Below are 57,671 nucleotides of genomic sequence, written 5' to 3'. Positions count from 1 at the left end.
TTGCCGCCGCCTGCCTGGAGATGGCGCGGCAATTGCGGGCGGACCGGGGTAAATCCGGCACCTACCATTTGCAGGGCCTGCCTGAGGTGAGCTGGGCCGGGGTTGCGGCGGAGATTTTTGCCCAGGCCGGGATGACCTGTGAGGTGACGGATATTGCCACCTCCGCCTATCCAACCCCGGCGGCGCGGCCGCTGAACTCACGATTGGATTGCGCAACATTAGAGACTGTTTTTAACATTTCTCAGCCCGATTGGCGGCTGGGACTTAGGGATATTTTGAACGATTTAGGAGAGGCATTATGAGTGCAGGCAAGCCCGGCGCGGATCGAAAAGGCATCATTTTGGCGGGGGGCTCTGGCACCCGGCTGTATCCGATCACCATGGGCGTCTCAAAACAGCTGTTGCCGATCTATGACAAGCCGATGATCTATTATCCCCTGAGCGTGCTGATGCTGGCGGGGATCCGTGAGATCTGTGTGATCACAACACCGCAGGATCAGGCACAGTTCAAACGCACCCTGGGCGATGGCAGCCAGTGGGGGGTTGAGCTGACCTATGTGGTGCAGCCCGCGCCCGATGGCCTGGCCCAGGCCTTTATTCTGGCCGAGGCGTTTCTGGCCGGGGCGCCGTCGGCGCTGGTGCTGGGGGATAATATCTTCTTTGGCCATGGCCTGCCCAAACTGCTGGCGGCGGCGGATGCGCAGCCTGCGGGTGGCACTGTCTTTGGCTATCACGTGGCCGATCCCGAACGCTATGGGGTGGTGGCCTTTGATGCAGATGGCCGCGCCCGTCAGATCATCGAAAAGCCGCAGGCCCCACCGTCAAATTACGCGGTGACGGGGCTGTATTTCCTCGATGGCTCGGCGCCAGAGCGGGCCCGGGCGGTGCAGCCCTCTCCCCGCGGTGAGCTTGAGATCACCGATCTGCTGCAGAGCTATCTGGACGAAGAGGCCCTACGGGTTGAGACCATGGGCCGGGGCTATGCCTGGCTCGATACCGGCACCCATGGCTCATTGCTGGAGGCGGGGAACTTTGTCCGCACCCTGCAGGAGCGCCAGGGGCTGCAGACCGGCTGCCCGGAAGAAATCGCCTTTGAGCAGGGCTGGATCGACCGCGACCAGCTCAAGGCGCGGGCCAAGCTCTTTGCCAAAAACGACTACGGCCGCTATCTGGAACGCCTGCTGGACTAGGTGCCGGGGCCCTGCCGCAGAGGCATGGGCTTCATTTGGCCCTAAATATCCCGTGGGGGCAGAGCCCCGCGCCACAGGTGATTCAAACCTGGCGGCGGCCCGGTCAGAAAACCGTGGGTTTTGGGCGTAAACCCTCTATGATGCCGGTCAGCACATCAGAGAAGCGGGGCTGGAGAATCCACCAGGGATTCGGGCAGACCCGCCAGGTATATAAAGAGCAGCTCATGACACAGCGCGCAGCGATGCATCCGGTCCTGCAACCGGCGCGGATTGGTTTTATCTGGGGTCTCCGTCTTTGGATCGGGGCAGGGGCGCTTATGCTGCTGCTCCTGGCGCAGCCCCTGCGCGCCCAGGTGACGCTGGATCTGCGCGATGCCGACCTGCGCAATTTTGTCGAAATTGTCTCTGAAGCCACCGGCCGCAGCTTTGTGCTGGACCCGGGGGTGCGCGGCACAGTGACGGTGCTGGCACCAGATCAGATGTCGCCGCAGGATTTGTTTGAGGTCTTCCTGTCGGTGCTGGAGCTGAACCGGCTGACCCTGATTGAAGGGGCAGGTGCGGATCGCATCGTGCCGATGAATGTGGCGCGAGAGCTGTCGACGGGGGGCAGCGCCGGCTTGCCTAGTGGCTTTGAAACCCGGGTGATCCCGGTGCGCGAGGTGCCCTTGCAAGAGGTCATTGAGGTGGTGCGACCACTGTTGCCGGCCGAGGCAGTGATGACCCCGGTGCCTGGCGCCAAGCGGCTGATCATTTCGGATCGCAGCGCCAACCTCAATCGGATTACCCGGCTGATCAAACGGTTGGACCAGCCCCGGGCCGCTCCCCCAATCGAGATCCTGCGGCTGCAAAACGCCAATGCGGCTGAGGTCTTGCAGGTGGTGCAATCGATGGATCTGATCCCCGAGGGTTCTTCGGTGAGCGTTGATCGTCGGTCAAACGCGCTGCTGATCTCTGGTTCCGAGGCGCTGCGTCACCGGGTGCGGCTCTTGGTGGATGAGCTGGACACCCAGCGCGATACCGTGGTGTCGCGGGCGGTGGCGCTGAACTACGCCGATGCGGCGGCGATTTCGGATGTGGTGATGCGCACCCTGAACAGTGATAGCGATTCTGGCACCCGGGCGGCGGTGCGCATCGTGCCCGAGCTGCAGACCAATACGCTGCTGGTCTCGGCGCCACAGGAACGTATTGACGATATCGTGCAGATGGTGCGCTATCTGGATCAGCGCCCCACCCAGGTGCTGGTCGAGGCGGTGATTTTTGAAATGTCGGTCGAGGGGCTGTCGGATCTGTCGGTGCAGTTTGGCGCGGTGTTAAACAATGCCTTGGTGGGCGGCGCCCAGTTTGATCTGCCCGGGCGCTCCAGCCTGACCAATCTGATTTCATCGGTTTCCAATGGCGGTGGCGCAACACTGGGATCGGGCGGCGTCTTTGGCGGTGTCAAACGCAACGCCGGCGGCGATGGCATTGTCGGGCTGATCACCGCCATTGCCTCGGTGAATTCCACCCGGCTGTTGTCGACGCCCTCGATCCTGACCCTGAACAACCAGGAGGCCGAGATCGTAGTGGCGCAGAATGTGCCCTTTGTCACCGGCAGCTATTCCACTGTCAGCGATAGCAGCTCGGTTGATAATCCGTTTCAGACCATCGAACGCCAGGATATTGGCCTAACCCTGAATGTGACGCCGCAGATCAATGCCGACCGCACCGTGCGCATGGTGATCAAGCAGGAAGTCTCTAACCTGACCAATTCCACCGCCGCTTCCGGTGGCGAGATCACCTCGCGCCGGTCTCTGTCGACCACCGCATTGGTGCGTGATGGCAATGTCATCATGCTGGGCGGATTGCTGGAAAATGGCTCGGGCGGGGTCAGCCAAAAGGTGCCGGGCCTGGCTGAACTCCCCTTGGTGGGGGGGTTGTTTCGTGGCAAGAGCGGCTCGAATAATCAACGCGTTCTGCTGGTGTTACTGCGCCCTCAGGTGGTCTCTAACGAGGCCGAAGCGCAGCGGATCACCCGCCAGCTGTCGCGCAAGGCGCAGACCATCAGCGGCAATATCGCCCCGGTGGATGATGGCCGTTTCCCCCGCACCCCGCTTGGGGCGCTGCCCTTTGATGGGGCCGATCTCAACCAGCCCTTTGATGCCGGATTTATCGATGATGCCGCGCAACGCCGCAACTACCCCCCTCTCCCCAGTCGCCTCCGCTTCCAAGGTGGAAACTGATCCGGCCTCAGAACTGGCAGCTGGCCTGCCCTTTGGTTTTGCCCGCGATCAGCAGGTGATTTTTGACGCGGGCTGCCTGATCCTGGGCCCCGCTGCCGATGGCTTTGGCCTACGTGAGGCGCAGCGTCGGCTGGGGCTGGTGCCGGGGCTTCGGGTGGAAACCCTGGATCAGCCCGGGTTTGAGCTGGCCCTGGCGCGGGTCTATCAACAGGATGGGGCCGGGCCCCAGCAGGATGAGCTGAGCTTTGACCTGGAAGAGGCCGCCTTTGCCCGTCGACAACGAGATCTGCTGGAGGAGCCGGGGGATGCGCCGGTGATCACCCTGGTCAATCAGCTCTTGGCGCGGGCGGTGCAAAGCGGCGCCTCGGATCTGCATATCGAACCCCATGAGGGGGGCTTGCGGGTGCGCATGCGCATTGACGGCTTTTTGCAAGAGGTGATGGATCGCTCGGATGTGCCGGTGAAACGCATCGTGTCGCGGCTGAAAGTCATGGCCGGGTTGGATATCGCCGAGACCCGGCTGCCGCAGGATGGCCGCATCCCGCTTTCCCTGGCCGGGCGGCAGATCGACACAAGGGTCAGCTCCCTGCCGGGTCATTACGGCGAACGCATCGTGCTGCGGATCCTGGATCGGTCAACCGGGCTGCGGCCGTTGCAGGATCTGGGGTTGTCGGCGCAACAACAGTCCCTACTAAAGCGACTTTCCGGCTTTCCCAATGGCATCATCCTGGCCACCGGCCCCACCGGTGCCGGCAAGACCACGACGCTGTATTCGCTGCTGCAACTGGCCGATCGCGCCGAGCGCAATATCGTCACGGTGGAAGACCCGATCGAATATGATCTGCCGGGGATCAGTCAAAGCCAGATCAACGCCGAGATCGGCATGAGCTTTGCCGCCGGGCTGCGTGCCACCCTGCGTCAGGACCCGGATGTCATTCTGGTCGGCGAGGTGCGCGACCCGGAAACTGCCCAGACCGCGGCCCAGGCGGCGCTCACTGGCCATCTGGTGTTTTCCTCGCTGCATGCCAATAGCTCGGTTGGGGCCATTGTCCGCCTGCGCGACCTGGGGCTGGATAATTTCCTCATCGCGGCGACCCTGCGCGGGGTGATCGCTCAGCGGTTGCTGCGGCGGCTCTGTCACAGCTGCCGCCAGCCACAGGCCCCCAGCGCCGAGGACGCCGCGCTGTTTCAGCGCCACGGGCTGGCAGTGCCCGAGCAGATCCAGGCGCCGGTGGGCTGCACGAGCTGTGGCGGCAGTGGCTATGCTGGGCGGATTGGGATTTTTGAAATGGCAGAGGTGACGCCACAGATCACCGAGGCCATTGACCGTGGCGCCACCGAGGCCGAATTGAAAGAGCTGGCGCTGAGCGCGGGCGAAACCCTGATTGGTCAGGGCTTGCTTGCGGTGGCATTGGGCGAGGTCAGTCTTGAAGAAGCCCTGCGTGTGGTTGGGGATGTCGCGTGAAGGCCTATCGCTATATCGCCTATACCAAAGGAGGCCGGCGACGCAGCGGCTCAGTTGTGGCCGAAACCGAAGGCGATGCCAGCCGCCAGCTGGCGGCGCAGGACCTTTTTGTCGCTGAACTGAGCGAGACGCGCAGGCAAGCAGGATCCGGCAAGAGTGACAGCAAAACATCAGATCCGGCGTCGGGGCCTTTTGCCTTTGTCACCACTTGGCGCCATCGCCTGAGCCCGGATCTGCAGGTGGTGTTCACCCGTCAGATGGCGGTGATGCTGGGGGCTGAACTGCCGGTGGAAGAAGCGCTTGAGGCGGTGCGCAGCGGTGGACATCCGCTGCTGGACGCGGTGGCCGCCGAGGCCCGGGCGGCTCTGCTGGATGGTGCCAGCCTGTCGGAGGCACTGGCCCGGGGAGGGGCTGGGTTTGCGCCCTATTATCTGGCGGCGCTGCGCGCGGGCGAAAGCGCGGGCGAGCTGGCCGAGGTTTTTCATGAACTGGCCGAGCACCTGGAGCAGCTGGGCAGTGACAAGGCGCAGATTGCCACGGCGCTGATCTATCCGGGCTTTGTGGCGGCTGTGTCGCTTTTGGTCTGTGCGATCCTGATGGTCAATGTAGCTCCTGAAATCGTCGCCATGTTCGAGATGTCGGGTCGCCCACTACCGGGGCTGACCCAGGCTATCCTGGCGGTATCGGACCTGATCCGAGACTATGCCGGCAGCATCGGTATTGCCCTGCTGGGGCTGGTGGTGTTTGGGGCGGTGGTGCCGCGAATTTCCAGCCTGCGGCAGCGTCGCGATCGACTGATGCTGCGTCTGCCGGTGCTGGGGCGGCTGATGCGGCTGTCGGCCTCGGTGCAATATCTGCGCACCCTGGCCCTGGTGCTGGGGTCGCGCCATGCGGTACTCAGTGCCACCGACAGCGCGGTGGAGGTCTTGAGTATCGCGGGTTTCCAGCAGGAGGCCCGCGCTGTCACCCAGCGGGTGCAGCAGGGCGAAAGTCTCTCGGCGGCCCTGGCGCAGCTCACCTTTTTACCACCGGTGGCGCGCCAGCTGATTGCCGCCGGAGAGATCTCGGTGCGCCTGGCGCCGATGAGCGCCCGGGCTGCAACCCTGGTCGAGCATCGGCTTTCCACCGAACGAAAGCGCATTGCTGCCTTGTTAGAGCCTGCTTTGATGATGTTGGTGGGGGGCTTGGTGCTGGTGATTGTACTGGCGGTCCTGTTGCCGATCTTTGATTTGCAGGCGGTGGTTGCGGGCTGAGATCGGCGCTGCGTTAGTCTGCAAACCCCAACAGCTCTGGTGTATCCCCCCCCCGGCTGACCCAGAGTCCCTCATCATCAATTCTGGAGACGGTCATCTGCTCTCCCAGGGGATCGCCAATGCGCACCAGCTGTTCGCCGGTGGGGTGGGAAACCATAGCCCAGGTGGCGTTGCTGACCTGCACCAGGCCTTTGAGCCGATAGCCAAGACTGTCAATCGGGGGTTTTGGCGGGCGCGGGGGTTGCGGCGCTGTCACCTGGGCGGGGGGCTGTGGCTTTGGCGGTTGCCTTTCGCCAAACAGGGCAGGCCAGGGCGGCGCCGAAGAGGGCGGTGCTTTTGTCGGGGTGGCGGCTGCAACAGCAGGCTGCGCCGGGGCTGAGACCTGGGCGGGTGCACGGGTCAGTTCCAGCCAGAGAGCCAGACCCGCCCAGGCGGTGAAACCCAGGGCGACCAGTGTCATAATGGTGGCAATCAGGCGCATGGAAACCTTTGATGTCTGCTGCGGGTTGGCGAAGCGGCCACACCCTCTGTGCAAAGACTGCTCTCAGATGGACGCAGTGCCGTAAAGATGGTAAATTTTTGCAGGCAAATAAATATGAAAAGAGCGGCAATGCAGGCGAGATCACTTTTAACGGCCGGCTGGGCTTTGGGTCTGGCGCTGGTTTTGGGCAGCTGTGGCGAGACCATGAGCAGCGGCAGCGGCTTTCAGTCGAAATATGCAGTGGCCCGCAATGCCCTGGAAGCCGGCGATTATGAGCGCGCTCGCAAGGCCTATCTGAAACTGATCTCCCAGGCTGGCCCCCTAACCCCGCGGTTGCAGCTGGAATATGCCCATGCGGAACTGCGGGCTGGCAATTTTTCCGAAGCCGCATCAGCCGCAAGCAATCTGGCCCAGAGTCAAAGCGGCACCGCCCGCGGCGCGGCGCTGGCCGTTCAGGGCACGGCGCAGCATGAGCTGGGGTTGATCCTGTTGTCGCAGGATCAGACTGCGGCCGGCAAGGCCCAGTTGGTGGCGGCTCAAAAAGCGCTCAGCGAGGTGCTGAAATCCCATGCGGATCTGGACCCCTTGGGAGGAATGGCCGGGCGCAAGGCCAGTATCGCAGCCCGTCTCAAGGCGCTTTGATCAGGCGCTGCGCCGCGATATCTTACCTCGGGTCTGGGTCTGAAACACCACCAGCTTGGCCCACCACCAGTTTGGCCGGGCATTTTTACTCCTGCGCCGGGCTGAGCTCAATCCAGGCCGCGATCTGCCCCGGCTGCTCCAGTGCTTCCAGGCGGAAATTTTTGAAATGATAGCCCCAGGCCGGATGTGCGGCCGAAAGCCAACTGGCAAGCCGCAGAAAATCCACCTGATCAAACCGCAGGGTCAGACCATTGTCGTCTTGCCGTGTCAGCGCGCTGAGCTGCGGGCGCAACTGGGCTGAAATCAATCCTTGCTCGATGCTGCTCAGGCCGATGGGATTCGGATAGATGGTTGAAGTACCCCCTGTTAGGGTCGATTTTTCTGCAATGCGATCAACAACCCAGGCTTCCAAAGCACGGGCCTCATGCTGCGCTATCTCGGCGCTTTGACGCTGCTCATGGAGTGGCAAAAGTCCGCCAAAAACCAACCCCAGAACGGCGGTGACCGCAAGCAGCGCCAAGAGGCCGCGTTCGCGGCTGTTGAGAGAGAGCAGCAAATCGATCAATCGGGCCATCAGGGGCGTGCTCCTGTCTGGGCGGCAGTCTGGGGTTTGGGCGAGGGGCCGGTGATGAGGAACTCTGCCCGCACGCTATCCTGCCCATCGCTTACGCGGGAATCGCGCAGTTGGACCGTCAGTCCAGCACTGTCGAGGGCGCTGTACAGCTGGTCGACGGCTGCAAAATCGTCCACTTGCAGTCCCAGTAAGAGGCCCTCACTTTCGTCATAGCTCAGCAGCTCTGGCTGCTGCCCGGCGCTGGCCACAACCCGGGCCGCCTGGGCCGTTAGGGTTAGTGGGTCACTAGTCTTGCGATTGGCGTTGCTGGCTCGGTGTAGCGTGTCGAGCGCCCGGCTGACCTGGAGCCGGGTATCCAGCATTGGGCCCTGGGGCACAAAGGCCTCTTGCACGAGTTGGGTGGTGCGACGGCTGATTGCTGCGGTTTCCGCTTCCAGCCGGGCGGTGGCCAGGCTTTGGGTTATGGCCCAGATCGTGGCGGCCAGGGCTCCGGCCAGCAAGGGCCAGCGCCAGGGCCTGAGCTGCCGCTCCAGCTGGTTGCGGGCGGCCATTGGATTGCGGCGCAGGTCACAGGCCAGTTCCCCATGCTGCAGGACGCGGGGGGGAGGCAGCCCCAGATCGGTCAGATCTGAGGTGTCATGGACCAGAGGAATACCATGGGCGGCGGCCAGGGCGATCAGCGGGTCGGCCTCTCCTTGGGGAGACAGCAGCAACCAGGCCCTTGGGGTCGGACCGGTGCTCAGGGCGCGCTCCAGCTGGGCCTCGGCCAGGGCGGGCTGGGCGCTGAACCCGTCGTCGGGACCCAGGCGCGCCATTACGATCTCTTCTTGGCTGTCTGCAGTGGAGAAAGATGCCGCATCCGCTGGGGCGGCAAGGGGCAGGTGATCGCGGCACAGGGTCCAGATTTCGGGGGCAGTGGGCAGGGTCATGTAATCCGGCAGCACTGCCTGGCAGGAGAGATCCTGCAGCTGCTCCAACAGCTGGTTTTCGGCGATCAAGGCCTGGTGCCACTTATGCGCGCCTTTTGCTTTGCCGCCCTGAGTTTTGCGATCCAGTGGCGGGCAGGGATGCAGGGTTAGCCCCTGGCGCAGGCCGGTGCGATCCGCGAGCTGGCGCTGTGCCACCTGTTCGCGGGCCTGCCCACGCAGCCCCTTTGGCAGGTCAAACCGCACCAGGGGCACCTGGGTACCCGGCACCATGACCACCTGTTGGGCCGCTGGACGGTCTGTGCCCAGACGCAGGCACTCCGGTGAGCTATCCATCCGGGATACTGTCTGGTGATGGGGCCGACGAGCGGTGGGCATTGCGGTTGGTCTCCTGGTGTGGGCCTGTGCTGGGGCGCCCTGATGCATCGAGGCTGATGAATTGGGGCAGAATGTCGACTGTGCCGGTGAAGTGCAATCCCGCAGAGGTTGGGGCATTTTGTGACTTTTGCGCGGAGAGCCCAGAGAGGAGGCGGGATCAGGGGCGCCGGGTGATTTGCCAGATGAGTGCGGGGCGTTGCCTGGGGCCGCGGCGCTGCAAGAGAGTGCTGCGTCGCGCCTCCAGTCTGCCCTGGGGCCCATCCTGGCGCGCCCAGGCATCCAGGCGGAACCAGCTGCTCCCCACAGTCAGCTGCTCCGGGCGAAGCGCGGCCTCTTCCCCATCGTCTTCGGCCTCGTCCTCCTGTTGCTCCTCCAGGAGCTGTTCCAGCCGGGCGGCAATCAAAAAGGCATCGACCGAGGCAAAGGGCTGGCGGCGCCGCTGGGCCAGCAGGCGTGACAGTGCTGCCGGGGGCAGATGTGGCAAGAAGGCCTGCAGGACCTCGGCGGGCGCGGTGTTCACATTCAGAGCGCTGTCACTGGGCAGGGCGGTGATCCAGGGGCGCAGCCGAGCATAGGTGGCAGGCGATAACCCGGGGTGCTCTGCAAGTTGATCCGCATTCAGCAGTGGCCCGCCAATGGGATCGCGGGGCGGGTCCATTTGCAGCCAGGGCGCCCGCTCGGCGCGGCTGAAGGTGGTGCCGGGGCGCAGAAACCGGGTGAGGGTTTGCCCGGTTTGCGCAGGCAGGGCGAGCTGGGTCAAAAGCCGGTCAAACCCGGCCCGGGCAGCCAGATTAGTGGAATCACTCAGCCAGTTCACATTGAACCGCCCCTGCAGATCCGTGATTTCTCCGCCCACCTCGCGGGGGCCCTCTCCGGGGATCAATTCCGGTGCCAGCTCCAGAGCAGCTATGGGGCGGGCCCAGCCTTCCCCGGTGTGGTCGATAGCGCCCTGGTCCTGGTGCAGCAGGCTGAGGGCCAGGGCGTCCATCGCATCCAGGGCCAGGGTGATCTGGGCGGCTTCCAGCCCGGCCTGCAAACGCATCCGCCCGCCTTCGGCACGGCTGAGCATCCAGGTGCTGAGCGCCGCCAGGGCCAGCACCAGCACCAAGGCATTGACCAGAACAAAACCGCCCATCCCGGCCTGGCCTGTCCCAGACTGGATCATTCCAGGTGGTGTTTTGCGCGTGCGCCCGCTCATTTCAGGGTCTCGACAAGGGAAATATCGCCATAATCCTCGGTCTCCAGGATCAGCTCCAGGGCCAGGGGCAGGGTACTGGAGTAGAGTTCTGCAGCGGCGGTTCCCCCATCACCATCCAGGGGCCCCCCGCCGGGGCTGCCCGCAGAAACCCCGAGGCTACCCGCGCCGTCGATCCAGCCCAGATCAGCCCAGTAGCTGCGCAGCCGCAGCCCCGTGACCCCCGGCATCACCGCCTGGGCATCCTGACGGCTGCTGCGCAGCGCCGGGGTCAGGGCTGGCCAGCTGCGCCGTTGCAACACATCGCCCTGCAGCTCCCAGTCGATCCGTTGGAAGCGCAGGGGCGGCGGGGCCGCGGCACTGAGATCTTGAAGCCGCGGCTGGCCTGCAACAGAGAGAGACAGCACCCCGTTGCGAAAGCGCAGCGCGGATTGCGGTGGCTGACGCTCTGGCGGGTAAAAGAGCATTGGTACCAGGGCTCTGATATCCCTGCGCAGCAGGCTGAGCCCGCGATCCAGCTGCGCCACCTGTTCGGCGCGCCCCTGCAGCCCGTCCCGCATGCGCATCATACCGGTCAGGGCCTGGGTCCCCATGACCGCAACCAGGGCAAACAGCGCCATGGCAACCACCAGTTCGATCAGGCTGAGCCCGCTCTCTGGTTGCGGGAGCCCGGGCGCGGAGGTGCCGGATCCTGGGGGGCTGTTTTGAGGCTCTGCCACGGGGATCTGTCGGGGCTGTGTCACGGCCTTGCCGCGCTTGGCAAATAGGTCACCAGACTGGCGCCCTCGCCACTTTGTGCCCGCCCTGTCACCTCAAAGCGCAGCAGGCCGCCAGCGGTGGGCTTGATCTCGTGGTCAAGGCGGATCTGTTGGGGGCCGATGCGGATCTGTTGGGGCAGCCCGCCGGCCTCCCTGCCATAGAGAGCCAGCTCTTCGATGCGGTTTTGCACCGCAACCCGTGCCATCAGCCGTGCCATCTCACCGCCAATGGCGCGGCGGGACTGATCGCTGCTGCGCAGGGCCGCAAGGCTGGCCAGGGACAGAACCAGAATGGCCAGGGCCAGCTCCAAGAGGGTGAGGCCGGAATTGCCACGCAGGCCGGGTTGATCTGGTGCCAGGTCCGGATCGCGGTTCTGGGGTGTCAGGGACTGCTGCATGCCAGCACTCCCTCGCTGCTGCCGCGACAATGCTGGCGGCGCCCAAAGGTGATGTCGAATGCGGTGCTTTCCCCGGTGGCGAGGAAAAAGATCTCTGGCGTGTCAGCTCCCCTGTACTGGGGCGCTTGTGTGGCAAACCGCACGGGGCTCTGCCAGCGCTGCACCCGGGGGGAAATCTGCCAGCCCTGGTCCTGCCGCAGGGCCAGTTGCAGCCCCTCGGCGGTGATCTTCAACCCGCGCGATTGGCCGCCGGTGATGGCCAGCAGCTGCTGGTTTTCGACCTGCTTTTGAAAGAGCACCATATCCTGCTGTTCCGGGCTTTGTGACCGGGGCAGAGAGAGAGCAGCGCCCACCGCCAGGATCGCCAGGATCGCCGTGGTGACCAGCAACTCAATCAGGGTAAACCCAGCCTCTGTCCCCGGGGCAGGATCGGATAAAACAGTCTCTATTCCAGGGCCCATGAGCCGATATCCTGATCTGCGCCGGTGCCACCGCTGACCCCATTGGCGCCGTAGCTGAAGATATCAAAATCCCCATGCACCCCAGGTGAGAGATATTGATAGGGCTGGCCCCAGGGATCGATGGGCAAGCGATCCATATAGCCGTTTTCGGCCCAGTTTTTGGGCACCGGATCTGCTGCTGGGCGGGTGACCAGCGCCGCCAGCCCCTGTTCGGTGTTGGGGTAGCGAAAATTGTCCAGTCGGTAGAGCTGCACCGCGCTGCTGATCGCGGCAATATCGGCCTGGGCACGGGCGGCGCGGGCCTGATCCGGGCGATCAATGACCCGGGGCACCACCACCAGGGCCAGAATGGAGAGGATAACCACCACAACCATCAGCTCCAGCAAAGAAAATCCGGCATCGCGGCGGCGGAGCGGTGATGCCGACAGCGGATGTGGCAGAGGAGAGAGGCTGGACATGGGGTTCTTTCATTTGTGTAACGGCATGATAAGGGAGGGCTGCGCGGCTTGTCCATTGCTCGCGACCCGAGCAGCGCCCTATTGTTTCAGCCTTGGGGTTTGAAGACCATGCCCCTGAAAGCAGACCCTGAAAGCAGGTCTTGAAAGCGGGGGCAGAGGAGAGAGAGGAGAGGGCATCGATGACAGAGGGGCTGACCCTGTTTGTGATCCTGCTGGCGCCGGCTATGGGTTCTTTTCTGGCGCTGTTGGCAGAGCGGCTGCCGCAGCAGGAGGATGTGATTGCCAAACCCTCTGCCTGTCGCAGCTGTGGGACAGATCTGCAGGCGCGGGATCTGGTGCCGCTGGTCTCTTATCTGTTGTTGCACGGGCGCTGCCGCCACTGCGGCGCGGTGATCCCGGCCAGGCTGTTCTATATGGAGATCCTGGCTCTGGGAGCGGCCGTCCTGGCTTGTGCTGCGGGCGGCGGCCCGGCGGTGGTTTTGCTCTCTTGCCTGTTTCTTTGGTTGTTGCTGGCGCTGGCTTTGACGGATCTTCTGTGGCTGCGTCTGCCGGATCTGCTCACCGCTGGGGTCTTTGCCCTGGGCCTCGGGCTGGCGGTTGTGACCAGTCCGGCCCCGGTGCCAGAGGCACTGGGATTTGCCCTGTTGGGCGCGGGGCTGGGGGCCGGTAGTTTTCTCGCCTTGCGGACCGGGTATCGCGCCCTGCGCGGCCGCGAGGGCCTGGGGCTGGGGGATGTAAAGCTGATGGCGGGGCTGGGCGCTTTTGCCGGACCATTGGATCTGCCTCTCCTGGTGCTGATGGCGGCGCTTATGGCTCTGTTGGGCGGGCTTGGGCTGTCTTTGCATACGCGTGGCCTCTCTGCGGCAGGGGATCAGGAGAGACAGGGACCTCTGGCCCTTATGCCGCTGCCCTTTGGCACTGCGCTTGCGGCGGCGGCGGCGCTGATTTGGGTGCTGCGGGCGGCGCATCTGCTGCCCTTCTGACTGCCTTGCTTTGGCTCTGCAAGATCTGCGCAGCGAGAGCCGACGACAGGATTGGTTTGATCTTGTGCAGGGCAGGACTTAGGGTCCGCACAGCCGCTGCATTCCGTTTCAAATACATGTGAGAGACATGATTTTTTTCCGCCCCCTTCCCCGGTTTTCCATCTTGGCGTCAGGAATCTGCTGCCTCTGCATTCTCGTGATGTCACCACCGCTGCTGGCACAAGAGGCAGAGCAAGCGATCCAGCCAGACGCCCAGGTCCAGACAGAGCAGGGCGCGGCCTTGCCAGGCCCCTTGCCGGGCCCCTTGCCAGGTATGGACAAGATCGAACAGGCCTGGGCGGCAGGGGATTTTGTCTTTGTGCGCAACGGGCTGCAACGCCATGCCAAGGAAACCGGCACTCCGCTGGCACAGTATCGCTATGGCAGGGTGCTGCTGGAGGGGCGTGGCGGGCCCCGGGATCCGCAGGGGGCAAAGCTCTGGCTGGAAAAGGCTGCAGCTCAAACTCATGCCGAGGCCTCGGTCTTGCTGGCCCGGATCTATCTGAGCGCCCCGGCCGGAAGTCCTGACCGGGACCCGGCGCGGGCAGCGCAGCTGTTCAAATCCGCCGCCGCCCGCGGCAATGGCGAGGCGCAGTATTACCTTGGCCTGCTCTATGGCAATGGCACCGGAGTGGATGCGGATCCGCAGGAGGCCTTTACCTGGCTGTTGGCGGCGGCTGAGAACGGCCATGTCGCTGGGCAGTTTGAGCTCAGCCGTGCCTATGCTCGCGGGGTCGGGGTTGCGGAAAACGCCGCCGCCGCTCTGCGTTGGATGGAAGCGGCTGCCACCGAGGGGCACGCAGAGGCGCAGTTCTATCTGGCCTATGCGCTGGACCAAGGTCAGGGTGTGACCCAGAACCGGGGAGCTGCGCTCAACTGGCTGCATCGCTCTGCCGAGGGCGGTTTTGTGCAGTCCCAGTTGGCGCTGGGGCGAAAATACCTGTCTGGCGATGGGCTGGCGCATAATCCACAGGAAGCGTTGCGGTGGCTCGAGGCAGCCGCCCAGGCTGGCAGTGTTGGCGCTATGGCGGTGCTGGGGCGGGCCTATCTGGGCGATATGGGCATCGCCGCAGACCTGCGACAGGCCGATATTCTGCTGCGCCGGGCCTCTGATGCTGGCCATGCCGGAGCCAGTTATGATTTGGCCAGCCTGTTTGCAGGCCAGATTGAACTGGGTCAGGCCGCGGTGCCGGAGGTGGATCTGCGGCAGGCGCTGGTGCTCTATCGCCGGGCTGTCGATCAGGGCAGTGAGGCGGCGGTGCTGCAGCTTGGACGGATGGCCGGTCGGGGGGAATTGCAGGGGCTTTTGGCGCCCCATCACGCAGTGCCCTGGGCCTCTGTTGCGGCAGCGGCGGGGGACTCTGGCGCGTTGGACTGGCTGCGCACAGCCGCGCGAGACGGGATCCGCCCGGCACAAACAGCCTTGGCGCTGTGGATGCTGGAGCAGCCGGAGACCGAGGCGGCAAGCGCCGGGCAAGCGGCAGAATGGCTCTTGATTGCCTCTGAGGCCGGAGACAGTACTGCGCAGCATCATCTGGGACGGCTTTACATTCAGGGATCAGGTGTCGAGCAGGACTATGTTCAGGCTCATAAGTGGCTCAATATCGCCGCCGCTGGGGGCAGCTCGGCGGCGCTGGAACTGCGCGCTGTGGCGGCTGATCTGATGGTGCCAGAGCAGATCGCCGCCGCGCAGGAGGCGGCGCGGACGTTTTTTGCCCAGGTGCAATCCGGCCCGCAGGCGGCACAGAAATGAGGGGTTGGTCACAGCGCTTTTTACCCCTGACTTTGCTGCTGGCATTGACCCAGCCAGTAGCAGGGCAGGTTGAAGACAGGAGCGGATCGCAACAGGGGATGGAACGAGCTGCGGGGCAGGCCATACCGCTGGAGCAACTGCGCCAGGCCGCCAGCGAAGGCGCGGCTGCGGCGCAATATCTGCTGGCCGTGCGGTTGGAGCGCGGCACTGGGGTGTTGCAGAACTACTCACAGGCCTTGCAGTGGTTCACCGCCGCGGCACAACAGGGACACCGCCGGGCGCAGCAGCGCCTGGGGCACTATTATCACAGTGGTCTTGGCGGGGTGCAGGACCGTGCCGCAGCGCGCCACTGGCTGGAGCTGGCGGCGCGCGAGGGGCAGGAGGGGACGGCGACAGATTGGTCCTCCGCTGACCGGGCCCAGGTGCTGATGGATCTGGCCGCCGTTCTTGAGCAGGGCGCAGGCCAGAGCGAAACCGGCCAGAACGAAACGGGCCAGAACGAAACAAAACAGGCGGATCTGCGGCGCGCAGCCGAGCTCTATCGTCAGGCGGCGGATCTAGGGCTGCTGGAGGCTGTCACCAGCCTGGGCGTGATGTATCAAAACGGCAGCGGTATGCCGCAGGACTTTGCTGAGGCCTTGCGACTTTATGAGCAGGCCGCCGCCGCCGGCCAGGCGCGGGCGCAGAACAATCTTGGTCTGCTCTATGTGCGGGGCAATGGTGTGGTGCAGGACTATACTCGCGCCGCAGCGCTGTTTCAGGCCGCCGCCGAGCAGGGGCTGGCCGTTGCCATGGGTAATCTAGCCACCATGTATGAGAATGGGTATGGGGTGCCGCTGGACGAAGCCCTGGCCGCAGATCTTTACCGCCGTGCCGGGCGCGCTGACAGCGCATCGGCCAGGCGCAACCTGCAGCCTGGCGCGATCTTTGATGCACGGCTTGTCCCACCCGGAGAGGATGCCGAGACACTGGCCCGGCTGCGCCAAGGAGCAGAGCGGGGCGACCCCCTTGCCCAGTTCCTGTTGGGCTGGGTTTTACTGAAGCAAGACGCGCTCTCTCAGGCAGATCGGGCGCAGGTCGCAGAGCTGCTGCAGGCTGCGGCCCAGGTGGGCTACCCGCCGGCCATGGCTAATCTGGGGCTGATGTATGTTGAAGGCCGTGCCCTGCCGCAGGATTATGTGCTGGGCTATATGTGGCTGGTGCTGGCAGCCAGTGCTGGTCAGGAGGAGGCTGCGGCCCTGACTGCTGAGCTCTCGCGCCGTATGACGCAGGCGCAGATCGCTGAGGCTCAGGACTGGGCCAGTCGCTGGAACCCCTGAGGGATCTTGGCCGCAATCCTGGCCGCCGCGGCGGGTCTGTTTCTATGAATTGAAGCCCCCATCAGAACTCCGCCCAACGGTCTGTGCTAGACTGTTGGGTGGAGCTGTTTTGCGCTGGTCTGCCTTGGCTGGATCAGAAGTCCAGGCGCAGCCCGTGTTCGACCTTCAGCGTCGCGGTGCTGGGCATCGACAACCGGGTGACAACGGCGCCCGCACCATTGGCAAATCGACGCTCGCGGTGGAAATCGACGCTCAAGCGATCGGTGTCATCGACGCTCTCATAATCGATCTCAAAGCTGAAGATCAGCCCGGTGGCTGGGTTGAAGAGCTCCTGGCTGAAATTCAGCCCCAGGCCACAGCCCAGCCCGCTGTCATAAGACGACACCTCGCAGATCACCCTTGGGGTCAGCGACATCAGTCTCGATATCGCGCGGGGATTGTCGCCGTCCTGGCTGCCCAGCCCGGCGATTTCGACCTCGGCAAAGAAACGACCACCGTTGTAATCGGGGATATCAATGCTGCCGGTGCTGCTTAGCCCCAGTTGGGTGGCGGTGACATCGGCATCCCCGGCCAGGGCATAGGCCAGATCCAGCCCAACCCGTGGGATGATCAGCAGCTTGTCCCGCTGATGCCGTCCCGACAGGGCCACCCCGGCATAGGCGGCGGCATAGTCATAGCTGCCATCGGCCTGGATGGCGCCGCCGGCATTGGCAAAGCTGAGATCAAAGCGGTGATGACCAAAGCCCCCGGCGGCGTAGTAATCCAGGAACAGGCCATCGCCGAGCTGACGAGCACCATAGAGGCCGCCATTGACACCAACGCCGTGGATCGCGCCATCGGCCAGCCCGGTCACATTGGTGCGGCTGAGATAGCCGCCCCAGAACCGGCCACGCAGGTCGCTTTCGGACAGGAAACGCTCGCGCTGGCGGGAGAACTGGACCAGCGCCTGGGTGCCGATGTTTTCGGTGCGGGTCAGGCTGAAGCTGCCCGCCAGGATGTCCCGGCTGCCGGTGCCACAATTGTAGACATCATAGCCAAAGGTGCCGTCGCTGCCGCCGGTGTCGCCCTGGGTGTTGATGCTGCCATCGACGTCAAAGCTGGCCAGGGTGCCGCAGCCGAGCCCGGCTTCGCCTGCCTGCAACCGCGCCAGCGCCCCCTTGGCGATGCCGCTGAAATGACGCTGCTGGCTGCCAACGGTGTCTTCCAGGTCGTTTTTCAGGATCTCAGTCAGCGGTGTGCGAATCTGATCGATGAGATCATCCGTCACCACCACCTGTGCCAGGGCAAGGCCAAACCCATCAAAGGCCGTATCAGTCGAGGTCACGGTGACCGTGGGCTGACAGCTGTGGGTGCCTTCGACGATGGTATCATCAATCGCGGTGATGGTGAGGGTCTGGGCACTGGCATAATTGGCGCTGGTAAAGGTCGCTTGGGCTGGCGAGACGCTACACTGGGCATCGCCGGCAAAGCTCAGCACCACATCCTGGGTTGGTTGGCCCAGCAATACAAAACTCATCGCCGCGGTATCGCTGCCGCCCTCGGTGGCGGTGAGGTCGTCATTGCTCACCGCGATGACGGCAAAATCGTCATCCGTCACAGTGGCAGAGCGAGTCAGTTCAGATGCGGTGGTCGAGAGCGCCACTCCGGCGGAAGCACTGGTCACGCTGGTGAGGGTCAAAATGACGGTCTCGTCGCCCTCGATCAGCCCGTCCTCGAGCACCGGCAAATCCACCAGGGCCGATGTTGCACCGGCCGGGATAGTGACACTTCCCGAGGGGGCGGTGTAGTCGGCCCCCGAGGTGGCGGTGCCAGTCAGAGTGTAGCTGATGACACTGTCCAGAGTGGTCGCCACTGTCTGGCTGATGGTGAAATTGGCGCTATCAGTTGCGGCGCCATTGGCTTCGGCACCATTGTCGCTGGCGCTGACAGTGATCACGGCGCTGCAATTGGTCATTGGGATGTTATTGGCGAGCACATCCGGATCACCGGCCTCGATTACGAAGGTATCGTAGAACACCGGGTTGGCCGCGAGAGAGGGGTCCGCCAGCACGCCAGTGGAGCCCACTTGGGTCGAGCCCAGAACCGCTGGGTTGGCGGGCAAGAGCGAGGTCACATCCAGGGTGCCAGAAGACAGGCGCGTGGTGCTGGCAACCCCGGTCGCGGGATAGCTGTAGCTCACACTATAGCTGCCGGGCACCAGGGCGAACCACTGATATTCCCCGGTGGAGCCATCACGCACGATGTTGATGTTGTTGGAAATCCCGACGGAGCTGTTGGAGCCGCTTGGACCGGTGACGGTGATGCCGCCGCCTGACAGAATATTGCCATTGTCTTCGCAGTAAAAATAGCCCTGCGGATCGTAGTCGGCGCTATCGACAATACCGTCACCATCGCGGTCAGCGGTGCTGCTTTCCAGGTTATCGGGGATCCCGTCGCCATCGGCATCGGCGGGCGGTGTTGGATCTGGGGTGCCGGTCAGATCTGCCTCAACACTCAGCACATTGCTGATCTCATTGCCATTGCCGGTGGCGCTGACGGCGCTGTCGACGGGCAGGGTGATGGTCATGGTACCATCGTGATCCGGGGTTACGGTGACGCTGTAGCTGGTGCCGCTGCCCGTCAGGCCAGAGGCGGTGCCGCCATCAATGGTGAAGTCCGCCTCGGCCAGCCCGGTGACGCTGGTGTCGAAGGTCAGGCTGACCACAAAGGCGCTGCTCTGTGCCGTCGTTGGGCCCGTCAGGGTGACGGTGGGACGGCTGGTGTCTTTGGCCGCGGTATCACTGGCGGCAGATCCGGCCTGACCGGCGCTGTCGGTCAGGGTAACCGACAGCGTCAGGGTGCCATCGCCAAGCCCCGAGAGATCCAGTCCGGTGATCTGCGCGCTGGCGCTGGCAATGGTGCCGCTGCCACTGACGGCACTGCCGCCCCCATCCGAGGAGATGGAATAATCATAAAGCGCTCCAACCTCAGCGCTGGCAAAGGTAAAGCTCGCCGCGGCCTCATTGCCGCTATTGACCGGATCCTGATCAAAGCTGGCGCTATAGCCAGAGGGCGTATTGAGATCCAACTCCAGGCTGGCGCTGGCCTGATCCACTGGGTTTCCGGCCGCATCCGTGGCATCCGCCGTCAGGCTCAGCGTGCCATCACTCAGGCCGCTGAGATCGACCACCAGGCTCCAGGCATCGCTGCTGACCGTGGTGCTGCCACTGACTGTGGCACTGGCGCTGTCGGTGATGACAAGACTGACGCTGCGCCCATCTACCAGGCCTGCGGCACCGCCGGAAATGGTCAGGCTGCCAGCCTCGGCAGCGGAGACGATATTATCGCCCGCCAGCGGGGTGTCGAAACTCAGTGCAGGCTGATCTGTGTCCAGGGTCAGGCTGGCGCTGGCCTGTGGTGTTGGCGTGCCCGCCGCATCCGAGACATCCGCTGTCAGGTTGAGGCTGCCATCACTCAGGCCACTGAGGTCAATCACCAGGCTCCAGGCATCGCTGCTGACCGTGGCGCTGCCACTGGCCGTGCCACTGGCGCTGTCGGTGACACTGACGCTGACGCTCTGGCCGTCTTCGATCAGGCTGGTTGTGCCCGAGAGGGTGACCGTGGTGGCCTCGGCGGCATTGACGATATCATCGCCACTCAGCGGGCTGTCAAAGCCAAGCGTGGGTACCTTGAGGCTGGCTGTGGCGCTGCCGGAATTGCCCAGCGAGGAGGTGAGGTCGCCAGTAGTATTGACCAGGGTACCGCTGCCACTGGTGGTAACATCGACGATGATAACACAGCTGGCCGCAGCCGAGACACTGCCGCCAGTATAGCTGATGCTGCCCGCGCCAGCGGTGGCCGTCAGGGTGCCGCCGGTGCAGGTGCTGCTGGCATTGGGGGTACTGGCCACGGTGAGACCCGCAGGCAGGGTGTCGGTGAAATCCAGCGCTGTGGCGGCAATCAGAGCCGTGCTGTTGTCGATGTTAAAGGTGAGGGTGGTGTTGGCACCCAGGGTCACGCTGCTGTCGTCAAAACTCTTGGCAAAGCTCGGCGCGGGGGCGGCGGTGACAGTTAGCGTATCCGAGGCAGTGCCGGAATTGCCCAGCGAGGAGGTGAGATCGCTGCTGGTATTGGCCAGGGCACCCACTGTGGCGGCGGTGACATCAACGCTGATTTGACAGCTGGCGGCGGCAGTAACGCTACCACCAGTATAGCTGATGCTGCTGCTGCCCGCTGTGGCGGTCAGGGTGCCGCCGGTACAGTTGCTGGCGGCATTGGGGCTGTCGGCCACAACGAGCCCGGCAGGCAGGCTGTCGGTGAAATCCAGCGATGAGGCCTCGATCAAGGCGCTGCTGTTGTCGATGGTAAAGCCTAGGCTGGTGCTGGCGCCCTGGACGATGGTGCTGCTGGCAAACCCCTTGGTAAAACCGGGAGCGGGCGCTGCGGTAACGGTCAGGGTATCTGTGGTGGTGCCGGAATTGCCCAGGCCGGAGGTTAGGTCGCCGGTGGTGTTGACCAGGGAGCCAACCGCGGTGGCGCGCAGATCCAGGGAGATGGTACAGCTGGCGCCGGCGCCAACGGTGCCGCCGGTATATGAGATCACCGATCCACCCGGCACAGCCGTGGCGGTTCCCCCCGTACAGGTGACACTGGTGTTGGGTGTCGGCGCCACCACCAGACCTGCGGGCAGGGTATTGCTGACATCCAGACTGTTGGCCGCCAGGGCAGAGGCGCTATTGTCGATGGTAAAGGTGGCAGTGGTGACCCCACCCTGGGCAATGGTTGCTGGCGACAAGGCCTGGGCAAAGCCCGGTGCTGGCTCCACCGAAAAACTGCCCGTGGCGCCACTGGCGGCAAAGCTGCCGCCGGCAGAGAGGTCGCCGGAGGTACTGCTGTAGCTGCCGGAGGAGGCCGAGCCGGGCAGGGAGACGGTCAGCGCGATGGTGCAGCTGGCACTGGGGGCCAGCTCGCCCCCAGTCAGCGTAATCAGGCCAGTGCCCGAAACGCTGGAGCCGCTGCCACACAGATCGCTGCCAGTGCCTGCGCTGACCACAAGGCCGCTCAGCACCGCATCCAGATCATCGCTAAAGCGCAGCGCGGTGAGGCTGGCGCTGGAGTCGGTATTGGTAATCACATAGGTCAGCGTGGTGCTGCCGCCTGCCGCCAGGGCCGGATCGGTAAAGCTCTTGCTGAAGCTGGGCAGGGAGGTGCTGGAGACCGTGAGATTGGCCGGTATTGCAGAGCCACCAACGGCCAGGCCAGAGCTTTGTCCGCTGGGATTACCGGGTAGGCCCGGATAGGTCCCGGCGCTGGCGCCGCCCGGGACCAGCTGGGTGACATCAAAACTACAGCTGGCCCCCGCCGCCAGAGTGCCACCGCTAAAGCTGAGGGTCGAGCTGCCGCTGAGGGCAGAGCCTGTGCCGCAGATATTCGACAGGGCGCCGGCACTGGAGGTCAAGCCAGAGAGCTGAGCATCCAGATCATCGCTAAAGATAATACTGTCGATGGCATGGGTGCTGCTCAGATTGGTGAGGGTATATTCTGCGGTGACCGTATCACCGGGGGCGGTTGGGGTGCTGGCATAGGATTTGACCAGCGAGAGCGCCGCGCCTTGCACTGTGAGCGTGTCGTTCATGGTCGGCAGGGTCACGGAGGTGCCGTTCAGCGTGCCGGTGACATTGGAACTGATCAAGGCATAAGACCCATCCGAGGCCCCGGCGGGCACCAGCAGATCAACGGAAAAGACGCAGCTGTCATTGGCCGGGACTTCGATCCCCGAAAAAATGCCAAAGGTCGTACCGCTGGCGCTGCCGCTGCCGCCACAGAACCCTCCGGCGGGCAGCGAGGCCGGAACGATAGCCAGCGAGGACAGGGCAGAGGAGTAGGACTCGGTGAAAAACACCGAAGTATAGCCCAGGGTCGGATCCGGATTGGTCAGCGTATAGGTCAGGGTGATGGTTTCACCAGGCAGGGCGGCGCTGGGAGCAAGGCTCTTGGAGACTTCCAGAGGCGCGCCTTCCAGAACCTGCAGGTCATCACTGCTGAGCGGCACCACCAGAGCCTCGCCGCCGGCCATACCGGTCAAGGTGCTGCTGGTGCTGGCATAGGTGCCATTGCTGCTGCCGCCGGGGATCGACACGGCGGTCACCACGGTGCAGCTGTCTCCGGGGGCCAGGGAGCCGCCACTGTAGCTCAGCAGGGTATTGCCGGCAGACAAGGCAGCACTACCGCCACAGCTGTTGCTGGTGATGCCAAAGGTGGCCCCGGACAGGAAGGTGCTCAGGTCATTGCTGAAGGTCAGACCGGTGGCGGTGGAGGGGGATTCCGCCGCGCTGGTGATGGTAAAGGTCAAGGTTGCGGTATCTCCCGCTCCCACACGGTCTTCGCTGAAGACCTGGGTGAAGGTGAGATTGGCGCCACCCGCCACCTGCAGAGTATCGCTGGCGCCCAGGGTGATAACCGATCCGCCATTGACGGTGGAGATCACATCGCCACTGGTGGAGCTGTAGCTCCCTGGGGTGGCTGTGGTCTCAACGTCGAGCAGCAGATCGAAGACGCAGCTGCTGCCAGCCGCGATTACGCCGCCTGACAGGTTGAAAGCAAAACTATCGGCTGAGGGAACGCTCTGGAAAAAGTTGCTGCCGACCCCGCAAGAGCCGGTCGAGGGCAGGGTGTCGATGGTCACATCAGCGGCACCGGTGATATCGCTGATGACGTCGCTGAAGGCGATGTCACTGAGGGCAAAGCTGGCATTGGGGTTGCTCACCGTATAGCGCAGGGTCGCGTTCGTGCCGGGGGTCGTCGGATTGTTGATGAAGGACTTGCTCAGCACCGCGCCCTGGCCACCATCGCCCAGCACCCGCAGATTTGCCTGGGCCGCAGTGCCGCTATAGGGGCTGCCGCCGATATCGGCGCTCAGGGTGCTGGTGGTATTGGTGTAATCCCCGGTGGCTGCCCCGGCGGGCGTCAGCAGGGTGACATCAAAGTTGCAGCTGTCCCCGGCGGCCAGCGTCGCGCCAGAAATTGTCAGGCTGCTGGAACCACTGATCGTGGAGCCCGCGCCACAAAAGCCACTGGCGGGCAGGCTGGTGGCCGTCAGCCCCGACAGCATGGCATCCAGATCATCCGTGAAGGTGATATTGGTGGCCGCGTCATCGCGGCTGGTGTTTTGCAGGGTAAAGCTGAGGGTCACATTCTGCGACAGGCCCACCTGGGTCACTGAGAATCTTTTGGAGAAATTGATCGGGTTGGAGGCTGCGGCCTCGACCACCAGAGTGCCAGTGCCGATGACCTGGCTGTTGGAGAAGTTGGAGAAGGTCGAAAACAGAGTGCTGCTGGTGACCTGGTCGCCCAGGCTCAGGGCCTCGACATCGACTGTGATCGTACAGCTGGCCCCGGCTGCGAGACTGACATTATCGACATCGACATTATTGCCACCAGAGGTGACCTGAATGCTGCCGCCGCAATTGTTGACAACAGAGGCCGGGGTGGTCAGCGCCAGCCCGCTTGGCAGTGTTTCGTCAAAACTGGACGAAAAGATATCGAGCGCGCCGGCACTGTTGTCGATGGTATAGGTGAGGGTGCTGATATCCCCAGGATTGACGGTGCTGGGCGCAAAACTATGGGAAAACACAGGGGTTGGCAGGCTGACGGTCAGATCATCCGTGGCGGTGCCGCTATTGCCCAACGAGGAGGTCAGATCCCCGGTGACCAGCGTATGCGTGGCCACCGTGCTGGAGGTCACCGGCAGGGTCATAACACAGCTTTGGCTGGCGCCCAGACGTCCCTCACTCAGGCTCAGGCTGCTGCTGCCCGAGACTGCCGTGAACGTGCCGTTACAGGTGTTGGACTGGCTGCCGCCAGTCACGGTCACACCGGCGGGCAGGGCGGCGCTGACGGTCAGATCGCTGGCGGGAAGACCCGAGATCTCGGTGATGGTCAGGGTCAGGGTGCTATTGTTGCCGCTGGTGATCGAAGCGGGCGAAAACACCGCCGAAAAGCTGGGGGCGGACTGCGCCTGAACCAGGCCGGGCAGCAACAGGAAACTGGCAAGGAGCAGATGTGAAACACGGCGCAGCAGATCGGTCATGGGCTATCCCGGAAATATGAGAGGTCTTCAAAATGCGAACAAACCCATGCGCGGCAGCTTACAGGCTCTCGGCAGCGTAGAGCTTTGATGCGCCGCGCAGCAATGACACATTTTTAAAAGAAAAAGATTTTCGACAACTGTCGCAGATTGGCCAGTTTCCGCTGATGGCCGCCCCGGCAACCGCTGGGGTTGCGTGATATACGCACGGAATACACATAAAGAAACACACAGGGTGCCGCCTCAGAGCGATCTTCAGACAGCCACCCAAGAGCGGAAAAAATGCCGCAACCCTGCTCTTTGACGGTTTTTTTGACCCGGGGGGTTTAGATCCGGCTTTTTGATGTGATTCCCTTGGTCCCCTGCAGGTTTTGCTGCCTCACTGCGCCGACTGGCGGCGAATATGATAGAGCTGTCCCGGCACCAGAGGCCCCTGCAGATGGGTCTCTTCCCCGTCGGGCCAACGGATGCGCAGCCCCTGGGCGGCGCCGCTCTGGCCGAGACCAAAATGGACGCGCGCCGCATCAAAGCTCATGAAACCGCCGCCCAGCTGGATCTCGCGGGTCTGGGTGGCGCCCATTGCGGATCCAGGCGCCATTTCCAGGGTGACACGGGCGCCAATGGCGGCGCGGTTGCCACGGTGATCTTCCAGCTGCACCACCAGCCCGGGCTGCTGGCCATTGTTGCGCCACAGGGTCAGCGGGCCATTGACCGGATGCGCCAGCAAATCGAGATCGCCATCGCCATCCATATCAAACTGGGTGGCAGCGGCGGTCATCAGGTAATCCTCCAGCCCCATCTCGGCGGAGGCCTCGCGGAAGCTGCCGTCGCCCGTGTTGTGAAAGAACAGATTGGAAGGTGAGACCTCATTGGGGACCCAGGTGCCATTGACAATATAGAGATCCTGCCAGCCGTCCTGGTCAAAATCCGCCACCTTGGTGTCCCAGCTCCAGCCGCCCACCTCCAGCCCATGGGCCGCCGCCGTATCCGCATAGGCCGTGCCCTGCCAGTCCAGCAGCACATTGGCCCGCAGGATTTGCGGATGGCTGAGAGCGATTTCTTCCGCCAGGGGCTGGCGGCTGGGCTTGAAATGCAGATCACAATAGGCCCGCGGCACCACCTGCGGCGCCGGGATCAGCGTACAGAGGCTGGCGTCGCGCTTTTGAATGGCCAGATCCTTGATCAGCATCGCCTTGCACACGTCGCGGTTGCGGCTTGTCAGGATCTGGCAGCGCCCGGCATAAGAGGGATCAAAACGGTTGCCGGATTTATACCACTCCTTGATCGCCATGTTCTGCTGGCAGGTGGCGCGGGCCTGAGCGTTCTGAATGGCATCGCAATAGAGCGCCAGCGGCTGCATCTTCAACCGCTCGGAGACCCCGGAGGAGCGACCGGCGATCTGTGCCAGATAGATCTCGGGGCGGGTGTCATTGAACAGATCCGCCACCTTGACCGCCATGGTGGTGGTGGTGGTGTGGGGGATCAGCCCCTCGGGCTGGGTCACCATCTGCAAACCGCCCTGGCCATCGCCGCGATAAAAGTAATCGGGGATGTCAAAATCATTGCCGACAATCAGATCCTGGGCGCCGTCGCCGTCAAAATCGCTGAACAACAGCGACAGGGTTTCGCCGGGAATACCGGGCAACTCGTGAAAGCTCTGGCCACTCAGGGCGCCATCGGGGTTAAACACCACCCGGTTGCGCGACTCCTCGCCCGGAATGCGCCGGTACCAGCCCGCCGCCCAGTTGCCGAGCCCCAGGTCCAGATAGCCATCGCCGTCCAGATCGGCAAAGCTCAGCGCCATGGAGAGCGGTGTCTCGGCCTGGTTTTGCACCGGGCTGAGCGGCGTGGCGCCAAAGGCCCCGCCATGGTTGCGCCACCAGAAATTGCCCTTGAGGTAGCTGGCCAGGAACAGATCCAGCCAGCCGTCATTGTCGATATCCACCAGCACCGCATTAAACACCTGCAGATCCGCCAGCGGTCCAAGATCCAGATCCACCCGGGAAAACTGCCCCTGGCCATCGTTGCTATACAGATAAAGCCCCGCCTCGGTGGAGGCCACCGCCAGGTCGATGTCGCCATCGCCGTCGATGTCGCCCGAAGACAGGCTGCGCCCCTCCCAGAAGGGCGGCCACATATCACGCATGGAGAATTCCAGCGGTTTATCAATGCCAAATTCACGGGCCTCGGCGCGGGTGAACAGGGTTTCGGCGGCGGCTGAGCGCGGTGCAAAGGGCGTGGTGGTGATCTGGATCGCACTGGAATCTGCACTGGTCACCTGCGGCAGCGGATCCGCCTCCAGGGTTGCCGCCTGGGCGGCGCTCCAGAACAGGCTGTCTGACAGGCCGGCAGACGGGCTACCTGTGGGGGCGGGCTGAACCGCCTGTGGTGCGGCGCTTTGCAACAGCATCTCCAGGGCGCGCTGGCTTTGCCAATTGTGATAGCTCTGCGCCCCGAGGCCGGCCAGAATGCCAAGGCTGGCAATTGCCGCTCCCAGCAGGGCAGCGATGCGAAGCCCCAGCATCTGATTGATAATAAAGAAGGAATAGATCGAAAAACTGCCCAGGGTCATCAGTAGCGCCATGACATAGCCCTGCGCCAGCCCGCTGGCGATCAACACCCCGCACATCACCACATCAAAGCCAATCGGCACCGGCATGAACAGCCCCACCAGGGCCACCAGCAGCAGGATCCCGAGGCCAAAGGGCAAGGTGGTAATCATCTCGGAGGGCAGCAATGTGCCCACCAGCGCGCCCAGAAACCCCGCCGCCAGCATCAGCGGCACTGTCATCCGCACAATATACCACAGATTGCCCAGATAGGCCTTGATCACCTCCCCGAGGGCGCGGATCAGCCCCTCGCGGTGGGGGGCGCCCGCCTCCAGATTACCAGCCTCCAGATCACCTGCGGCCAGTTCGGCGGCGCTCCAGCTTGGCGGCACGGAGGCGGTGGCGGCAGAGACCTCTGCCTGCTGCGGAACTGGCAGCAGGCGGCAGAGCAGTGGCACCACCGCGAGGATCACCACCAGCGACAGGGCCACCTTGATCACCACCATATAAAACGGCACCAGCGCCAGCAGCATGGTCAGCACCACAAAGTTCAAAGTGGGGGAGGCCACCATGGCCGACAGCGCTGTCTCGGCCCGCATCCCCGAGGCATAAAGCCCGCGGCCAATGGGGGCGGCGCAATTGGCGCAGACCCCCAGCGGCGCGCCCAGAAACAGCCCCAGCACGGAATTGGCAAAGCCGCTCGCGAGGCTGCGGCGGCGCAGATAACCCAGCGTGGTCATAAAGGCGGCCGCAAAGAGGATGCCAAATGTCATCCCCTTCTTATTGGTATTGATCCAGTTCAGGGTGGAATAAAACACCCTCTCCGGGATGCTCATGGCCTCGGTTAGCGGGTATTTTGCCTCAAAGCTCAAGGGATCCTCAAGTTGGATCGCCCCCGACATCATCAGCTTTTCATTCAGCGCCGGATAGCGTGAGCCGGTCCAGAACAGATAGGCCAGCGTGCCCAAAATCAGCAGCGACAGGACCAGAGGTTTGTGAGAGGTCAGAGCGCGTATCAGTAACATGGTATCCTGGCCGTATTCCGTATTTTGGGTATCTATTTGAACCGAGTGTCGAACAGGGGGCGGCCGGTTCCCAATTGTTGAACCATATGCGTTGTTAGACACATATCAGGATCCCGCACCGCCCGGAACCAGACCTGCCGCGGATGGTACCAAGACAGTTTTTGCACATGCAAGCCGCTCTGCTGGCAGGCCTCTGTGATGGCATCTTCCTCAAACAGGGTGCACTCTGGATAAAGCCATCCGGAATAGGCGCTCCCCTTGGTCTTATTGGCGGCACCGGCACAGTCGGCCAGAATAGCCGTGAACAAGAACTGGCCCTGCTGCGACAGGCAGCGTGAAGCCGCTGCCAAGGAGCTTTGCAACAAGTCGAGGCCGACATGGGAATATATCGACTGGGCCACGATGAAATCGCTGCTGTGATCGGCGACACCAGCCAGACTCAAATCGCTTTCGTCAAAAAACCGCGGGGCTTTGATGTCCAGAACATCCTGGCCGATCTCCTGTTCGACCGCTGTCTGCCACAGCCATGAATTGGGCTCGATCCCAGTGTAGCGCCCAGGCATCAGATATTGCAGCAAAAGCCGCCCTGCCCTGAGAGATCCGCAGCCGATATCCACCAGATGATGGTCTTCGCGCAGCCCCAGAGAGGTGACTAGGCGGAACTGGGTGGCCCCCATGAAATCATATTGCTGAGGCGGGCCGACATAGGCTCGGTAATTCTCGCCGCCCGGGGCCATTTTCCGTGTGGCTAGGATGTCTTCTTCCAGAGTTGTTTCAGACCCTGTTGCCGAGAGACCGGATGCAGGCAGGCCGAGGGGGGTATTGGAGGGCATGGTTTAATGATCTTCATCTAGAGGCGGATCTGCGCGCAGACAGACCAAAAGGCACGATAGCGGTGCACTTTCAGTCTGTCGCAGCCATATCAGGCGGGTTTACAGAGCCAGAGGCTTATTCGGCCTTGGCCAGCTGCATTTCGAGATCCTTCACCCGGGTATTGAGTTGCTCGATGTAGATATGAGCATGCTCAAGCTCGTTCAGCATGGCCAGAAGTTTGTTGGTTACCCGTAGCGGCTCATCCGGGCGGGTTGCTCCGACCGCTGGCAGATGCTTGTTGGCCCACATACTGGCGGCATGGTCTTCGATCGAAGCAACAGTATAGACCTCGGGGTCGAACACGCGGTCACAGGGCGTGACCCCGGTACAGCTGCCTGCGGTGCTGGTCACCAGGCCGCCGGAAATCCGCAAATCCCCGTCGCTTTCCAGGCGGAATTCTTCGCCGGCGTTGGCCCCGTTGGTAATCCGGAAGCTATTGTCTGTCTGGTGTTGCACGTTCCAGGTGAAATTGCTGCCGGTTTCGGTCAGGCTCATGAATACTGTGCCGTTGTTTTGCAGCTTCAGAAGCTGTCTGGCAGCCGCGGCCGCAGCGGTCTCCTCAACCAAGATCATAGCACTGCCATCAGACCGGCGCACATGCAGGGGCGCCGATCCAGCGCCACCGTCCCCCTGTTCCACAAGCAGCGAGCCGCGGGTGATATGCAGCCCTGCATCCGGGCTGGTGGTGCCCAGGCCAATATCGCCATCGGTATCGACATAGATCGAGTTGTTCGGTGCCGTGGGGCGGATCTTGAAGGGGATCAGGCTGCCATTGGTGGCGTCGCGTACAAAGAAGTTGGTCTCGTTGCCGGCCACATCCCAGGTCTGGGGGGTAAAGCCAGAGGAGCCGTCTTGCTCCAGGCGCAGGGTTGGGGAATCCCCATCCACCACATGCAGCTCGACCACTGGAGTGCTGGTCCCCAGGCCGATGCGGCCGCCGTCATCCGTATAGAGCGAATGCGAAGGCGCCGAGGCTTCGATGGTAAAGGGGGTGCGGCCGCCATCAATATCCTCGACCGAGAACCTGTCCTGCCCGCCGTTTGTGCTGTCATTGAAGACCAGCTGCCAGTCACGGGTTGGGAAACTGCCGGAATTTGAGGTATCCATGGCGCGGATCCGCAGGTTGTTTTCCTTTAGGCGGATGGTGTCAAAGCCAAAGCTTTCGCCATTGACGCAATCCTGGCCGACACAGATGCTGTTTTGCACGATCAGGTCGTCAGAGATGACCTGATCTGCCTGGGCGACACCGGCCATCAGACCCAGGGTGCTAACGCCTGCAATCAGGCTGCGCTGGAACATATAAGTCATAAAAATCCTTTCTTCGGTGCGAAGCAGCCCCTGCTGTGTCGCGGTTATTCTGCGTAAGGGTCAGTCTTCGCGGATCTCTTCGGGGGTAATGATTACCCCGCGCGACACCACAAAAGACCCATTCATGTAAAACCCTTTACCCCTGGTGGTGGCGGTCTCACCGCGGCCATTGTCGATGGGATTGACGATTTCAACTTGCTCGTCCGTGGCAGCCTTGAGCTCATAGCGGTAGGTGCCGTCCTGAACCTGGTCGCGGGACAGCTCAAACACCGGGGTGCCGGTGGCGGCAAAGACTTCGGTTACCTTGCCATTGGGGGCGGCCACAATCAGGGTAGCATTGCTCAGACCGGTCCAGTTTTCGAACCAAACGGCATTGGAATTATACTGCTGGACCGGATCCACCGTCAGCGCCGCTGCGGCACTGGCCAGGGCGAGACCAAGCCCCAGGCTCAGAATTCTGCCCGCCTGACGGGCGCGACACGTGATCGTTTTCATCATTGGTTGCCTCATTGCCCTAGGGCAGTTTTGTGGAACAAAAACAGCTAGATATGATCGGAACAAACAAAGGCACCATCTCTGACACCCTCTACACATTTGCGTTAGAATAGGGGTAAATGCGAAGAATCTTAAGCTTTTTTTGAGTCCCGCGGTTGTTTTTACCTCTCTTGCATCTGTGCTGTGGTCGTTACGCCCTCCCTGTGGTTTTGGCGCCAAAGAAGCCCCTTTGGCGGTGCTATCCCGGTTACAGAACGCCAGCGCGGCTGAAGACGCCAAAGAAGTTGCCGATGATATTGGAGATGGTGAGCGCATCATTGAGCGGCGATTCCGTTGCCATCACCAGATCTCCGGGATTGATCTGGAACTGGCGGGCGGAAAACAGCCCATCCGCCGAGGTCAGATCCAGGGTAAAGACCACCCGCGTATGACGCGGCCCCCGCACTCCGGGTGTTATAGCAGAGGGGGGATATTCGCGCAGGATCAGAAGACCCTGAGGATCGGCGCGGCTGTCCTGAAACCCGCCGGCCACCGACATGGCATCCATCGCCGACATTTCATCCTTGGAGAAGATATGCAGATCTTCTTCGCCGGTGGCGCCAAAGGAGAGGAAGTAGCGCTCATCCTCTTCGACAAAGACCCGATCCCCCCCGCGCAGCAGGCTGTCCTTGTTTGGATCATTCAGCAGCGCATCCACCGAGGTGCCATAGATGCTGCGGCCGCGCACCAGGCGAATTTGTGGATTGTTGAGATTGGCGCTGATGCCACCGCCCATGGAGATCAGCCCCATCACCGAAAAGTTGCGATTGGGCATCGGATAGGTGCCGGGGCTGGCAACGCCCGAGACCAGATCCACCGAGTTGTTGCGCCCCTCGGCCATGTCCAGTTGCAGCTGTGCCGAGGGCACGATGGCTTCCAGCTCCACCTGCAATTGCTCGCGGGCCAGATCCGGCGTTAGCCCCAGCACATTCACATTGCCGACATAGGGCATGAAGACGCTGCCATTTGCGGCAACGCGTACATCCTGCAACTGCACGTCCCTTTGTTCCGGTGAGGTCAGCAGGGAATTGTCACTGCTGTCCCAGATCCGCAGCGTGAGCGTGTCACCCGGCTGGATGATCTGGGTCTTGGCACCATTGCTGGCCCCGATCCAATTGAGCCGCTCCTGCTTGCCGGTGGACGGCCACTGCGCCGCCGTTGGCAAAAAGGCCCGGTTGACCGCGTAGAGAGCAAAATCCGCATCCACATCTGAGGATTGTTTGATGATCTCTTCACTGGCGGGGGCGCCACCGGGCAAACGCCCGCAGGCAACTGGCAACAAAAGCAGGCTGACAGCAGCGAACAGAAGAATCGGAAGGCGCATAGAAGCTCTTTTCAGGAATGGTCTTGATTTTTGCTGCCCGCAAGATACTGGGCTTAGACGGCGCGTCAACTGAACTGCGCATCTGATACAAACAGAGGCGGCATATGGGTTTTCCGGTCACAGTCGTTCTAGGGGCCTCGGGGCGGATCGGCAGGGTGCTACGCCACTGCTGGCCCGAGGTCGTATCCCAGTCCGCCCCCCTGGCCGCCCCCCTGGCGGGGGCTGAAATCCGCTGGCAAAGCCGTAACCCGTTGCTGCAGCGACCAGAGGTGGCAGCGCCTGCATTGCAGGACCCTCTGAAGGATCCTGCTGGGCTGGTGCAGCTACTTGCTGGAGCCGAGGCGGTGCTCTGCCTGGCGGGCAGTATTCCGGGGCGGGGCATGGATCTGGCGGATAACACCCGCCTGGCCTGCGCGGCAGTGCAGGCAGCGGCGCGCGCCGCCGAAATATCAGGGGCGCCGACGGCGCGGGTGCTGCTCAGCTCGTCGGCGGCGGTCTATGGCAACCAGCCAGGGTTGCTCAGCGAAGACAGTCCACTCAGCCCCGCCAATGCCTATGGCGCCGCCAAGGCGGAAATGGAGCAGCAGGCGCTGGCGCTGGGGCAGCAACTGGGGGTGCCGGTCACGGCGCTGCGCATCGGCAATATCGCTGGGCTGGATGCTATCCTGGGCGGCTGGCAGCCGGGGTTTACCCTGGATCAATTTGCCGATGGCCGCAGCCCGCAACGCAGCTACATCGGCAGTGTGACCTTGGCCCGGGTCCTGGCGGCGCTGGTCCGCCAATCCGACCTGCCGCCGCTGCTTAATCTGGCGCAGTCGGGTGCCATCGAAATGGCAGCACTGCTGCGCGCGGCGGAGCTGGATTTTGCCTGGCGCCCGGCCCCTGCCAGCGCCATTTCCGAAGTCGAGCTCGATGTGAGCCGCCTGCGTCAGGTCCTGTCGGAAGCCGGGGACGCCCGCCTGCAGACAGCGCTGTCGCCCCCTGCGAATGCGGCCTATATGGTGACCGAATGGGCGGTCGTGCAGCCCTCGTCCCGCCACGGGAAAGAGGCGGCGAAAAGCCCTATTCAAACCTTGCAAAAGCTTTTGCAAACAAAGGATTTTTCTCGCTCATGACTTGGCGCAAACGTCTTTTTGACCTTTTCTTTGTCAGCCTTTTGATTGTGATCCTGGGGCCAATCTTGCTGCTGATCTTGCTGCTGCTCCTGTGGAAAGAGGGGCGGCCAATATTTTACCTGTCAGAGCGGATGACCACTCCAACCCGCGGGTTTCAGCTGTGGAAACTGCGCACCATGACCCAGGTGGGTGAAGACTCCGGGGTTTCAGGCGGCGATAAGGCCGCGCGGATCACCAAGACTGGCGCCTGGCTGCGCGCCAAACGGCTGGATGAGCTGCCGCAGCTGTGGAATATCCTGAAAGGGGATCTCTCCTTTGTTGGCCCCCGCCCACCGCTGCGCCAATATGTCGAAGCCCACCCCGAAATCTACGCCGAGGTATTGAAATCACGTCCTGGCGTGACCGGGCTTGCCTCGATCACCTATCACAAGCATGAGACCGCCCTGCTGAAGCGCTGCCAGAGTGCCGAAGAGACCGATGCGGTCTACTCTCGCATCTGCGTGCCAGCCAAGGCGCGCCTGGATCTGATGTATCAGCGCCACCAGAGTGTCTGTTATGACCTGGATCTGGTGTTCCAGACCATCGGCGGATTGTTTCGGCGCGGCTGAAGCGCTGTCAGAAGGGGCAAAATCCGTGTGACCCCGCAATTCCATGACAGCCTCTCGGCGCTTTATGGCCGACATGGCCAACAGGGGGGGGCTGGAGTGGCCTAGGGCAGGCCTGTTGGCTTTGCCTCTCCTGCGGTTCTGTGCTAGCGGTGGACGATTAAACCATGGAAGAGTGAGTGAAATTTGCTTTTAACGAGGCGCAATTCAACGCCTTTGACGGCTGCCAAAGACCGTGTTTTCAACAAATAGATCGCACCAGGCCTTCTGCGGGGGGGCAAAATATTGAATAGGGCTGTGGGATGTTCAACCTAATTAGTGCGCTTTCGCGGAAACAGAAATCCTATGTCTTTCTGGCGATTGATCTGGGGCTGATCCCACTGGCCCTGCTGTTTACCCTGACCGTACAGCCGCTGCCGGATCCGGCCCTGCACACGCTGGCTGCGATGCTGCCTGTGCTGCCCTATGTGATGCTGGTGATGGCGGCCAGCTCTGTCTGGCTGGGCCTGCCGATGGTGCAGCTCAATGCCTATGAACGTCACGCTGTGGCGCTGACCGGGGTGGTTGCGGTTATGACGGCGGTGGTCTTGGCTGTGCTGACCCATCTGTTTGGACCGGATCTGCCCTCGGGCACCCATGTGGTTTTTGCCACCAGCTATATGCTGTTCATGATGGCGACCCGGGCGTTCCTGCATCAGATCGTTCTGATGATCTACCGCCGCGCCAGCCCGCGCTGCCGGGTACTGATCTATGGCGCCGGCACCACCGGCACCCAACTGGCGCAGGCGCTGAAATCCCATGATGGTATCGATCCGGTAGCCTTTGTTGATGACAATGGATCGTTGCAGGGCATGACCCTGGTGGGGCTTCAGGTTTTTGCCCCCTCCCGCATCCAGGAGCTGGTGCAAACCCGTCAGATCAATCGGGTGCTTCTGGCGATGCCCTCGCAGAGCCAACCGAAACAGGCTCAGGTCATTCTACGCCTGCAGGGTATGGGGCTCGAGGTGCAGGCGCTGCCCTCCTTTGCCCAGCTCATTGGCGAGGAGGCTCTGGTCGATAAGCTGACGCCAGTACCGCCGCAGCAATTCCTGGGCCGTAAAAGCCATAATTTGCCGCTGAATGAAGCCAGCAGCTCCTATGCCAATCGGGTGATTTTGGTTTCTGGAGCCGGCGGCTCCATCGGATCGGAACTGTGCCGTCAGGTGCTGCGCTGCCGCCCCACCAAGCTGGTGCTGTTCGAGCTGAGCGAACTGGCGCTTTATACCGTGCACCAGGAATTGGAACAGCAGGCCGCCGAAATCGGGGTCGAAATAGTGCCGATCCTGGGGACGGTCACCGATCCACGCCAGGTGCGCGGCGTGCTGGAAACCCATGGTGTCCAGGTGGTGCTGCATGCGGCGGCCTATAAACATGTTCCCCTGGTCGAGGCCAACCCGCTGCCTGGGCTGGCCAATAATGTCTTTGGCACCCAGAATCTGGCGCAGGCTTCGGCCCTGGCCGGGGTAGAGCGCTTTATCCTGATTTCCTCCGATAAAGCGGTGCGCCCGACCAATGTGATGGGGGCTTCCAAGCGGATGGCCGAACTGTTGCTGCAGGATCTGGCCACCCGTAGCAGTCAGACCATCTTTACCATGGTGCGCTTTGGCAATGTACTGGGCTCCTCCGGTTCGGTGGTGCCCCTGTTTCAGGATCAGATCAGCCGCGGTGGGCCGGTGACAGTGACCGATGCGCGGGTGAAGCGCTTTTTTATGACCACCGCGGAAGCTGTCCAACTGGTGTTGCAGGCCGGCGCTCAGGCCCGTGGCGGCGAAGTCTTTGTGCTGGATATGGGCGAACCGGTATCGATCTTGCAGCTGGCCCGGCAGGTGATCGAAAGCGCCGGTTATACCCTACGCGACGAAACCAATCCCGAGGGGGATATCAGTATCGAGATCATCGGGTTGCGGCCTGGTGAAAAGATGGAAGAAGAACTCACCCTGACGAATGAGTTGATAACCACCCGCCATCCGAAGATCTTTTGTGCCCGTGAAACCGTGCTGTCAGAGATCGAGGTTGCGGCCTTTATGCGCGGGCTGCGCCAGTCTCTGGCCTCCGGAGATGCACTGGCCGCGCGTCAGGTGCTACAGCGCTGGGTCGAAGGCTATGGCAGCCAGGATACAGATCGCAAGACCTCCTGATCTGTCTGGCAGGTTGCGAGAGGGACTGCGTTGATCCTATGGTCCGTTTTATGTTCTATTCGCGGCGGGTCAAAACTGGCAATACTGACACCGATAGGCATAGTTTCCTCACTCAGAGGGGCGAATCGACAGGCATAAGGCAATTCTCTTCGTGACTCGCAGTTTTTTCCGCCTGCTCAGGGCTTCCTTCTCCAAACCAGCCCTGGGCTGGAAGCTGCTGGTTGCCGTGGCGGTGACCTGTCTCCCTGTTCCTGCCGCCCAGGCCTGGCTCCCCGAGATCACCCGCAGGCCGCAAAACCCAGAGCCCGGCAGTGATGCGGCGGCGCCGCGGTTCAAACCGCTGCCCCCGCCTGCGCTGAACTTCTATGGCACCCCCGGCATCATCGACACCCCCTCAGCCGAGATGCTGCCCGATGGCACCTATGCGGTGAGCTATTCCTGGTTTGGCGGCACTAGTCGCTACAATGTCACCTTTCAGGCGTTGCCCTGGCTCTCTGCCAGCTTTCGCTACAATGGCATCAGGAACCTCAATCTCTTTGGCTTTGCCACCTATTATGACCGCGGCTTTGATGTGCGCGCCCGGCTGTGGAAAGAACGTGGCTGGCTGCCCGAGGTCACCATGGGTTTGCAGGATTTTGCCGGCACCGGGGTCTATGCGGCGGAATATTTTGTCGCCACCAAACGGTTTCAGACGCCAGCCCTGTCACGCCGCAGCGGCCCCGGCCAGCTGAAAATCAGCGCAGGTCTCGGCTGGGGACGCTTGGGCTCGCATGGGGCCATTGGCAATATCGGCGGGGTGCGGCCCACATTTGTCGGCGGCTCCACCGGGGGCGAGCTGTCTTATGACCAATGGTTTCGCGGCGATTTTGCCCCCTTTGGCGGTATCGAGTGGCAGCCCAATGAGCGGCTCAGCCTGAAAGCGGAATATTCCACCGATGCCTATGTCACCGAGACACAGGTGTCGAATGTGTTTGAGCGCAAATCAGCGCTGAATTTTGGCGCCGAATACCAGTATAGTGATCGCACCCGGCTCGGTGCCTATTATCTCTATGGTTCTGAAATCGGCTTTACCGCCCAGTTCCAGCTCAATCCCCATCACCCGCTGACCCCCATGGTGGTGCCCGCGGCGCAGCCAATCTACCCGCGCAGCCAATGGGCGGTCAACGAAGAGGATTGGAGCCAGGACTGGGTGGAGAGCAGCCAAAAAACCACGCTGTTTCGCGACACTCTGGCCGAGGCTTTGAAAAAGGACGATCTCATTCTCGAGGCCATCACCTTTGAGGGTACCGGCGCCGAGGTGCGTTATCGCAACCCGCGCTATCAATCCGAGATGCAGGCAGCCGGGCGGGTGGCGCGGGCCATGGCTGCAACCCAGCCCGCCTCGGTTGAAACCTTCCGCATCACCCCGGTGCGCAATGGGATTGGCCTGTCGACCATCACGGTGCGGCGCTCGGATCTTGAGGCCCAGGAATTCGCCACCGATGCCAGCAATGGCATCAGTGCCGTAAGCGCGATAACCGCAGCCCAGCCACTGGCGGAGGAGGCGCTGTTTTCAGATGAGCTGTACCCGGCGTTTTCCAGCAGTTTTGCGCCCTATACCAAACCCTCCTATTTTGACCCGGCGCGCCCCTTCCGCATTGATTTTGGCGTCGATCTGACCGCCAGCTACGCACCAGCCCCAGGCTGGATCATTGCCGGCGCCCTGCGTCAACGCCTTGCAGGCAATGTGAGCAACAGCCGCGCCTCCAACTCGAAGCTGCCCCCTGTGCGCACCGATATTTCGGAATATGCTCAGTTTGGCACCACTCTGGAAAACCTCTATGTCGCCCACAATTGGAAACCCGGCCAAAATCTCTATGCCCGCACCACGGTGGGCCTGTTTGAAACCATGTTTGGCGGCATCTCCGGTGAAGTCCTGTGGAAACCCATCAATAGCCCCCTGGCCTTGGGGGTCGAGGCCAACTACGTGGTCCAGCGGGACTATGACCAGCGGCTGTCGTTCCGCGATTACAAGACCTTTACTGGCCATGCCTCGCTCTACTACCAGCTGAGCAACAACTATCATCTTCAGCTGGATGCCGGACGCTATCTGGCCGGGGATTATGGCGGAAGCTTCAGCCTGGACCGGGTCTTTAACAATGGCTGGTCGGTCGGGGCCTTCTTTACCCTGACCAATGTCTCCGCTGCGGATTTTGGCGAAGGCTCCTTTGACAAGGGCTTTCGCTTTCGGATCCCGCTGGGCTGGATGCTGGGCAAACCCAGTCGCCGGGGCTATGGCCTGACCATTCGCCCAACGCAACGCGATGGCGGCCAGCGCGTCGCCGTTCCGGGGCGGCTTTATGGCTCCATCCGCGCGGCCCATCGCAGCAGCCTGCAAAATCAACGCGCGAGGTTCTGGGAATGACATCTCTCCCCCTGGCTCAGCCGCTGAAAAAAGCCATCACCCTGACCAGTCTTTTGATCCTGGCGGGCTGCAGCACCGGCCCCGAAGAAGCCAGCGGTTCCATCGAAGTGGGCCGCGCCCTGCGCGATGCCATTGCGGCGCGACGGGCACCCGATCCTGCGCCCTTGCAGATCACCCGCGCCTTTCTTGATCAGCACCGGCCACACCTGGAAGTCCTTGTCGAGCGACAGGAGGTGACAGGCTATATGGCCCAGGGGCTAATCCGCCAGGATGATCTCCCCGGCCAGATCACCACCTGGAGTGCCGATGATGGCAGCGCTCTGTCCTTTCGCAATGGCCTGCTGATTGCCACCCGAGGGCTGCCGGGAAACCTGATATCGACCGGGGTCCCGGTCCAAGAGGGGCTTGCCGGACCAGCACAGGGCGGAGAACGCAGCTATCATCTGCGCAGCGGCGATAACCAGCAGCGCATCGTCACCCTAGCCTGTGATCTCAGCGACCTGGGGGCGCAGAAACTGGAGATCTACGAGAAGTATTACAATACCCGCCACTTACAGGAGCGCTGCGAAGGGCCGGGTCAAACTGTAGTTATCAATGACTATTGGGTTGATTCTCGCAGTCAGAAAGTCTGGAAATCACGGCAGTGGGCAGGTCCCGAAACCGGCTATCTGCGCATTCGGGACCTCTCAAGTTAAGCGTTTTTGCCACAGGTTGCTAAAATTTCCAGCAATATGTGGGAGAAAACCATTCTTCAAGCAATTTGCCGCTATGGCTTACGTTGAAATTATCATCCCGCTCGCATAGAGTTGTACCAAATGACATTCCAAAGGAGATTTGGATTATGAAAAATACCTTTGCTGCCCTGCTGCTCACCGCAGCGACCGTAACAACTGCTGCGGCTCAAGCCACTGCTCCTGGCGCAGGTGCCGGCGGCGCTGGCGCTGGCGGCGGCGCATTTGGCACCGGCATCACCGCAGCAACTGTGGGTGCAGCTGCTCTGGGTGTTGCGATCGTGACAGTCGTGGTCACCAACGAAGACGGCACCACCAGCACCACAACCACAACAACAGCAACAGGCAGCAACTAAGCCTCTTGGGCCCTGGGGCCCGGTCAGGCTTGGCCTGCTATCATGTGTTGAAGACTTCAGGAAACGGGTCCCTTTGGGCCCGTTTTCTTTTGGCTCAGATTGCCGGCTGCCCTTGGCTGGTTTGCAAGAATCCGCCCAAAGCCCTGCCAATCTCGCGGCAACAAGAGACCGCTCTTGTGGTCCGACACAGGCTCGGCTTTATGCTGGAAACAGGCCAGACTTCTGGGTTTCCTTCTATCGCTTTGTCTTAGTGCCCCTGGCTACAGCCGGGCAAACACGATGATTTCATAGGATGCAAAATGCGCAAATTATTTGGCACGGACGGAGTCCGGGGCACCGCCAACATCCATCCAATGACCGCCGATATGGCGCTGCGCATCGGTGCCGCCGTGGGGCGGTATTTTCGCCGCGAGGCGGGGGGCGTCCACCGGGTGGTGATCGGCAAGGATACCCGCCTGTCAGGCTATATGTTTGAAAACGCGCTGACAGCCGGGCTGACCTCAACAGGGATGAACGTGCTTTTGCTGGGACCGGTGCCAACCCCCGCCGTGGGTCTGATGACCCGCTCCATGCGCGCCGACCTGGGCGTGATGATCTCTGCCAGCCACAACCCGGCCGAAGACAATGGCATCAAGTTCTTCGGCCCTGACGGCTTCAAGCTGTCGGATCAGGCGGAGATGGAAATCGAAGCCCTGCTCGCGGCCGGTGTGGAGCCTGCACAGGCGCAGCACATCGGCCATGCCAAACGCATCGATGATGCCCGGTTCCGCTATGGCGAGCGGGTGAAATCCTCGCTGCCGCGGGACATTCGTCTCGACGGGCTCAAGGTGGTGCTGGACTGTGCCAACGGCGCCGCCCACCGCACCGCGCCCGAGGTACTCTGGGAGCTGGGCGCCGAGGTGGTGCCTCTGGGCGTCTCCCCCAATGGACGAAATATCAATCTCGGCTGCGGCTCGACCCAGCCACAAACCGCCGCCGAAGCGGTGGTGGCCCATGGCGCCGATGTGGGTATCTGTCTGGATGGCGACGCCGACCGGGTGATCATGATCGACGAGACCGGCAGCGTCGCCGATGGGGATCAGCTGATGGCCCTGCTGGCTGGCCGCTGGGCCAAGGCCGGAACCCTGACGGGCAATGCCCTGGTTGCCACGGTGATGTCCAACCTCGGTCTCGAACGTCACCTTGCAGACCAGGGGCTGCGGCTGGAACGCACCGCTGTGGGCGACCGCTACGTGGTGGAACGGATGCGGGCCGGCGGTTTCAACCTGGGCGGTGAACAGTCCGGCCATATCGTGATGAGCGATCACGCCACCACCGGCGACGGGTTGATGGCCGGGCTGCATATGCTCGCCGCCATGGTCGAAACCGGCAAACCCGCCTCAGATCTGCTCACCCAGTTCACCCCGGTGCCACAGCTGCTGCAAAACGTGCGCTTTGCGGCCGGCCAGACCCCGCTGGACAGCCCACCAGTGCAGGCCGCAATCCGCGACGCCGAAGCCGCACTCGAGGGCAAGGGCCGCCTGTTGATCCGCAAATCCGGCACCGAGCCACTGATCAGGGTAATGGCCGAATGCGAAAACGAGCCCCTCCTCAACGCCACCGTAACCGAGGTGGCCGCCGCCGTTGAGGCCGCAACCAGCTGACCCCAGGACGGCATCAGGGCCGCAGCTGCCAGATTTCATCTTACCCAAAATACCTCGGGGGAGGCCCAAAAGGGCCGGGGGCAGCGCCCCATTTTTACGAAGATCCCAAACGGAAAAACGCCGGTAAGGAGAGCTCCTCAGCGGCGTTTTTTTATTTATAAACAGACCATTGCCCTTACGCTTTGGGGCGCCGGGGTTTGGCGCCGCCGCCCTTGGCGGCTTTGGCTTCTGCCGTGCGGGCGCGGTTCTTTTTGCTGCTGGCCTTGCCTTTGGGCGGCGGTGGGCCTTTGGGGCCGCTGCGTTTTGCGCCGGGTTTGCCACCCTCTTTGCGCCAGCTCTTGCCGGGATCGCCCGCGCCCGCGCGATAGCTCGGCTTGCTCTCTGCCTTTGCCGCCGGTGTGGCTGCCTGTTTGGTCGCCGGTTTTGCAGCGGGCTTGCTGCGCGGGCTGACTTCGCTCACCACCGCATTGGGTTCACGCGGGGCTGCCGCCTTGTGCCGCGGCCGTTCCGACCGTTCTTTACGTTCGGGACGCTCAAACCGATCGCCCCCAGAACGCTCACCGCGCGGCTTGTCGCCGCCCTTGTCACCGCCATAGGGTTTCTTGTCCTTGTAGCCACCCTCGCGGGGGCCGCCCTCGCGCTTGCCTTGGTAGCCACCGGATTTACCGGGACCAGATTTACCAGGGCCAGATTTACCGGGGCCAGAGGGACGCCCCCCAGGACGGCCGGCAGGCAGATTGGGCGGACTGGCCAGCTGGGTCACCTTGGTGCCGTCATCCAGCACCATCTCGGACCCCATGGATTTCAGAAAGCCCGCGACCTGGGCCTCACGGATCTCGGCAAAGCTTTCGTCTTGCTGGATCCGAATCGCACCGATATCGCTTTTGGTGATGTCCCCAGCGCGGCACAGCATTGGCAGCAGGCGGCGCGGATCGGCGCCCTTGTCGCGGCCGGTGTCCAGCGAGAACCAGGTACTGGGGCCAAAGGGCGCCCGCGGTTCGGGCTTGGCATTGGCCGCCGACAGCTCTTCTGGTGCCGAGCGACCGGCATTCCACAGCCGCAGATAGGCCGCGGCCAACTGCTGCGGTGAAAACTCTTCGGCCAGCTTGGCCACCATGGGCTCTTCACTCGCCGCCGGTGCCTCGCTCCAGGCGGGATCTGCCAGCATGCGCTCGCCGTCCCGTTCCTTGATCATCTCCGCCGAGGGCGCAGTGTCCCAGGTGGCGGTGAGCTTGGCCATCTTCAGCAGGCGCTCGGCCTTGCGGGTGGATTTGGGTGGCACCACCAGGGCGCTGACGCCCTTGCGTCCCGCCCGGCCGGTCCGGCCCGAACGGTGCAACAGGGTTTCGTGGCTGTTGGGCAGCTCGGCGTGTACCACCAGATCCAGGTTCGGCAGGTCAATACCGCGCGCCGCCACATCCGTCGCCACGCAGACCCGGGCACGGCCATCGCGCATCGCCTGCAGCGCATGGCTCCGCTCGGCCTGGGACAGCTCACCGGACAGGGCCACCACCGAAAAGCCACGGTTGGACAGCCGGCTCAGCAGCCGGTTGACCATGGCGCGGGTGTTGCAGAACACAATGGCATTGGGCGATTCAAAATAGCGCAACACATTGATAATGGCGTTTTCATCATCGCGCGCAGCGACAGACATCGCCTGATATTCGATATCGCTGTGCTGGCTTTTTTCCGCCACGGTCGAGATCCGCTGGGCATCGCGCTGATAGCTTTTGGCCAGGCCTGCAATGGCCGGCGGCACGGTGGCCGAGAACAGCAATGTCTGACGCTCATCGGGGCTTTCGCCCAGAATGAATTCCAGATCTTCGCGAAAGCCCAGATCCAGCATCTCATCGGCTTCGTCCAGCACCACGGCGCGCAGATCAGACAGGTCAATGGAGCCGCGCATGATATGGTCGCGCAGACGCCCGGGCGTCGCCACCACGATATGGGCACCGCGGTCCAGCGCACGACGCTCATCGCGCATATCCATGCCGCCCACACAGGAGGCCATCACCGCGCCTGCCTCACCATACAGCCAGGCCAGTTCCCGCTTGACCTGCATCGCCAGCTCGCGGGTTGGGGCAATCACCAGCGCCAGTGGCGTCGCGGCGGGAGCAAATTTATCCTCTGCGCCCAGAATTGTATCGGCAATGGCCAGGCCAAACCCGACGGTCTTACCCGACCCGGTCTGCGCCGAAACCAGAAGGTCGACCCCGGCAAGGGCAGGATCAGAGACCGCCTCCTGTACAGGGGTCAAAGAGGAATATCCACGGCGCTCAAGCGCCAGAGCTAATGTCTGTTTCAAGATGATCTGCTTTTCTATTGGGGCGGGAGGCCAAACCAGGTCTGCCGCTCGAAAGGCCAGGGCCCCGGCAGCAATTGGCCGCGTATAGGCCATTCATGCGCCCATGTATAGTCATCTCTGGGGATCTCTGGCTGCAGCCAATGACCCAGGCCCAGCTTTCCCCGGCAGAGGCCGCAGACTGGGCTGCAGACTGGGCCGTAAACTGGCGCACAGACTGGGGCGCCGCTGCCAGCTCCGGGGCGGCACGGTAGAGCCCAGAGCAGGGGTTTATGCCTGATCCTTTATGTCAATTTTTACATTTTCAAACGCTAAACCAGCCCCCCAAGAGGCGCGTTTCTCCCCCCTTCCATACGCTCATTTAACGATCTGTTGTCACACTCCGCCTGCAGATTATCACACCAAAGCCCCCTTCCATGTGGGGTATTCGCTTTCTGACTGCTGCCCTCACTGGTTCGCCGACGGGGGGAAGTAGTGCCACGCACAAAGGCCAGGCCACCCACAGGGACCAGGTCAAACCAGGGACAGGGCTCCGCAAAGAAATGAATTTTTTTGCCAATACATCTTTCCGCACCCGCCTGTTGCTCAGCATGCTGGTCCCGGTTTTCCTGATTCAATGTTTCAGCATTGCCCATGAGATTCTGGATCACAGGGACGTCTTTATGAGTGCCCTGGAGAAAGAGCGCGATCTGGTGCTGCGGTTTGCCGCTGCGGCCCTGGCACAGCCAATGCAGTATGAGGATCCGGCCCAGATCCAAAATCTGGTCGAGATTATCCTGCGCGAAGATCGGGTGGCGCAGATGCAGATTTTTGACACCAGCGGCACCCAGATTTTTGCCCAGACAAACCCGGCCTATAGTCCCGCAGCCGATGACCTGCGCGCCAGTCAGAAGATTGTCTATACCGGTTCCGGTCAGCCGCGGGATCTGGGACATCTGGAAATCATCCTCCCCACCTCGGTCATCGCCGAGCCCCTGCGCAACGCCATTCTCAGCCACCTGGCGCTTTCCAGCTTCGTTCTGGTGATCATTACCATTGTCATCTTCCTGGCCCTGTCGCGCCTGTCGCGGCCGGTGGCGGCGATCATCAAGACGCTGTCAGCCATGCGCAATGATACTTTTGATGGCACCGTCCCCGGACTGGAGCGCCGCGATGAAATCGGCCTGATGGCCCAGGCGCTGCACCAGCTGCACGAAAAAACACATGAGATCGCCGAGCTGCGCGCCCAGGATGACGAAAGCGTGCGCCGCGAGCACAAACGCATTCGCCGGGCGCTGCAATCCACCCGTGACGGGGTGCTTCTGGCCGATGAAACCGGCGAGGTGGTGCTGTGTAACCCCAATGGCGAGCTGTTCTTTGGCGATGCCCAGGTGGGACGGCAGCTGAATCTGAAATCCTGGTTGCCGCCAGAGCTGGCCGAGCAGGCCACCACCCATATCAAAAACAACGAGAGCTTTGCCTTTGAGGCCACCACCACCCATAACCTGTCGGGGCATGTGCTCAATCTTTTGGTGCGCGGCGGCCCCATCCGCGACGAGCACGGGCTGTATCTGGGCGCGATGCTGCTGGCCTCGGATCATTCGGATCAGGCCCGCCAGGCCGAGCGCGTCCGGTTCCTGGCAGAACATGACAGTCTCACCGGGCTGCCCAATCGGCGGTTGATGGAGCAGACCCTGGCAACCTGGCTGCAGCAGGGCGAGGAGGTCTCGATCCTGCTGGCGGATCTCGATCATTTCAAACAGATCAACGACACCCTTGGCCATCCGGCCGGGGATGCGCTGTTGCGGGTGGTGGCGCATCGGTTTGAATCCTGCGCCAATACCTATGTGATGGCGTCCCGGCTGGGGGGCGACGAATTTTCCATTCTGGTCAAGGGCGCCGACAGCCTGACCCGGATGACCAATATCGCCAACCGCCTGGTGGCAGAGATGGCCCAGCCCCAGGAGGTCAGCGGCCAGGTGCTGCATACCGGCATGTCTGCGGGCATCGCCACCCTGTCGGGGCCGCTGTCCGAGCCCTCGGAAGGCATCCGCCGGGCGGATCTGGCGCTCTATGAGGCCAAGCGGGGTGGCCGCGGCATGGTCGAGGTGTTCCACGAGGATCTGGAAACCGAAATCAAACGCAAAAGCCTGCTGGAAAGCGAGCTGCGCCAGGCCCTGGTCCAGGGGGATCTGCGACCGGTGTTTCAGGTCCAGACCGATCTGCAGACCGGCGAGGTCATCGGCTTTGAAACCCTGGCGCGCTGGCATCACCGCCAGCTGGGCACAATTTCCCCGGCCGAATTCATTCCCATCGCCGAAGACTGCGGGCTGATCCGCGAGCTCACCTATCAGATGATGACCCAGGCCTTTCTGGCCGCCGCACGCTGGCATGATGCCGGCTTTCAGGGGCGGGTTGCGGTCAACCTGTCGCCAAAATTGTTCGGCGCCCAGGTGGATGAATTTGTCAATGACTGCCTGTTTGAGACCAACTGCCCTGCCGAGGCGATCGAGGCCGAGATCACCGAAACCGTGGTGCTGGCCAGCGGCCAATCCGCCCTGCGCGAGATCCAGGCGCTGCAAGAGCTGGGCATCACCGTGGCGCTGGATGATTTTGGCATGGGCTATTCCTCGCTCAGCTATCTGCAGAAATTCCCGGTCGACAAGATCAAGGTGGATGCGGCTTTTGTCTCTAAACTGCCGGAATCCGAGGAAACCCGCGCCATTGTTGGTGCCATTGCCGAATTGGGCCATGCCCTGGGCATGCGGGTCACCGGCGAGGGCGCCGAAACCGACGAACACCGTCAGCTGCTGAAGGCCTGCGGCGTCGACTATCTGCAGGGTTATTTTGACGGCCCGCCTCTGGCCGAGCGCGCCGCCACCCAACGGCTGTTCCCGGGCCAGGGGCTGCATATGACGATCCAGGGCTAATGCCCCAGGATGAGTAGCCGCAGCCTCCGGCGGACTGTTCGGTGGCCTGTCAGGTGACCTGTTCGCTGGCCTGTCAGGCGGCGTCCTCGCCTTCTCCCATAAACAGCTTCTGGATGTCGACAAACATGCTGGCCCCCAACAAGGCCTGCACCGCAGCCCAGGGGGCCGGCGCGGCGACAATGTCATCATAAAGCGCGCGCGAGACCTGAAAGCCATTCAGATGTTCCTCGCTGTCCGCGCGGATCCAGGCCAGATCCAGCATATCCTGCTGCAGCCCCAGCAGACGCAGGTCCACCCCCTCGGCCAGCGGCGCCTCCGGCAGGCTGCGCAGCAGATCCAGCTTCGCCACCTCCCAGAGCACATCATCAAAGCCAATCTCCTGCAGCACCAGTTTTTCACGCAGGGCAGGCCAGCCAAAGACCAGCCGCTGCTGCAGCCCCTGGCCAACGCTTTGCGCCGCCGCCGGCGCCTGGGACCCATAGCTCAGGTCAAACACCGCCTGTTTGTCCGCTGCGATCTCCAGATGGTCGCGCAAATTCCGGGCGGGCAGGGCGGCGATCCACTGACCCCGCCCCACATCAAGATAGTTGAAATCCGGCTCCAGGCGGAATTCATGGGCGCAGGCGCTACAGCTTACGGTCTGAAAGCTGCCCTCGAGGATCTCATCGCGCAGATCAGAGCGGCGGTCAGCATTGACGCTGCCCACCGCCTCATAGGTAAAAACCTCTGCGCATTCAGGACAGGTCAGATTCATCTGAACAAATAGTGACATCGGTTAGTCCCCCTTATACCAGCTTCTTCAGCCAATCGACGGCCGGGTGCTGATCTTTCAATTTCTTGCTGTGATAGGCGGCATAGAGCTCCGAGAACCACTCCCCCGGCGCGCGGAACTGATAGCCGGTAATGGCCTGTTTGCGGGCGGCAAAGGCATAGCTATTCCAGGTGCCGCTCTTGTAGCTCTCGTGATAGACCCGGCCGGCGATATTGAGCTTGGCGGCGATGGCGGCGCTTTGCCAGGGATCATTGCCCGCCCGCGCCATATCCACATACGCCCGGCATTTGCTGCGCCGCCGCGCCCAGGTTTCCGGATCCACATCCGCCGGGCATTCCGGTTCGGCTGGATCAGCAATACCGCTGATATATTGCGCCACATAGTTGGTGTCATAATCATAGTGATCCGCAATGGCATCGGCCACGGGTTTGATATTCTTGCCGTGCTCCTGCCAACCGCCATAGGCAGCGTTGCCTGCCACCCCGGTCATAAAGCTGCGCTGATCATCCACCGCATGGCCCGCCTCGTGCAGGGTGTTCCAGGAGAAGAAATCCACCTGCTCCTGATCCGCCGGTTTGCAATTGTCATCCACTTCACCCACCTCATGCGGGCGGCCAAAACCATAGACAGAGCTGAGATTGGCATTGCCCTCGCGCATCACCACCTCTTTGACGCCCCCAGAATAAACCGACCCCTCCTGCGTTTTTACATCTTCGTAGCCAAAGATTTTCATCGAGTCATTGTCGCGGGTGTCCTTGGCTGGCAGCACGGACATCACCTCGTATAGGCGGCGAATATTGGGCCCCTTCTTGGCTCCATCCGCCTGGATATTGCCCGCCGCATGGCGGTCGGAGGGCTTGCCGCTGGCATCGGTGTAGATATTGAGCTTGCAGCCATATTTCGCCTCAAAAGCCACCCGCAGGACTTTGCGCTGAACTGAGGCATCCAGCCCCTTAATCATCTCATCAAGCTGTTTGTCGCCACCAGAGCGCTCCAGGATTGCTTTGATATTCTCAGGCTCCGGCGCCTCATTGCCCGCCATCTTGTCCTTGGCCGTGGCATCCACCGCCCGGGCCTGCGCAGTTTTCAGATGCGCCTCGGCTGCGTCATGGTCGCGTTTGGCCGCCGCCTCGCGCGCCTGGGAAATCCCCCCGTCGAGCTGTTCCAGATCTTCGCGAATGGCATAGCGATACTCACTGCCCATCAAGGCCTGGTGCTGGGTTTCCAACCCGTCGCAATCCTTAATCAGCTGATCATGGCGTGCTGCCAGGCGCATCAAAGCATGGTGCTTGTCCATCACCGCCTCGATGGCGGCGCTCGCCGTGGTCAAATCGCCGCCTGCCTGCGCCCCCTTCAGAGCAGCGGTGACCTCGGCCTTGAGCCCATCCACGTCCTCTTGGATGATGCTATATTTGACAAAGGGCGCCGTCTTGTCGGTGATGCGGGAAAGGACCCGCGTCGCCAGCGCGTCCAACTGCTTGTGATGGCTGATTTCCTCCTGCAAGGCCTCACAGGCCTTGAGTGCCTCCGGCAGGGCTGCTTTTGCTGCTTTAGGCTCTATTTTCAGCTGTTCTTCGATGGCGTCGACCTGACGCTCTGCGGTCTCAAGGGTCTTGGCATATTCTGCCTCGCTTTCCCATTTCAGCGCATCAAAGACCGCGCGCAGCTTCTCGATCGCGGCGGTGATGGCGGCGGTGTCATCGTCGCCTATGCTTGCAAGATCATCGCCAATCCCGGCCAGGGCGGCGTTGTTCTGTGCCGCCACCAGCGCATCAGCACAATCCTGCGGCAGCGCCGCCAGCAGCGCCTTGGCCTGGCTGAGATGACCGGCAGCCGCCAGCTCCATCATATTGGCATATTTCCCTTCCAGCCGGGCAATCAGCGGCGCGATGTATTTGGCCTGGGTATGGTCCTTGACCTCCTGCACTTTGACGGCCACCGCCTTGCAGCTGTCTTCAAACAGCTGCATCGCCTTGGCCGCATCAATCACCGGCTGGCACGCGGTGGTGGCCAGCGCATCCATCTCGGCCTCGGCAAAGTCAAAGCGGCGCTTGTCCACCGCTGTTTCAGCATGTCCGGCCGCATAGCGGCTGCGGAGGGCCGCCACCTGAGCTGCAAGCTCTCCCTTGGCCGTGACCTTGGCGAGTTCGGCTTCGGCCTCTTGCACCTTGGCCTCAGCCGCGACGCGTTTGAGCTCATAGGCGGTGCGGGCCGTGAGCATCTCCTGCCCCCGTTTGATGACATGATAGGTGCTGGCGGAAATCTTATGCGCCGGGGCATGGGCGCGCTGCTCCAACAATCCGGCAATCGCCACCTTGGCCTCATCCACCTGTTTGCGCTCAGCCGCCAGCAACGGATCTCCCGCAATCAACGCCTCGCGATCCAGAATCCACTTCTGCCGTCGGCGAATGGTTTCCACATGATCGGCGCGGGTGGCCTCATAGGCCTTGGCCCGTTTGACATCCGCCTTCAGCTTGGCAACGCTGGCGCGATATTTGCCCGCCGCCCAATCCGTATCAAAGCTGGTGCCATAACCGGTGATCCGGTCCAGTTCGAGCTGCAGGCTCTGTTTGGCCGCAATCGGATTGGTATAGGTCAGCGATTTGTCGCGACTGCGGATCAGACGGCGTTCCGCATCCGCCAGCTGGATCTTGAGCGGTTTGGACTCGATATAGAGCGCCAGTTTTTGGCGGGCACCGGGCACCGCCTGTTGCGCTTCATTGAGTTTTGCCAGGCCAGTGGAGAAATCAAGCCCAGGCGCTTTGACCGCATCATCCGCCGCTGTCAAAAGCTGGGTCAAGGCGTGAACCTCCGTGGCCAGACAAGTGTCATTGGCGGTGTTTGCTGTGGGTAATTCAGTCTCTACTATAGGGGCAACCGTGGTTCTCAGACTGGTGAAGCTGCCTTTGCAAGCCACCTGATTAAGCACATTCTCCAGCGCCTTGATTGCGGCGGCCAGATGGTCGCGCACCTTGCCCAGGTCCGGGCTAGCACCCATGGAGGCGTCGCGTCCCTTTTGCGCCTCGGCGGCGGCGGCGGCGCGCAGACTGGCAAATGTGCCACCGTCCTTGCCTTCGACATATTTTTCCAGATCACCATAAGTCTTGAAGGCAGCCACCACATCCTTGTCCACTGCCGCCAGCACATCATCCTTTTTCAATTTGGCCAGCTCAGCCCGCATCTCGATCAGGTTTTTGGCCACATCTGCCGCCGCATCGCCGACGATGACGCTGTCCAGCGCGCTTTTGTAATCGCGCGTCGCCCCATGGGTGCCCGCTGCACGCAGATGGCCATCACAGATCGCCAGCTCAGCCGTGGCGGCTGCCGCCTCGGGCAGTTTACGCAGGGCAGCCAGACGTGCCTCTAGCGCGTCGCGTTTGGTCTTATAGGCCAGATAGTCATCCGCGCGGGTCTTATAGGCGGGCCAATTGCCCTGATCTGCCGCCAGAATGCGGGTGGCGCTGTCGAATTTGCGCAGGATTGCATCCGAGGCGGCACTGGCAGAGGCAGCCTCCATCCCGGCGATCACATCGTCAATGCCCGCCTTGCCGGCATGGGCCTTGAAATCATTCAGCCGGGCATCAAAGACCGCGCGCTGATCAACATAGCCCTTGGCCTTTTTGCCGCGCGCCTCCAGGTCATTACATTCGCGCCGCGCCAGAGTCAGTTTTTCGGCGGCCTTGATGACATCCGGCTCCACCCCCGGCTGACAGGCGTCATAGGCGGCCTGACAGCGGTCGATCCCTGCCTGCAGCACCGCTTTTACATTGGCGGGCAGGGCGTTGAGCGTGGTCAGGGCAGTGTTCACCTTGCCCAGCAGCCAGGTTGTGCTGCGCTCACGCTTGAGCAAAAGATCCACCTGATCGGCCAGGGCCGGGATCTTGTTCATCAGCCGGACCGCGGCCTCATAATCCTCGGCCCCAGCCTTGGTAACGCCCTCATCATAGGTATCGCCCAGCTCGTCGATACTGGCCTGGATCGGTGCCCGGGTCGAAGCCTTGGTGCGACGCGGGGTGACCAGGCTCAGCCGATCAGCCTGGATTTGACGATAATGGGCCAGATCATCGGCCTGGGCCTCCAGCGCATCGCCCCGGCTGAGAAAAGAGACAATACCGCCCGAAGCCTTCTTGAAGTCGAACTTGGCAGCCTCGGCCTGTGCCGCAGTGATCTCCGCCTCCATCGCCTCCAGCTTGGTCTTGACCGGATCGATGCTCTTCATCGCATGGGCCTTGATTGGCACCAGCCGCGCGGTAAAGAGCGGATAGGTCTGCGCCCAGGTCTTTTTGTCCTCGCTAAGTTCTTTCACCTGCGGCTCCAGCGCCACCATCAGCCTGGTGGCATCAGCGGCGGCCTGTTCCAGCTCTGCAACCTTCTTCTCCGGCGCGATCCCCAAAAGTGCGGCGGCGCGCTGCATCGCCGTGGCCCAGGGGCCGGGGGCAGGGGCGCCGAATGAGGCAATCAGCCCCTGAACCCGAGTCATCTCGCCGCGCGCGGTTTCAATTTTGGCCAGGGCCTGTTTCTTGGCCGGGTCTTCGACATCCGGCTTGTCGGGGGTCTCACTTTCTTTCTTAGGGCCGCTTGCCCTTTGCTCGGCCTGTTCCGGTGGCTTAGGGCCTGACTGCGCAAGGGGCTGCACCTCGGTGGGTGCCGTCTCGGTTGCGGCCTCATCAGGGGGGGGCAGGTCAGCTGCGCGCGCCGCTTTTGCGGCCTCCGCCGCCTGAGCCAATAGCGTTGACAATGGGCCCACCGATTTCAGCGCAGCGGTAAAATCACCTGTCGCAGCCTTACCCTTACCATAGTCCCAGAGCGCCTGGATCTTGGCGATCTCCCCATGTGTCTCGGCCAAAACCCGCGTCACATGCGGCTCTAACTTGGAAAAAGCCTGTTGCCAGCGCCCGGCAGCGGGATCCTCTGTGGCTGTCTCTGGCTCCGCAGCCTCTGTCTCTCCGGGGGCGCTATGCTCCTCAGCACCGAGATCCTGAGGTCCGGTCTCATCTTTGGCTGCTTCCTCTTTGGCGGCCTGGGCTTTTGCCACTTGCTCCAGGGCCTTTTCCAACTGCGTCAGCAAGGCCGCGACCTTGGAGCTCTCCCCCTTCGACAAGAGCCCCACCGCCCGTTTCAACCCCTCGACCAGCTTGGCCTGGACCGGTCCTGATAGAGGCGCAATTGCATCGCGACAACGGGCCAGTCGTGCCTTGAGCGCCGCCAGTTCCTGTGTTGCGGCCGCTTCTGCCTGCCCTGTGCCGCCCGGCTCTGCCGGCACAGCGGGGGCCGGTTCAGCCAGAGCTTCAGCCTGAGGTTCAGCCTGGGCCTGGCTCTGTGGTACAGCTTCGGTCTCCTCGGGCTCCTGCTGGAACTCGGTGTCACCCGGCGCCATAACCGCCAGCTTCATCTGAATGCCATTGCTGCGAAAGAAGATTCGGAAGTTTTTCACCAAGCCGGCCGGCGGGTCACTGCGGCAGGCCAGTTTCACCAGCTGGCCATCCACCGTCAGGGTGCCAAAACAGGATTTCTGCGGCTGCACGCCGTCGATTTTCTTGACCTGCAACAACAGCTTATCACCGCCCCGCTCCTTGTGCATAATCAAGGCGCAGTCTTCCGGCTTTTTACCCAGAGCCAGTGCAAAACTCAGCTCCTTGTTGCGGGCCAGTTTAATCTTCTGCTTCAGCTCTTTTACGGTTTCCACATCTAGCGGCACGGCCATTCCCCCAACTAATTAACTGATAATAATACTTAAACCGAGGACCCAGAGACCATTCCAAGCCACCGCGGCAGCTGTCTCCCCGGTCAGGATGCACCCAGATGGCAATGTGGTCCAGTTTTTTACCCGCCAGGTCTGTTTTTACCCCCCCACGCCAAGCTGTGCTGCCAGCTGGCCTGTCCTGCACCGCGCGCAGGACGACGGCTGGCCCAGGCTCCAAACCCGGCCCCAAACCGGGGCCGACTGTGGCGCACTGCGAAGGTGGGGCAGAGGAGATGCAGACGCGGGGCCCAAAGGCCCCGCGCCACCAAAATTTTAGGTGCTAAAAAGAGCTTTTCGACTCGCCACCACTCACGGTTATTCACAGCTGTCGGACTGTGGGTAAGTTTAAGCGAACACATTCAAGTGTCAATATGATACGGCCCGTCAGGAATTTGTTTACTTTTGTGCGACACTCGGCACAAAATGGGCAGCATTACCCCCATGGGCACAGCCCTTCAGAGATCTTATTATTCAGAGACCATATGTCCGAAATTTCCAAACTGACAGAATTGAGAAAACTCCTTTTGGACATGGAGCGTTCCATGGGGCTGCAGGATCTTTCTACTGTTGAGCGCGATATCTACTATGCGGCCAGCGATCACACCACCAGTGCCGGGGCCGTCAAGACCACCCTGTTGCAAGAACACGCTCTGCTTGAAAATGTCTCACGGCCGACCTTTTTTCGGGCACTGAAATCCCTGCAGGGCAAAGGGTACCTGGAACAGTGCAAAAACTCTGTTCGTGGTTATTATATTGTTAAGGTCCCAGCAAGATAACCCAAGGTAGCAATACACGAGGGCAGCAGTGACACCAGCAAGAACAGTGGCAGGTCTCAACCTGGGGAAAGAGACCGCCATTGTGTCTTTGGCCTATATCGGCGCCTTTTTTGCCACCTTTGAGGTGCTGATGCCGCTGCAAAACATCCTGGTTCCCGCTTTTGACAATCCTGCCAGCCTGTTGTTCCTCCCCCATGGGGTGCGGGTGCTGGCCGCCTGGCTGCTGGGGCCGCGCTCTGTGGTGGCATTGCTGCCCGGAGTCGTCTTGGGCTTTGTCTATGCAGCCGGCTGGGGGGCCTTTGAGCCCAGCCGCCTGAGCGCCATGGCTGTTGCCGTCACCGTGCCTGCCACCTGTTTCTTTCTGCTGCGCCTGCTGGGGCAGGATCTCAGACCGGCGCCGGACCGCAGGCCCTGCTGGCCCTGTATCATGGGGATTGGGCTGGTGATTTCCATGATCAGCTCGGTGTTGACCAACTACGCCTTTGGCAGCGCCCCACGGGATTACATTGCCTATCTGATCGGCGATATGTTGGGCCTGTTCTTCCTGATGCTGATACTGATGTTGATCTTTCGTGGCCTGCGCCACTCCAGCGCCTCCGGCAACTGACACCCTCCAGCCGAGGACCGACTCAAGTCATCCAATCAACGGGCCTGCTCAACAGACCCATCAACAGGTCCCATCAGCTGGCCTGGCGCTGATCTTCTGCGCTGAGATCCCAGCTGTCCTGGCCCGACGTTTGGCCCGATATCTGGCCTGACGTCTGGCCTAGCTCCTGCGGTGCCGCGCCGCCGCCGGTGCGAAAACCGCCAAGCGCAGAATCCATCGCCTGCGCCTCCTGCGACAGGCCAACGCTGGAGGAAGTCACCTCCTCGAACAGGGCAGCGTTTTTGGCAGTGGCATCGTCCAGATTGCCCATCGAGGCATTGATCTCTTTCAGATTGCCGGACTGTTCCGATGAGGCCCGGGAAATATCCTGCATCAAGGTCGCTGCACTGGTCACAGAGGTGGAAATCTCCCCGATCACCTCGCCGGTGCGCGTCACCAGATCGGCGCCCAGCTCGACGTTTTCGCCGCTTTCAGCCACCAGGATGGAAATTTCTGTGGCCGCTTCCTTGGAGCGATGCGCCAGGGTGCGCACCTCCGAGGCCACCACCGCAAACCCCTTGCCAACCTCCCCGGCCCGCGCTGCCTCGACCCCCGCATTCAGCGCCAGAAGATTGGTCTGTTTGGCAATGTTTTCAATCATCCCAATGATCTTGGCAATCTTGTCCGAGCTGGTTTTGATATTGTCCATGGCGGCAACGGTCTGTTGCACCACATCCAGGCTTTCATCTGCATTCTGCCGCGCCACCTCCACCGAGGCCGAGGCCTCTCCGGATGCGGTTGCCGTCTGGGAGATTGAGACCGAAAGCTGGTTCACTGCCGCCGCCGTGCTGGCCAGCGTCTGCGCAGTGCGTTCCGATCGCTCCGACAGATCGCGCGAGGCGGCGGAGATTTCCGAGGTGCCCCCGGCAATGGATTTGCCGCTCCTGCTGAGACTGCTGACAGAGACTTCCAGACCTTCGAGGGCGGCGTTGAAATCATCGCGCAGCTTGGCGTAGCCGGGGCTCATGTCATCATGGATGCGAATGGTCAGATCGCCTCGCGACAGCTGCGCCAGGCCTTCGCCAATGGCGGTCACCGCTGCGGTCTGATCGGCGCGGCGCTTGTCACGCTCTGCCTTTGCGGACTTTTCGTTCTCGGCCTTTTCCACCAGCCCGTCCCGGAACACCGACAGGGCGCAGGCAATCTGGTAGATTTCGGCACTGGCGCGCTCAAACCCGCGCACCGGGCTCAGATCGCCCTCGGCCAGTTGTTCGGTGGTCTTGCTGATCCTGGCCAGCGGCCGGGTGATCAACACCCGGGTCAGCACCAGCGCCAGCACCAGCACCCCGGCAAATCCCAGCATCAACATCTGCATGCGCTGTTGCGCCCGCCCCATGCGGGTGGTGATGCCACTGGCCATCTCGGCAATCTCAACCTGGCTAACAGCGCCCAGCTCGGCCGCATGATTGGCGATGCTCAACACCACTTCGGCGGTGTGATCCGAAGCCGCAGCCGCGGCTTCATTGGCTTTGAGCGAGCCCACCTTAAAGGCGGCCAGCCCCTGGGTGGGGTCGGCCAGGGCAATCATCCCCTCCAGCTCGGCGGCAAGACTGCCATCGTTGAAGTCCATAAACGTGTTCAGCACCTCAGAAGCCTGTTGTATCGGCGCAATCGTGGCTTCTGCAGTGGCAATATCAGAGGCGGCAACAACGTCCAGAGCCGCCAGCTGGAAGCTGCTGATCGCGCCGGTTACCCGCAAGAGTTCCTGCAAAACCCCCACCTGATTGTCCAATAGGTCCTGGATCGCCTGCTTGTTGTTATCGCTGGCCTGGGTGGCCGCAATCGACAGGGTAAAGACCATCTTATCCAGCGCCCGCGACAACGGCGCCGAGCTGCTCTGGCGCGCCTTCATCACAATTTTGCGGCTTTCTTTCTGTTCCTTGCGGCTGGCATTCAGGGTGGTCCTGAAGACCTCAACCCCTTCGCGCACCCGTTTGGCGCCAAAGGCATCCAGACCAATCTCTTCCAGCCGATCCAGAACCGGCTCCAGATGGGTAAGCGCCTCGGTGGCCATGGCCTCCAGGGTTTTGCGGGTTTTGACATCGCGCACATGGCCCAGAGCCAGCGCCGCCCCTGACAACAGGTTGATGTCGCCGCGCGCCTCCAGCAGGGTCTGCAAGCCGCCAAACTGTTTCTCCACCAGATCGCTCAGCACCCCATCCACCTGGGTGATGGTTGCGTTGCCCCCCGCCATCAGATTTTGATAGGCCGCGTCGGCCACCACCAGAAGTTCACTTTGCAGCGCCTCGCTATAGCCCTGCAATTCAGCGGTCTGGGTTTCAATCCGCTCCTGATTTTGAAAGGCGCTTCGACGGGCGCCCACCAGGCTTTTTAGAGTTTCAGCCGCCTCCGCTGCCTCAACCTTGAAGCCTTCCTGTTCATCCCCCGGCAGGGCCGCAATGCTGGCGCTCAGCGCTTCCGCCGCCTGCAGCACCGCCTGTTCGGCAACCGCCAGCTCAGCCTCATTTGTCGACAGCAAGACCCGGGTCATGGCATTTTTGCTTTTGCTGGCGGATTCGCCCAGCTTCCGGCTCATCTCAAGATGCGGCAGCTTGTCCCCCGACAGCTGCTGCATCTGGCTGCCAACCTCGCCAAAAACCATAGAGACCAGAACGCCTCCAACCGCCGTAGCCGCCCCCAGCGCCAGCAGGATCAGGGTGATTTTGGCACCAATACTGGAGAAGGGCAGTCTTCTGCGTTTGGTTGTCGCTGGTTTCTTTTCCGCACCTGTGACTGTCATGCTGTACCCGCGCCTTCACCTAATTTTCAGCAGCCCCAAAGCTCAGTGGAGCCGATACATCCCGATCAAACATCATAGAGGCCGGATCCAGCATCTGTGGACACGGCGCGCCTGAAAAACCTGATCGGTTCCCAAAAGAGGTCACAAGAGGGTAAAAGAAGCATGAGCAGCAGATAGAAATAACGCAGAAAACTTTAGCGGACTTGCGGCGCGCGCCTTCAGCGATTGTAAACGCCCTTCAGAAATGTCACTGCGGGCGCGCCAGTGGCAAGGCTTAGCGACCCGGAGACCTCAAATGTCGCAGGGTTGATAAGCCTTGCGGATTGATGTCGGATCGCCGATGCGCCTTCGGTTTGGGAGCGCTTCAAAAGCCTGAAAATCTGCCGACGCGTCAGGTCCAGCAAGATAGGGGGAATTTCGCAACCCAGTTTAGAATGTGCCCTGTGTGAACTCACGGTGAAGTGCAGTTCTTGATATCTCGTTTTACTCCAACCGGTTCTGAATTTCCATCAGGTTGCTTTCAAAGACCTCAGCGGGCGTCCGGTAGCCAAGGCACTTGCGCGGCGTTTCGTTGAGGCGGTGG

At 62.1% G+C, this 57,671-nt stretch carries 37 protein-coding genes (1 of these 37 running past the window's edge); 19 read left to right on the top strand and 18 right to left on the bottom strand.

Annotated elements, in window-relative coordinates; translation table 11 throughout:
* From rfbD to QZ268_RS18025, 5 genes are all read left to right on the top strand, one after another.
* Window positions 1-302 carry the 3' end of a dTDP-4-dehydrorhamnose reductase gene (gene rfbD, locus QZ268_RS18045; RefSeq protein ID WP_295455300.1) on the top strand. The gene continues 550 nt to the left of window position 1, outside the view, so only the last 302 of its 852 coding nucleotides appear in the window; its start codon lies beyond the left edge, outside the window; it ends in the stop codon at window positions 300-302.
* Window positions 299-1,189 carry a glucose-1-phosphate thymidylyltransferase RfbA gene (rfbA, locus tag QZ268_RS18040; protein WP_295455299.1) on the top strand — a complete coding sequence of 297 codons (891 nt, stop codon included), beginning with the start codon at window positions 299-301 and terminating at the stop codon, window positions 1,187-1,189. The genes rfbD and rfbA overlap by 4 nt, the downstream gene beginning before the upstream one ends.
* Window positions 1,190-1,413: 224 nt before the next feature.
* Window positions 1,414-3,408, top strand: a complete 1,995-nt coding sequence (gene gspD / locus QZ268_RS18035) for a type II secretion system secretin GspD (protein WP_295455297.1) — start codon at window positions 1,414-1,416, stop codon at window positions 3,406-3,408.
* The gene (locus tag QZ268_RS18030) at window positions 3,341-4,873 is read left to right on the top strand and encodes an ATPase, T2SS/T4P/T4SS family (RefSeq protein WP_295455295.1); all 1,533 of its coding nucleotides are present in this window, start codon (window positions 3,341-3,343) and stop codon (window positions 4,871-4,873) included. Before gspD ends, QZ268_RS18030 begins: the two co-directional genes overlap by 68 nt.
* A complete protein-coding gene (locus QZ268_RS18025; protein ID WP_295455293.1) occupies window positions 4,870-6,126 on the top strand; it encodes a type II secretion system F family protein in 1,257 nt (418 codons plus the stop codon). Before QZ268_RS18030 ends, QZ268_RS18025 begins: the two co-directional genes overlap by 4 nt.
* Before the next feature lie 13 nt (window positions 6,127-6,139).
* Here QZ268_RS18025 and QZ268_RS18020 read toward each other — a convergent pair whose 3' ends face one another.
* Window positions 6,140-6,607, bottom strand: a complete 468-nt coding sequence (locus QZ268_RS18020; protein WP_295455292.1) for a type II secretion system protein N — start codon at window positions 6,605-6,607, stop codon at window positions 6,140-6,142.
* 129 nt (window positions 6,608-6,736) lie between these two features.
* On the opposite strand from QZ268_RS18020, the gene QZ268_RS18015 reads away from it, so the two are divergent.
* Window positions 6,737-7,249, top strand: a complete 513-nt coding sequence (locus tag QZ268_RS18015) for a hypothetical protein (RefSeq protein WP_295455290.1) — start codon at window positions 6,737-6,739, stop codon at window positions 7,247-7,249.
* An 85-nt stretch (window positions 7,250-7,334) separates the two neighbouring features.
* On the opposite strand, the gene gspM is transcribed toward QZ268_RS18015, so the two are convergent.
* The 7 genes from gspM to gspG form a co-directional block, all read right to left on the bottom strand.
* Window positions 7,335-7,823: a type II secretion system protein GspM gene (gene gspM / locus QZ268_RS18010; protein ID WP_295455288.1), complete on the bottom strand. Its 489-nt coding sequence runs from the start codon at window positions 7,821-7,823 to the stop codon at window positions 7,335-7,337.
* The gene (gene gspL / locus QZ268_RS18005) at window positions 7,823-9,127 is read right to left on the bottom strand and encodes a type II secretion system protein GspL (protein ID WP_295455286.1); all 1,305 of its coding nucleotides are present in this window, start codon (window positions 9,125-9,127) and stop codon (window positions 7,823-7,825) included. Before gspL ends, gspM begins: the two co-directional genes overlap by 1 nt.
* Window positions 9,128-9,284: 157 nt before the next feature.
* On the bottom strand, window positions 9,285-10,325 hold the full coding sequence (gene gspK, locus QZ268_RS18000) for a type II secretion system minor pseudopilin GspK (protein ID WP_295455285.1): 1,041 nt from the start codon (window positions 10,323-10,325) through the stop codon (window positions 9,285-9,287).
* Window positions 10,322-11,065, bottom strand: coding sequence for a type II secretion system protein GspJ (locus QZ268_RS17995; protein WP_295455283.1), 744 nt, complete (start codon window positions 11,063-11,065; stop codon window positions 10,322-10,324). The genes gspK and QZ268_RS17995 overlap by 4 nt, the downstream gene beginning before the upstream one ends.
* Window positions 11,062-11,478, bottom strand: a complete 417-nt coding sequence (locus tag QZ268_RS17990) for a hypothetical protein (RefSeq protein ID WP_295455281.1) — start codon at window positions 11,476-11,478, stop codon at window positions 11,062-11,064. Before QZ268_RS17990 ends, QZ268_RS17995 begins: the two co-directional genes overlap by 4 nt.
* Window positions 11,463-11,939, bottom strand: a complete 477-nt coding sequence (locus QZ268_RS17985) for a prepilin-type N-terminal cleavage/methylation domain-containing protein (RefSeq protein ID WP_295455279.1) — start codon at window positions 11,937-11,939, stop codon at window positions 11,463-11,465. The genes QZ268_RS17990 and QZ268_RS17985 overlap by 16 nt, the downstream gene beginning before the upstream one ends.
* Window positions 11,924-12,397: a type II secretion system major pseudopilin GspG gene (gspG, locus tag QZ268_RS17980; protein WP_295455277.1), complete on the bottom strand. Its 474-nt coding sequence runs from the start codon at window positions 12,395-12,397 to the stop codon at window positions 11,924-11,926. The genes QZ268_RS17985 and gspG overlap by 16 nt, the downstream gene beginning before the upstream one ends.
* A gap of 179 nt (window positions 12,398-12,576) precedes the next feature.
* Between gspG and QZ268_RS17975 the strand changes: the two genes are divergently transcribed.
* From QZ268_RS17975 to QZ268_RS17965, 3 genes are all read left to right on the top strand, one after another.
* Entirely contained in the window at window positions 12,577-13,380 is an 804-nt protein-coding gene (locus QZ268_RS17975) for an A24 family peptidase (RefSeq protein WP_295455276.1), read from the top strand.
* 199 nt (window positions 13,381-13,579) lie between these two features.
* Complete coding sequence (locus QZ268_RS17970) at window positions 13,580-15,172, top strand: hypothetical protein (RefSeq protein ID WP_295455274.1); 1,593 nt, start codon at window positions 13,580-13,582, stop codon at window positions 15,170-15,172.
* Window positions 15,169-16,491, top strand: coding sequence for a tetratricopeptide repeat protein (locus QZ268_RS17965; protein ID WP_295455272.1), 1,323 nt, complete (start codon window positions 15,169-15,171; stop codon window positions 16,489-16,491). Before QZ268_RS17970 ends, QZ268_RS17965 begins: the two co-directional genes overlap by 4 nt.
* Window positions 16,492-16,624: 133 nt before the next feature.
* On the opposite strand, the gene QZ268_RS17960 is transcribed toward QZ268_RS17965, so the two are convergent.
* From QZ268_RS17960 to QZ268_RS17935, 6 genes are all read right to left on the bottom strand, one after another.
* A complete protein-coding gene (locus QZ268_RS17960) occupies window positions 16,625-24,559 on the bottom strand; it encodes an Ig-like domain-containing protein (RefSeq protein ID WP_295455270.1) in 7,935 nt (2,644 codons plus the stop codon).
* A 376-nt stretch (window positions 24,560-24,935) separates the two neighbouring features.
* On the bottom strand, window positions 24,936-28,130 hold the full coding sequence (locus tag QZ268_RS17955) for an FG-GAP-like repeat-containing protein (RefSeq protein ID WP_295455268.1): 3,195 nt from the start codon (window positions 28,128-28,130) through the stop codon (window positions 24,936-24,938).
* Window positions 28,131-28,162: 32 nt separating this feature from the next.
* A complete protein-coding gene (locus tag QZ268_RS17950) occupies window positions 28,163-28,963 on the bottom strand; it encodes a class I SAM-dependent methyltransferase (protein ID WP_295455266.1) in 801 nt (266 codons plus the stop codon).
* Window positions 28,964-29,078: 115 nt separating this feature from the next.
* On the bottom strand, window positions 29,079-30,311 hold the full coding sequence (locus QZ268_RS17945) for a hypothetical protein (RefSeq protein ID WP_295455264.1): 1,233 nt from the start codon (window positions 30,309-30,311) through the stop codon (window positions 29,079-29,081).
* Window positions 30,312-30,371: 60 nt separating this feature from the next.
* The gene (locus QZ268_RS17940; RefSeq protein WP_295455262.1) at window positions 30,372-30,806 is read right to left on the bottom strand and encodes a hypothetical protein; all 435 of its coding nucleotides are present in this window, start codon (window positions 30,804-30,806) and stop codon (window positions 30,372-30,374) included.
* 247 nt (window positions 30,807-31,053) lie between these two features.
* Window positions 31,054-32,169 (bottom strand): polysaccharide biosynthesis/export family protein, encoded by a 1,116-nt coding sequence (locus QZ268_RS17935; RefSeq protein ID WP_295455260.1) that lies wholly within the window; start codon window positions 32,167-32,169, stop codon window positions 31,054-31,056.
* A gap of 104 nt (window positions 32,170-32,273) precedes the next feature.
* On the opposite strand from QZ268_RS17935, the gene QZ268_RS17930 reads away from it, so the two are divergent.
* The 7 genes from QZ268_RS17930 to glmM all read left to right on the top strand — a co-directional run bounded on the left by QZ268_RS17930 (window position 32,274) and on the right by glmM (window position 41,200).
* Window positions 32,274-33,284: an NAD-dependent epimerase/dehydratase family protein gene (locus QZ268_RS17930; RefSeq protein WP_295455258.1), complete on the top strand. Its 1,011-nt coding sequence runs from the start codon at window positions 32,274-32,276 to the stop codon at window positions 33,282-33,284.
* A complete protein-coding gene (locus QZ268_RS17925; protein WP_295455256.1) occupies window positions 33,281-33,892 on the top strand; it encodes a sugar transferase in 612 nt (203 codons plus the stop codon). The genes QZ268_RS17930 and QZ268_RS17925 overlap by 4 nt, the downstream gene beginning before the upstream one ends.
* Window positions 33,893-34,191: 299 nt before the next feature.
* Window positions 34,192-36,066: a nucleoside-diphosphate sugar epimerase/dehydratase gene (locus QZ268_RS17920; RefSeq protein WP_295455254.1), complete on the top strand. Its 1,875-nt coding sequence runs from the start codon at window positions 34,192-34,194 to the stop codon at window positions 36,064-36,066.
* A gap of 151 nt (window positions 36,067-36,217) precedes the next feature.
* Window positions 36,218-38,470, top strand: coding sequence for a YjbH domain-containing protein (locus QZ268_RS17915; protein WP_295455252.1), 2,253 nt, complete (start codon window positions 36,218-36,220; stop codon window positions 38,468-38,470).
* Window positions 38,467-39,165, top strand: coding sequence for a YjbF family lipoprotein (locus QZ268_RS17910; RefSeq protein WP_295455250.1), 699 nt, complete (start codon window positions 38,467-38,469; stop codon window positions 39,163-39,165). The genes QZ268_RS17915 and QZ268_RS17910 overlap by 4 nt, the downstream gene beginning before the upstream one ends.
* 146 nt (window positions 39,166-39,311) lie before the next feature.
* Window positions 39,312-39,557 carry a hypothetical protein gene (locus QZ268_RS17905; RefSeq protein ID WP_295455249.1) on the top strand — a complete coding sequence of 82 codons (246 nt, stop codon included), beginning with the start codon at window positions 39,312-39,314 and terminating at the stop codon, window positions 39,555-39,557.
* 299 nt (window positions 39,558-39,856) lie between these two features.
* Entirely contained in the window at window positions 39,857-41,200 is a 1,344-nt protein-coding gene (glmM, locus tag QZ268_RS17900) for a phosphoglucosamine mutase (protein WP_295455246.1), read from the top strand.
* Window positions 41,201-41,375: 175 nt separating this feature from the next.
* Here glmM and QZ268_RS17895 read toward each other — a convergent pair whose 3' ends face one another.
* The gene (locus tag QZ268_RS17895) at window positions 41,376-43,505 is read right to left on the bottom strand and encodes a DEAD/DEAH box helicase (RefSeq protein ID WP_295455245.1); all 2,130 of its coding nucleotides are present in this window, start codon (window positions 43,503-43,505) and stop codon (window positions 41,376-41,378) included.
* Window positions 43,506-44,164: 659 nt separating this feature from the next.
* Between QZ268_RS17895 and QZ268_RS17890 the strand changes: the two genes are divergently transcribed.
* Complete coding sequence (locus tag QZ268_RS17890; protein ID WP_295455243.1) at window positions 44,165-46,411, top strand: EAL domain-containing protein; 2,247 nt, start codon at window positions 44,165-44,167, stop codon at window positions 46,409-46,411.
* A gap of 73 nt (window positions 46,412-46,484) precedes the next feature.
* Here the strand turns inward: QZ268_RS17890 and QZ268_RS17885 are convergent, their stop codons facing one another.
* Window positions 46,485-47,183 carry a CpXC domain-containing protein gene (locus QZ268_RS17885; protein ID WP_295455241.1) on the bottom strand — a complete coding sequence of 233 codons (699 nt, stop codon included), beginning with the start codon at window positions 47,181-47,183 and terminating at the stop codon, window positions 46,485-46,487.
* Between the two features lie 13 nt (window positions 47,184-47,196).
* Window positions 47,197-52,881, bottom strand: a complete 5,685-nt coding sequence (locus QZ268_RS17880; protein WP_295455239.1) for a hypothetical protein — start codon at window positions 52,879-52,881, stop codon at window positions 47,197-47,199.
* Window positions 52,882-53,408: 527 nt separating this feature from the next.
* Here QZ268_RS17880 and QZ268_RS17875 point away from each other — a divergent pair.
* Both QZ268_RS17875 and QZ268_RS17870 read left to right on the top strand, forming a co-directional pair.
* Complete coding sequence (locus QZ268_RS17875; RefSeq protein WP_295455237.1) at window positions 53,409-53,702, top strand: hypothetical protein; 294 nt, start codon at window positions 53,409-53,411, stop codon at window positions 53,700-53,702.
* A 28-nt stretch (window positions 53,703-53,730) separates the two neighbouring features.
* Entirely contained in the window at window positions 53,731-54,309 is a 579-nt protein-coding gene (locus tag QZ268_RS17870; protein ID WP_295455235.1) for a hypothetical protein, read from the top strand.
* 73 nt (window positions 54,310-54,382) lie between these two features.
* Here QZ268_RS17870 and QZ268_RS17865 read toward each other — a convergent pair whose 3' ends face one another.
* A complete protein-coding gene (locus QZ268_RS17865) occupies window positions 54,383-57,088 on the bottom strand; it encodes a HAMP domain-containing methyl-accepting chemotaxis protein (protein ID WP_295455233.1) in 2,706 nt (901 codons plus the stop codon).
* Between the last annotated feature and the right edge of the window lie 583 nt (window positions 57,089-57,671).

It is taken from the genome of uncultured Pseudophaeobacter sp., assembly GCA_905479575.1.
Classification (GTDB): domain Bacteria; phylum Pseudomonadota; class Alphaproteobacteria; order Rhodobacterales; family Rhodobacteraceae; genus Pseudophaeobacter.
This window is presented reverse-complemented; position numbering and strand designations above follow the sequence as displayed.

Bases quoted from the DNA above. Each gene is read 5' to 3' on its own strand.
- rfbA (WP_295455299.1), top strand. From the start codon at position 299: ATGAGTGCAGGCAAGCCCGGCGCGGATCGAAAAGGCATCATTTTGGCG.
- gspD (WP_295455297.1), top strand. From the start codon at position 1,414: ATGACACAGCGCGCAGCGATGCATCCGGTCCTGCAACCGGCGCGGATT.
- QZ268_RS18030 (WP_295455295.1), top strand. From the start codon at position 3,341: ATGATGCCGCGCAACGCCGCAACTACCCCCCTCTCCCCAGTCGCCTCC.
- QZ268_RS18020 (WP_295455292.1), bottom strand. From the start codon at position 6,607: ATGCGCCTGATTGCCACCATTATGACACTGGTCGCCCTGGGTTTCACC.
- QZ268_RS18015 (WP_295455290.1), top strand. From the start codon at position 6,737: ATGCAGGCGAGATCACTTTTAACGGCCGGCTGGGCTTTGGGTCTGGCG.
- gspM (WP_295455288.1), bottom strand. From the start codon at position 7,823: ATGGCCCGATTGATCGATTTGCTGCTCTCTCTCAACAGCCGCGAACGC.
- gspL (WP_295455286.1), bottom strand. From the start codon at position 9,127: ATGCCCACCGCTCGTCGGCCCCATCACCAGACAGTATCCCGGATGGAT.
- gspK (WP_295455285.1), bottom strand. From the start codon at position 10,325: ATGAGCGGGCGCACGCGCAAAACACCACCTGGAATGATCCAGTCTGGG.
- QZ268_RS17990 (WP_295455281.1), bottom strand. From the start codon at position 11,478: ATGCAGCAGTCCCTGACACCCCAGAACCGCGATCCGGACCTGGCACCA.
- QZ268_RS17985 (WP_295455279.1), bottom strand. From the start codon at position 11,939: ATGGGCCCTGGAATAGAGACTGTTTTATCCGATCCTGCCCCGGGGACA.
- gspG (WP_295455277.1), bottom strand. From the start codon at position 12,397: ATGTCCAGCCTCTCTCCTCTGCCACATCCGCTGTCGGCATCACCGCTC.
- QZ268_RS17975 (WP_295455276.1), top strand. From the start codon at position 12,577: ATGACAGAGGGGCTGACCCTGTTTGTGATCCTGCTGGCGCCGGCTATG.
- QZ268_RS17970 (WP_295455274.1), top strand. From the start codon at position 13,580: ATGTCACCACCGCTGCTGGCACAAGAGGCAGAGCAAGCGATCCAGCCA.
- QZ268_RS17965 (WP_295455272.1), top strand. From the start codon at position 15,169: ATGAGGGGTTGGTCACAGCGCTTTTTACCCCTGACTTTGCTGCTGGCA.
- QZ268_RS17960 (WP_295455270.1), bottom strand. From the start codon at position 24,559: ATGACCGATCTGCTGCGCCGTGTTTCACATCTGCTCCTTGCCAGTTTC.
- QZ268_RS17955 (WP_295455268.1), bottom strand. From the start codon at position 28,130: ATGTTACTGATACGCGCTCTGACCTCTCACAAACCTCTGGTCCTGTCG.
- QZ268_RS17950 (WP_295455266.1), bottom strand. From the start codon at position 28,963: ATGCCCTCCAATACCCCCCTCGGCCTGCCTGCATCCGGTCTCTCGGCA.
- QZ268_RS17945 (WP_295455264.1), bottom strand. From the start codon at position 30,311: ATGACTTATATGTTCCAGCGCAGCCTGATTGCAGGCGTTAGCACCCTG.
- QZ268_RS17940 (WP_295455262.1), bottom strand. From the start codon at position 30,806: ATGAAAACGATCACGTGTCGCGCCCGTCAGGCGGGCAGAATTCTGAGC.
- QZ268_RS17935 (WP_295455260.1), bottom strand. From the start codon at position 32,169: ATGCGCCTTCCGATTCTTCTGTTCGCTGCTGTCAGCCTGCTTTTGTTG.
- QZ268_RS17930 (WP_295455258.1), top strand. From the start codon at position 32,274: ATGGGTTTTCCGGTCACAGTCGTTCTAGGGGCCTCGGGGCGGATCGGC.
- QZ268_RS17925 (WP_295455256.1), top strand. From the start codon at position 33,281: ATGACTTGGCGCAAACGTCTTTTTGACCTTTTCTTTGTCAGCCTTTTG.
- QZ268_RS17920 (WP_295455254.1), top strand. From the start codon at position 34,192: ATGTTCAACCTAATTAGTGCGCTTTCGCGGAAACAGAAATCCTATGTC.
- QZ268_RS17910 (WP_295455250.1), top strand. From the start codon at position 38,467: ATGACATCTCTCCCCCTGGCTCAGCCGCTGAAAAAAGCCATCACCCTG.
- QZ268_RS17905 (WP_295455249.1), top strand. From the start codon at position 39,312: ATGAAAAATACCTTTGCTGCCCTGCTGCTCACCGCAGCGACCGTAACA.
- glmM (WP_295455246.1), top strand. From the start codon at position 39,857: ATGCGCAAATTATTTGGCACGGACGGAGTCCGGGGCACCGCCAACATC.
- QZ268_RS17890 (WP_295455243.1), top strand. From the start codon at position 44,165: ATGAGTGCCCTGGAGAAAGAGCGCGATCTGGTGCTGCGGTTTGCCGCT.
- QZ268_RS17885 (WP_295455241.1), bottom strand. From the start codon at position 47,183: ATGTCACTATTTGTTCAGATGAATCTGACCTGTCCTGAATGCGCAGAG.
- QZ268_RS17875 (WP_295455237.1), top strand. From the start codon at position 53,409: ATGTCCGAAATTTCCAAACTGACAGAATTGAGAAAACTCCTTTTGGAC.
- QZ268_RS17865 (WP_295455233.1), bottom strand. From the start codon at position 57,088: ATGACAGTCACAGGTGCGGAAAAGAAACCAGCGACAACCAAACGCAGA.